The sequence below is a fragment of the Frankia sp. CpI1-P genome (genome assembly GCF_001421075.1).
GTDB classification, from domain to species: Bacteria; Actinomycetota; Actinomycetes; order Frankiales; family Frankiaceae; genus Frankia; species Frankia torreyi.
Window position 1 is genome coordinate 28,664 of sequence record NZ_LJJX01000039.1, and the last position, 42,605, is coordinate 71,268.

The 42,605-nt window shown below is 72.9% G+C and carries 25 protein-coding genes, 2 tRNA genes and 29 pseudogenes; 31 read left to right on the top strand and 25 right to left on the bottom strand.

The window, feature by feature from the left end:
- Window positions 1-50: 50 nt before the first annotated feature.
- From FF86_RS54925 to FF86_RS54970, 12 genes and pseudogenes are all read left to right on the top strand, one after another.
- Window positions 51-154: pseudogene (locus tag FF86_RS54925) on the top strand (plasmid replication, integration and excision activator); the annotation flags it as partial.
- A 919-nt stretch (window positions 155-1,073) separates the two neighbouring features.
- Window positions 1,074-1,576: pseudogene (locus tag FF86_RS54935) on the top strand (cell division protein FtsK); the annotation flags it as partial.
- A 1-nt stretch (window position 1,577) separates the two neighbouring features.
- A pseudogene (locus FF86_RS54940) lies at window positions 1,578-2,220 on the top strand (cell division protein FtsK); the annotation flags it as partial.
- Between the two features lie 11 nt (window positions 2,221-2,231).
- Window positions 2,232-2,784 (top strand): replication initiator (locus FF86_RS54945; protein ID WP_396230008.1); only part of this gene is annotated, 553 nt, incomplete at its 3' end.
- 1 nt (window position 2,785) lies between these two features.
- Window positions 2,786-2,958 (top strand): annotated as a pseudogene (locus tag FF86_RS54950) (replication initiation protein); the annotation flags it as partial.
- A gap of 1 nt (window position 2,959) precedes the next feature.
- Window positions 2,960-3,935: pseudogene (locus tag FF86_RS54955) on the top strand (replication initiator); the annotation flags it as partial.
- Window positions 3,936-3,968: 33 nt separating this feature from the next.
- Window positions 3,969-4,154, top strand: a complete 186-nt coding sequence (locus FF86_RS22410) for a helix-turn-helix domain-containing protein (protein ID WP_044886738.1) — start codon at window positions 3,969-3,971, stop codon at window positions 4,152-4,154.
- A 145-nt stretch (window positions 4,155-4,299) separates the two neighbouring features.
- Window positions 4,300-4,599: a hypothetical protein gene (locus FF86_RS22415; protein WP_044886737.1), complete on the top strand. Its 300-nt coding sequence runs from the start codon at window positions 4,300-4,302 to the stop codon at window positions 4,597-4,599.
- Between the two features lie 246 nt (window positions 4,600-4,845).
- Window positions 4,846-5,055 (top strand): hypothetical protein, encoded by a 210-nt coding sequence (locus tag FF86_RS22420; protein ID WP_044886766.1) that lies wholly within the window; start codon window positions 4,846-4,848, stop codon window positions 5,053-5,055.
- Window positions 5,056-5,144: 89 nt separating this feature from the next.
- On the top strand, window positions 5,145-5,703 hold a 559-nt coding region (gene xerC, locus FF86_RS54960; RefSeq protein WP_242419299.1), incomplete at its 3' end, for a tyrosine recombinase XerC.
- A gap of 1 nt (window position 5,704) precedes the next feature.
- Window positions 5,705-5,967, top strand: a pseudogene (locus FF86_RS54965) (site-specific integrase); the annotation flags it as partial.
- 1 nt (window position 5,968) lies between these two features.
- A pseudogene (locus FF86_RS54970) lies at window positions 5,969-6,232 on the top strand (tyrosine-type recombinase/integrase); the annotation flags it as partial.
- Window positions 6,233-6,449: 217 nt separating this feature from the next.
- Here the strand turns inward: FF86_RS54970 and FF86_RS22430 are convergent.
- Window positions 6,450-6,522 (bottom strand) — tRNA-Lys (locus tag FF86_RS22430).
- A gap of 724 nt (window positions 6,523-7,246) precedes the next feature.
- Between FF86_RS22430 and FF86_RS54975 the strand changes: the two genes are divergently transcribed.
- The 7 genes and pseudogenes from FF86_RS54975 to FF86_RS22445 form a co-directional block, all read left to right on the top strand.
- Window positions 7,247-7,906 (top strand): ABC transporter ATP-binding protein (locus FF86_RS54975; RefSeq protein ID WP_396230013.1); only part of this gene is annotated, 660 nt, incomplete at its 3' end.
- A 1-nt stretch (window position 7,907) separates the two neighbouring features.
- Window positions 7,908-8,858, top strand: a pseudogene (locus FF86_RS54980) (ABC transporter ATP-binding protein); the annotation flags it as partial.
- Window position 8,859: 1 nt separating this feature from the next.
- Window positions 8,860-10,042: pseudogene (locus FF86_RS67715) on the top strand (ABC transporter ATP-binding protein); the annotation flags it as partial.
- A gap of 1 nt (window position 10,043) precedes the next feature.
- Window positions 10,044-10,209: pseudogene (locus tag FF86_RS54990) on the top strand (hypothetical protein); the annotation flags it as partial.
- 1 nt (window position 10,210) lies between these two features.
- A pseudogene (locus FF86_RS54995) lies at window positions 10,211-10,822 on the top strand (ATP-binding cassette domain-containing protein); the annotation flags it as partial.
- A gap of 1 nt (window position 10,823) precedes the next feature.
- A pseudogene (locus FF86_RS67720) lies at window positions 10,824-11,140 on the top strand (hypothetical protein); the annotation flags it as partial.
- A gap of 115 nt (window positions 11,141-11,255) precedes the next feature.
- Entirely contained in the window at window positions 11,256-11,573 is a 318-nt protein-coding gene (locus tag FF86_RS22445; RefSeq protein ID WP_044886733.1) for a hypothetical protein, read from the top strand.
- Between the two features lie 448 nt (window positions 11,574-12,021).
- Here FF86_RS22445 and FF86_RS22450 read toward each other — a convergent pair whose 3' ends face one another.
- From FF86_RS22450 to FF86_RS22460, 5 genes and pseudogenes are all read right to left on the bottom strand, one after another.
- Window positions 12,022-12,840 (bottom strand): hypothetical protein, encoded by an 819-nt coding sequence (locus FF86_RS22450; RefSeq protein WP_082122087.1) that lies wholly within the window; start codon window positions 12,838-12,840, stop codon window positions 12,022-12,024.
- Between the two features lie 311 nt (window positions 12,841-13,151).
- Window positions 13,152-13,546: pseudogene (locus FF86_RS67725) on the bottom strand (phospholipase); the annotation flags it as partial.
- Between the two features lies 1 nt (window position 13,547).
- A pseudogene (locus tag FF86_RS67730) lies at window positions 13,548-13,911 on the bottom strand (phospholipase); the annotation flags it as partial.
- A 1-nt stretch (window position 13,912) separates the two neighbouring features.
- A pseudogene (locus FF86_RS67735) lies at window positions 13,913-15,002 on the bottom strand (phospholipase); the annotation flags it as partial.
- 121 nt (window positions 15,003-15,123) lie between these two features.
- A complete protein-coding gene (locus tag FF86_RS22460; protein ID WP_044886732.1) occupies window positions 15,124-17,019 on the bottom strand; it encodes a TerD family protein in 1,896 nt (631 codons plus the stop codon).
- A 177-nt stretch (window positions 17,020-17,196) separates the two neighbouring features.
- On the opposite strand from FF86_RS22460, the gene FF86_RS22465 reads away from it, so the two are divergent.
- On the top strand, window positions 17,197-17,831 hold a 635-nt coding region (locus FF86_RS22465), incomplete at its 3' end, for a polysaccharide deacetylase family protein (protein ID WP_242419292.1).
- A gap of 1 nt (window position 17,832) precedes the next feature.
- A pseudogene (locus FF86_RS55000) lies at window positions 17,833-17,958 on the top strand (polysaccharide deacetylase family protein); the annotation flags it as partial.
- A gap of 21 nt (window positions 17,959-17,979) precedes the next feature.
- Here the strand turns inward: FF86_RS55000 and FF86_RS22470 are convergent.
- Window positions 17,980-18,786 carry an isocitrate lyase/phosphoenolpyruvate mutase family protein gene (locus tag FF86_RS22470; RefSeq protein WP_044886730.1) on the bottom strand — a complete coding sequence of 269 codons (807 nt, stop codon included), beginning with the start codon at window positions 18,784-18,786 and terminating at the stop codon, window positions 17,980-17,982.
- Window positions 18,787-18,938: 152 nt separating this feature from the next.
- On the bottom strand, window positions 18,939-20,510 hold the full coding sequence (locus FF86_RS22475; RefSeq protein WP_044886763.1) for an aldehyde dehydrogenase family protein: 1,572 nt from the start codon (window positions 20,508-20,510) through the stop codon (window positions 18,939-18,941).
- Between the two features lie 462 nt (window positions 20,511-20,972).
- On the opposite strand from FF86_RS22475, the gene FF86_RS55005 reads away from it, so the two are divergent.
- Together FF86_RS55005 and FF86_RS55010 are read left to right on the top strand one after the other, a co-directional pair.
- A partial coding sequence (locus FF86_RS55005; protein WP_242419293.1) for a response regulator transcription factor occupies window positions 20,973-21,332 on the top strand: 360 nt, incomplete at its 3' end.
- 1 nt (window position 21,333) lies between these two features.
- A pseudogene (locus tag FF86_RS55010) lies at window positions 21,334-21,689 on the top strand (response regulator transcription factor); the annotation flags it as partial.
- A 60-nt stretch (window positions 21,690-21,749) separates the two neighbouring features.
- On the opposite strand, the gene FF86_RS22485 reads toward FF86_RS55010, so the two are convergent.
- The 6 genes and pseudogenes from FF86_RS22485 to FF86_RS55035 all read right to left on the bottom strand — a co-directional run.
- Window positions 21,750-21,825, bottom strand: a tRNA-His gene (locus FF86_RS22485).
- A 158-nt stretch (window positions 21,826-21,983) separates the two neighbouring features.
- Window positions 21,984-22,429, bottom strand: a 446-nt coding sequence (gene orn, locus FF86_RS55015) for an oligoribonuclease (protein ID WP_242419294.1), incomplete at its 5' end; no start/stop codon positions are given.
- Between the two features lies 1 nt (window position 22,430).
- A pseudogene (gene orn / locus FF86_RS55020) lies at window positions 22,431-22,694 on the bottom strand (oligoribonuclease); the annotation flags it as partial.
- A gap of 85 nt (window positions 22,695-22,779) precedes the next feature.
- Window positions 22,780-23,247 (bottom strand): hypothetical protein, encoded by a 468-nt coding sequence (locus FF86_RS22495; RefSeq protein ID WP_044886728.1) that lies wholly within the window; start codon window positions 23,245-23,247, stop codon window positions 22,780-22,782.
- 490 nt (window positions 23,248-23,737) lie between these two features.
- A partial coding sequence (lon, locus tag FF86_RS55025) for an endopeptidase La (protein ID WP_242419295.1) occupies window positions 23,738-25,365 on the bottom strand: 1,628 nt, incomplete at its 5' end.
- 21 nt (window positions 25,366-25,386) lie between these two features.
- Window positions 25,387-26,347 (bottom strand): annotated as a pseudogene (locus FF86_RS55035) (LON peptidase substrate-binding domain-containing protein); the annotation flags it as partial.
- A gap of 226 nt (window positions 26,348-26,573) precedes the next feature.
- Between FF86_RS55035 and FF86_RS55040 the strand changes: the two are divergent.
- The 8 genes and pseudogenes from FF86_RS55040 to FF86_RS22525 form a co-directional block, all read left to right on the top strand.
- On the top strand, window positions 26,574-26,941 hold a 368-nt coding region (locus tag FF86_RS55040; protein ID WP_242419296.1), incomplete at its 3' end, for a pirin family protein.
- A 1-nt stretch (window position 26,942) separates the two neighbouring features.
- Window positions 26,943-27,156 (top strand): annotated as a pseudogene (locus FF86_RS55045) (pirin family protein); the annotation flags it as partial.
- A 1-nt stretch (window position 27,157) separates the two neighbouring features.
- Window positions 27,158-27,362 (top strand): annotated as a pseudogene (locus tag FF86_RS55050) (pirin-like C-terminal cupin domain-containing protein); the annotation flags it as partial.
- 1 nt (window position 27,363) lies between these two features.
- Window positions 27,364-27,542, top strand: a pseudogene (locus tag FF86_RS55055) (pirin-like C-terminal cupin domain-containing protein); the annotation flags it as partial.
- Window positions 27,543-27,873: 331 nt separating this feature from the next.
- Complete coding sequence (locus FF86_RS22510) at window positions 27,874-28,548, top strand: Crp/Fnr family transcriptional regulator (protein ID WP_044886725.1); 675 nt, start codon at window positions 27,874-27,876, stop codon at window positions 28,546-28,548.
- A 71-nt stretch (window positions 28,549-28,619) separates the two neighbouring features.
- Window positions 28,620-29,357: a hypothetical protein gene (locus FF86_RS22515; RefSeq protein WP_044886724.1), complete on the top strand. Its 738-nt coding sequence runs from the start codon at window positions 28,620-28,622 to the stop codon at window positions 29,355-29,357.
- Between the two features lie 96 nt (window positions 29,358-29,453).
- Window positions 29,454-30,357, top strand: a 904-nt coding sequence (locus tag FF86_RS55060) for a HipA family kinase (protein WP_242419297.1), incomplete at its 3' end; no start/stop codon positions are given.
- A 45-nt stretch (window positions 30,358-30,402) separates the two neighbouring features.
- The gene (locus tag FF86_RS22525; protein WP_313954369.1) at window positions 30,403-30,822 is read left to right on the top strand and encodes a DUF3037 domain-containing protein; all 420 of its coding nucleotides are present in this window, start codon (window positions 30,403-30,405) and stop codon (window positions 30,820-30,822) included.
- Between the two features lie 243 nt (window positions 30,823-31,065).
- Here the strand turns inward: FF86_RS22525 and FF86_RS22530 are convergent, their stop codons facing one another.
- The 11 genes and pseudogenes from FF86_RS22530 to FF86_RS55105 form a co-directional block, all read right to left on the bottom strand.
- On the bottom strand, window positions 31,066-32,364 hold the full coding sequence (locus FF86_RS22530) for a glycoside hydrolase family 26 protein (RefSeq protein ID WP_236705713.1): 1,299 nt from the start codon (window positions 32,362-32,364) through the stop codon (window positions 31,066-31,068).
- A 521-nt stretch (window positions 32,365-32,885) separates the two neighbouring features.
- Window positions 32,886-33,513 (bottom strand): HoxN/HupN/NixA family nickel/cobalt transporter (locus FF86_RS55065; protein WP_396230010.1); only part of this gene is annotated, 628 nt, incomplete at its 5' end.
- A gap of 1 nt (window position 33,514) precedes the next feature.
- Window positions 33,515-34,031, bottom strand: a pseudogene (locus tag FF86_RS55070) (HoxN/HupN/NixA family nickel/cobalt transporter); the annotation flags it as partial.
- 1,354 nt (window positions 34,032-35,385) lie between these two features.
- A pseudogene (locus tag FF86_RS55080) lies at window positions 35,386-36,909 on the bottom strand (DUF3367 domain-containing protein); the annotation flags it as partial.
- A gap of 1 nt (window position 36,910) precedes the next feature.
- A pseudogene (locus FF86_RS55085) lies at window positions 36,911-38,390 on the bottom strand (alpha-(1->3)-arabinofuranosyltransferase family protein); the annotation flags it as partial.
- Window position 38,391: 1 nt separating this feature from the next.
- Window positions 38,392-39,048 (bottom strand): annotated as a pseudogene (locus tag FF86_RS55090) (alpha-(1->3)-arabinofuranosyltransferase family protein); the annotation flags it as partial.
- Window positions 39,049-39,073: 25 nt separating this feature from the next.
- Window positions 39,074-40,432: a glycosyltransferase family 4 protein gene (locus FF86_RS22545; protein WP_044886718.1), complete on the bottom strand. Its 1,359-nt coding sequence runs from the start codon at window positions 40,430-40,432 to the stop codon at window positions 39,074-39,076.
- A gap of 86 nt (window positions 40,433-40,518) precedes the next feature.
- A pseudogene (locus FF86_RS55095) lies at window positions 40,519-40,868 on the bottom strand (hypothetical protein); the annotation flags it as partial.
- A gap of 1 nt (window position 40,869) precedes the next feature.
- Window positions 40,870-41,871: pseudogene (locus FF86_RS67740) on the bottom strand (hypothetical protein); the annotation flags it as partial.
- A gap of 388 nt (window positions 41,872-42,259) precedes the next feature.
- A partial coding sequence (locus tag FF86_RS62970; RefSeq protein WP_255355879.1) for a hypothetical protein occupies window positions 42,260-42,349 on the bottom strand: 90 nt, incomplete at its 5' end.
- 29 nt (window positions 42,350-42,378) lie between these two features.
- Window positions 42,379-42,605, bottom strand: a pseudogene (locus tag FF86_RS55105) (GDP-mannose 4,6-dehydratase); the annotation flags it as partial.

The following is a 42,605-nucleotide window of genomic DNA, read 5'->3' on the forward strand; positions in this document are numbered from 1 at the left end:
TGGACGCGGACCCGGCGGCCCGGCAGGCCGAGGTGAAGGTGAAGATCACNGGTGAGGTGCAGCCGGTTCCGCCGGAGGTGATGCCGGGGACGCCGTTTCGGCCGGTGGTGTTCGAGGGTTTGACGGTGACGCCGTGGGTGGACACCAACGGGTCNCGTCCGCGGCAGGGNTTCGCGTTTCGGGCGGCGGCGATGGTGGCCGTGGGCCAGTCAGGCCGGCGCGCGTCGGCGGTCGCGGCATGAGCGGCGGAGAGCGGACGCCGTCGTACCTGTCGGTGGGCCTGTCCGTTGGCGGGGACTGGCGGGTGACCTGCCACACCTACCCGGACCGCGGGCCGATCCTGGCCGTCGATGCCGCTGGGATGTCGCTGGTCGTCTCGGCGAAGCAGGACACCCCGAACACCGATCAGATCAACTTCGCTTATGCGCTGCTGGCCGGAGTGAACGACTACCTCAACGCCTGCGAGACCCNCCAGTTCGAGGCGGAGGAATCAGCAGACCCGGCGACGGAGAAACGCGCCGCATAGCACTACCACTCTCTTTTCCGGCCGGCGGCCCAGAGGGTTCCCATAATTCAGGCCCGCCTGCCGCGCTTCCTTGCTTCCTTCCCTTCTCTCCTGTCGTTTCGTGCGCTCGAAATCAGGTGGTATTTGTCATGTCCAGAATCAGGGGTGACCGGCCGGCGCCGCGCATTCCGACCCGTGCGGACAAGGTGCGGGTGCCGTTGTGGATGCTGCTGCTGGCCGTCGCGGGCAAGGGCCTGTGGCTGGCGGTCCGCTGGNGCTTCCGGCACCGGGTCGCGGTCACGGTCGTGGTCNGGCTGCTGCTGTTCGTCCACCGGTTCGGACTGCTCGGTCTCGCCGCGCTGGCCGGCGGGCTGGTCGTGGTGGTGCTGGTTTGGGCGCGGCTGCACCCGCGGTCGTGCTCCTGGCTGGGCCGCTGGCTGTGGGGCCGGACGCGGCTGGNGTTCGTCTACCGGTGGCGCTGGCGAGCGGCGATGGTCCACACCGACCTTGCCATCCGCATGCCGACCTCGAACGCCGATCAGGTGACCTTCGACGAGTACTTCCCGCNTATCCGCACGATCCGTTCCACTCGGGCTGTGGACGTGCTGCGGGTGGAACTGCTGCCCGGTCAGACCCCCGAGCAGTGGGCGGAGCAGGGCGAGGCGCTGCGGCACATCTTCCGGGCCCGGCGCTGCCAGGTGCAGGCCGAGACATTCCGCTTCGTCCGGCTGCACTTCCACCACCGTGACACCCTCGCCCGTCCTGTCACCCCGGCCCGGCTCGACGGGATGAGCAGCGGTCCGGGCGATGCCGACCCTGACGCGGCCGGCGTCGACCCGGACCGCGGACCCGTCCACGCCGCTTACGCCCGGCTCGTCGCCGGACTGTCCGCCATTCCCGTGGGCCGCTGCGAGGACGGATCGCCCTGGACGCTGCCCGTGCGTGGGACGCATGTCCTCGTCGCCGGTGCCACCGGCGCGGGTAAGGGCTCGGTGCTGTGGTCGGCGTTGCGGGGCCTCGGCCCGGCGGTACGGGCGGGGCTGGTGGAGCTGTGGGTGTGCGACCCGAAGGNCGGGATGGAACTGGCCTTCGGCCGGGCGATGTTCACCCGGTTTGCCACCACCACGGACACCATCGCCGCTCTCCTCGACGACGCCGTGACCGTGATGCAGGACCGGACCGCCCGGCTGTCCGGTGTGACCCGGCTACACACTCCGACGACCACAGAGCCGCTGATCGTTCTGGTGGTCGACGAGATCGCCTCGCTGACCGCGTACGTGACCGACCGGGAGCTGAAGAAGCGGATCGGGGCGGCGTTGCCGCTGCTGCTGTCGCAGGGCCGGGCGCCCGGGGTGGTGGTCCTGGCCGCGGTGCAGGACCCGCGTAAGGAGGTGCTGCCGTTCCGGGATCTGTTCCCGGTGCGGGTGGCGCTGCGGATGACCGAACCCGACCAGGCCGACCTCGTCCTTGGTTCTGGTGCCCGGGACCGGGGCGCCCGCGCCGAGGAGATCCCGCTGTCCCTGCCCGGGGTCGGCTACGTCCTGCACGACGGCAACCCCGACCCCATCCGGGTCCGGGCCGCGCTCATCGACGACGACGAGATCACCCGCACCGTGCACACTTACCGACCGGCGGCGGCCGGCGGCTGGGTGCCTGATCTCGACGCCTTCAGCGGCCACGACCCCGACGATGCCCCCGATCCCCTCGACCGGCTCNACGATGCCGCGTGACCGCGCTATCCCTCGGACCTGACCCGGCCGCTCCCGTCCCTTCCCCTGGGGGCGGTGAGCGTCCGGGTTCCCGGGCCGCCCGCATGCGGATGCCGCTGGCCCGCCACGTCGTCGAAGCCGTCGCGGTGGAAAACGGGGTGTGTATCCGGCCGATGCCGATGCGCCGCACCAACCTGGACACCGGCGAAACACAGATCATCCCTGTCCCCTGCGGCGCCACGTTGGCATCGAAATGTCCTCCGTGTGCGGAGAAAGCGCGTCGGCTGCGGATGGCGCAGTGCAAGACCGGCTGGCACCTCGACGACGAACCGGTCCCCGACCCCGACCCGCCGACCGGCGACGCCAAAGCCCTGGCGACCCTGCGCGCGGACCTCGAAGCGGCCCGCGCCGACGTCCTGGCGGCCGGCGACACCGAGCAGGCTGGGGAGATCGACGAGCTGATCGGCCAGGTCGACGACGAACTGGCCGCGCTCGGTGTGCGTGGCAAGGCTGCCCCGGACAACCGGGACCGGCCGCGCCGTGTCCGCTCGACGAAGAGGCGTCAGGATGNCCCCGACCTGCCCCGGCTCCCCGTCGACCGGCGCACCGTCGGGCAGACCTTCGAGGCGGCGGACGGGACGGTGTGGCGGCCGTCGATGTTCCTCACCCTGACCTGCGACAGCTACGGCCACGTGCACAAGGACGGAACCCCGGTCGACCCGGCGTCGTACGACTACCGGCGGGNGGCGCGGGACGCGATCCACTTCCCGAAGCTGATCGATCGGTTCTGGCAGAACCTGCGCCGCGCGGTCGGCTGGGATGTCCAGTACTTCGCCGCCCTTGAACCACAGAAGCGCCTTGCGCCGCATCTGCACGCGGCGATCCGCGGCACCGTGCCCCGGGCGATGCTGCGCCTGGTGGCAGCGGCGACCTATCACCAGGTCTGGTGGCCGTCGACCGACCGGCCGGTCTACGACGACCACCGGCTACCCGCCTGGGACGACACCGCCGGCGGCTACGTCGACCCCGACACCGGGGCGCCGCTGCTGTCCTGGGATGACGCACTCGACGGCATCGGCGAGGACGACGAACCCGCCCACGTCGTCCGCTTCGGCCCCCAACTCCGCGCCGACGGGGTGACCGCGAACACGGCCACCACCGGCCGGATGATCGGCTACCTGACCAAGTACCTGACCAAAAGCCTCGACGCCTGCCACGACATCGCCAGCGACCCGCAACGACGCCACGTCGACCGGCTCGCCGACGCCCTGCGCCACGAACCCTGCTCCCCGACCTGCGCGAACTGGCTGCGCTACGGCATCCAACCCCGCAACGCCCGACCCGGTCTCGTCCCGGGACGGTGCAAGGGCAAGGTCCACCGGCGGGAAACCCTCGGCTTCGGCGGCCGGCGCGTCCTGGTCTCGCGGCGCTGGTCCGGCAAAACCCTTACCGACCACCGGCACGACCGGGTCGCGTTCATCCGCCAGCAACTCGAAGCCTTCGGCCACACCGGCGACGGACCGGCCGGCGACCCTGCCGCGAATCGCACCGCCTGGCAGCTCCTGCGCCCCGGCGACCCTGCCGCACCCCGCCGCGAACACCTCCTGTTGCACGCCGTCGCGCAACGCCACGCCTGGCGGGCCCAACTCGACGCCGCTCGTGCTGCGGCCGGCGGGGGCCTGCTTCCGGCAACCGGCCCACCGCTGCCCGATGCCGCCTGAACCCCACCCCCTGGACATCCACGGAGAGGACCCGTGACCAAGCTCCTGCTCACTCCTACCGAGGCCGCGGAACTCCTCGGCGTCAGCCGCAGCACCATCTACGAACTCATGAACTCCGGCGACATCGAATCCGTGCGCATCGGCCGGTCGCGGCGCATCCCCTCGGCCGCGCTGGTCACCTTCGTCGCCCGGCTGCGCGGCGAGGGACACGCCGCATGACCGGCAAACGCCCCTACGCCCCGGCCCGCGGACCACCAGGGGCGAGCGCGACTTCTCGGCAAACCAAAAGACGGTCCCGGCGGGTGCTGGAACACCCGACCGGGACCTGAGCCCCACCCCTTGGCCTTAACAAGGAGAGAGACCTGTGCCCATCTTCTCGTCCGACGCGCACGGCGCATGGCGCACCCCCGGCGACGACCACCCGATGCTCCTCGCCCGGGTCGACCACAACGGCGACCACGAACTGACCATTCGCCCCGGCGCGGACATCGGCGACCTGGTCGCCCTGCTCGCCACCCTGCCGCCGGACGCCTTCTTCACCGAACACTACGGCGACGTCGACGCCACCCTGATCTTCCGACCGGTCCCCGAACGTCCGGCAACCACCCCGACCGGCGGGAGCCCCACGGCGGGTCCGGCGGCGGCAAGCGTCACCCGCCCGTAGCGGGACCTGTCGCCCCACCCATTTTTCTTCCGTTCTCTGGTGGCGCCTGAAGCTGTCGGGGTGTCGGACGGGTCCAGGGTCGGCCGCAGGCCGATCGCGCAGCGACGCGCAGCGCCCTGGATGCGGCCGGCGCCCCGGCAGACCATTCCTGCGCCAGAGAACCGGAACCCCACCGGCACCGGGCAATCCCACCCGCGGCCCGCGCACCTGTTCCCGTTCTTCTTCCGGCAAGGAGCTGTGCTCACCATGCCCACCCACCCCCCGGCGGCGCCCAGAATTGCTCTCGTTCAGGCGCTGACCGACCACCTCGACCGGGCCGCCCGCGGCCAGGGACGCACCTACCCACAGGCCGACGGAGAGACCAAGTTCGCGTGCGACATGGAAGACAGCTCCTACGGCTGCCCTTGGTGCGACGCGGTCGAATGGCCGGGCGGCAACCCGCTGGACGTGGCCTGATGGCCGCGCGGTCCGCCGGTGGAGACGACCGGCAGAAGCGGCGACGCTCGCAGGGCGAGGGCGCCTTGTTTCAGCGGTCCAGCGATGGCATGTGGGTCGGTCGCCTGGATCTCGGCTGGGAGGGCGGTAAACGCGTCCGGAAGACGGTCTACGCCAAGACCGAGAAGGAATGCCGGCAGAAGCTCGACAAGGTCAAGCGCGCGGCGGAACTCGGCGTCAACGTCACCGCCGAGCGCCGGACGACGGCGGTCTGGCTGGGGGAGTGGCTGGAAATCAAGGAAGGGGACGGAACGCGGGCCTCGACGCTCCGCGCCTACCGCTGGCTGATCAACACGCACATCATTCCGGTGATCGGTCGTGTCCAGCTCGACAAGCTCACGCCGCTGGACGTGCGGCGGCTCGTCAGCACGGCGAGGAAGGCCGGCCTGTCCGCGGGAAGTGTCCGGCACGTGCACAGCCTGATCCGCAACTCCCTGGCGGAAGCCGAACGGCTCGACCTGGTCGCGCGCAACGTGGCGAAGGCGGTCAAGGCGCCCCCCGTGCCCCATCGTGAGGTGCGCGCGCTGCGGCCGGAAGAGGCACGCCGGCTCGTCGAGGTCCTCCGCGGTGAACGGCTCGAAGCGGTCTTCGCCTGCGGTCTGATGCTCGNGCTCCGGCGCGGTGAAATTCTCGGCCTTCGCTGGACGGACGTGGACCTGGGCGGCGCCACGCTCCAGGTCCGGCAGACGCTGCAACGGGTGGACGGCTCGTTGCGGTTCGTCCCGGCGAAGACGGACCGTTCACACCGGAAGCTGCCGATCCCGCCCCGGCTGGTGACGATCCTGCGGCGACACCGCGCCACGCAGACCGCGGAACGGACGGGGCTCGGCGACGCGTGGACGGAAACCGGCCTGGTGTTCACCTCGTCGGTCGNCACGCCCCTGGAGCCGCGCAACGTCAACCGGCGGTTCGAGGTCCTGCGCCGTCAGGCCGATCTGCCGTGGCTTCGGCTGCATGACCTTCGCCATGCGTTCGCGTCGATGCTCTTCGCCGAGGGGGTGCCGGCCCGGACGGTGATGGAGCTGCTCGGGCACTCCACGATCCAGCTCACCATGAACACGTACACCCACGTGATGCCCGAGACGCAGCGCGACGCGGTCGACCGACTTGACCGGATCTTCGGCGAGCCGACGCACAGNGACGACGACGAACCCGACGAGGACGACGGCGAGGAACTGGCGGGCTGACGCTGCACCCAAGGAGCCAGGGGCGCCCCGGATGGCTGTGTACCTCGCGCAGCGGCCCGGGGCGTCTGCCGTCTCTGTCACCGAGGCGCGAAGAGCTAGGGTACAAACTTGGGTACAGAGATCACTCTAAATACATCACCGAAAGTCATATGACCTGGTGGGAGNGGGTGCGCCGTCAGGGACTTGAACCCCGAACCCGCGGATTAAGAGTCCGCTGCTCTGCCAATTGAGCTAACGGCGCGTTGCCTTCGCGTTCCCCTGCGGTTGCCGCGTCGACATGGAGAACTCTACCAGGCGTCGCGGGGGTGTGGTCGGGGGGGGGTCGGACCTGCGGGCCGAGGCGCTCGGGCGGAGGGCGGCGACGGCCCCGGTGGGGGCGGGGTGGACGGGCGGATCCGGGGCAGGGTGTGGTCCGGGCCCGGAGCGGTCCGGGCATCAACCGGGTTCCAGGGATGTTTCGCTGATAGACATAGCTGACCGCGACCGGGTGCCGTGCGGCGTACGGTCGGGCAGGGCTGGAGGTTGACGTCGATGCGTTCCGTGGCGTCCCCGTGCCGCCCGCGGCCCGCGCGTCCGATGCTGGCGCCCGCGCCCCGCCCGCGCACGGCCGGATCCGTCGGAACCTGCTGACCTGGAGGTCCACCGCGAGCCCCGAACCATCCTCAGCCGAGACGCCTCGCCTCGCCGGTGGGCCGTCTCGCTCCGCGCATCCCGCTGCCGATCCGCCTCAACCGGGCGGATCGGAGCTTCCGCACCAGGGCCGCCGCCCCGCCGCAACGACGGACCCGCCGCCGACAGCCGAGACCCCGGCGGCGAGCGAGATCGCGCCGGCGAGCGAGAGCCCTGCGGTGAGAGACAGCACGGCGACGAGCCGTGGCCCGGCGGCGGGCGAGAGGCCGGCCCGAGCGGACGCACCGCAGCGTGACCAGCCGGATCGCTGGCTGCGGCGGCTCGGGCGGCAGGTCATGGTCTACCGCCGCAACGTCATCCTCGCGTTCGGCGCGGCGCTGCTCGGCACGCTCGTCACCGCCGCCGTCCCGCTGGTCGAGCGGCAGGTCATCGACAACGTCGTCGTCACCCACCGGCACTCGCTGACGCCGTACCTGGTCGTCCTGCTCGCCGCCGGTGTGGCCATTTTCGCCACCGCGTTCGTGCGGCGGTACGTGGGCGGCCGGCTGTCGCTCGACGTCCAGTACGATCTGCGTGACGAGGTTTTCAGCACCATCGAGCGGCTCGACGGGGCCCGGCAGGACCAGGTCCAGACCGGTCAGGTGGTCAGCCGGGCGATCTCGGACGTCGGCGCCATCCAGGGACTGCTGTCGTACCTGCCGATGGTCGCCGGCAACCTGGTGCTGTTCGTCGCCTCCCTGGTCGCGATGGCGTGGCTGTCGCCGCTGCTGACCCTCATCGCCCTCGCCATGGGGCCGGCGCTGTTCCTGCTCGGCTTCCGGGCGCGCAGGACCGTCTTCCCCGCCACCTGGGCGGCCCAGCAGCAGGCCGGCGAGGTCGCGGGGGCCGTCGAGGAGGCGGTCGCGGGCGTCCGGGTGGTGAAGGGCTTCGGGCAGGAGGACCGGGAGCTCGACCGGCTCGCCGGGCATGCCCGGACGCTGTTCGCGCTGCGGATGNGGGCCGTGAGGATCACCAGCCGGTTCGGTGCGGCGATGCAGGCCGTGCCCGCGCTCGGGCAGGTCGCCGTGCTGGCGCTCGGCGGCTGGCTGGCGCTGACCGACCGGATCACCCTCGGTACCTTCCTCGCCTTCAGCACCTACCTCGGGGCACTCATCGGCCCGACCCGCACGCTGGCCGGCCTGCTCACCGTCGGCCAGCAGGCCAAGGCCAGCACGGTGCGCATCTTCGAGATCATCGACTCCCACCCGGCGATCACCGACGCGCCGGACGCCACCGTCCTCGACACCGCCCGCGGGCTGATCGAGCTGGACGGGGTGACCTTCGGCTACCAGCCGTCGCGGCCGGTGCTGCGCGACATCAGCCTGCGCATCTCCCCGGGCGAGACGGTGGCCCTCGTCGGCACCTCCGGCTCCGGCAAGTCGACGATCTCCCAGCTCCTGCCCCGCTTCTACGACCCGCAGGCCGGCACGGTCCGCCTCGACGGCCACGACGTCCGCACGCTGACGCTGGCCTCGCTGCGCGCCCAGATCGGGGTGGTGTTCGAGGACAGCTTCCTGTTCTCCGACACGGTTCGGTCGAACATCTCCTACGGCCGGCCGGACGCCACCGACGACCAGATCGTCGCCGCGGCGCAGGCGGCGCAGGCCGACGGCTTCATCCGCGACCTGCCGAACGGCTACGACACCGTCGTCGGCGAGCAGGGCCTGACCCTCTCCGGCGGGCAGCGCCAGCGGGTCGCGCTCGCCCGCGCCCTGCTGTCCGACCCGCGGGTGCTGCTGCTCGACGACGCCACCTCCGCGATCGACGCCCGCATCGAGGCCGCGATCCACGCCACGCTGCGCGAGGTCATGCGCGGACGGACCACCCTGCTCATCGCGCATCGCCGCTCCACCCTGCACCTCGCCGACCGGATCGCGGTACTCGACGCCGGCCGGATCGTCGACGTCGNCACCGAGGACGAGCTGGCCGCCCGCAGCCCGCTGTTCCGCCGCCTGCTCGCCGGCCCCGGCGACACCCTCGCCGAGGACGCCGAGGAAGACCAGGAAGAGCAGCTCGTCCAGCCGCCCGGCTTGGTGGTGACGGAAGACACCGGCAGGCCGCCGTCCGGCCGGGCGTTCGGCGCGGCGCCGTCGGGCTCGGGCTTCGGGGCGGCGCCGTCGGGGCGTGGGTTCGGCTCCGTTCCGGGGGGACGCGGGTTCGGCGGGGGACGATCGGGACGGGTGCTCAGCGGGGGCGGGGCGTTCGGGGACGTGCCGGCGACGCCGGAGCTGCTCGCCAGGGTCGACGCCCTGCCGCCGGCCCGCGACGACCCGCGGGTCGACCAGGCCGCCGCCGCGGCGCCCGACCCGGACTTCACGCTGCGCCGGCTGCTGTCCTGGGTGCGCGTCCCGCTCGTGGTGGGGCTGCTGCTGGTCGCCCTCGACGCCGTCGCCGGCCTCACCGTGCCGGCGCTGGTGCGCCACGCGGTCGACGCGGGCGTGAGCGCGCAGGCGCGCGGTGTTCTGTTCGCCACCGCGGGCGTCGCGCTCGCCGTCACCCTCGCCGACTGGCTCGTCCAGATCTGGCAGACCCGGGTCACCGGCCGAATGGGCGAGCGGCTGCTCTACGTGCTGCGGGTCAAGACGTTCGCGCAGTTGCAGCGACTCGGGCTCGACTACTACGAGCGCGAACTGGCCGGGCGGATCATGACCCGGATGACGACCGACGTCGACGCCCTGTCGACGTTCCTGCAGACCGGCCTGGTCACCGCGATCGTCAGCCTGCTGTCCTTCTTCGGCGTGCTGATCGCGCTGCTGCTGCTCGACGCCCAGCTCGCCCTCGTGGTCATCGCCGTGCTGCCGGTGCTGATCGCGGTGACGGTGGTGTTCCGGCGCCGCTCGTCGGCCGCCTACACCGAGTCCCGGGAGCGGGTCAGCGCCGTCAACGCCTCCCTGCAGGAGAACCTGACGGGGCTGCGCGTCGCGCAGGCGTTCGGACGGGAGCGGGTCAACCAGGAGCGGTTCCGCGGGCTCGCCGACTCCTACCGACGTTCGCGGATGCGGGCACAACGGATGATCGCCCTGTACTTCCCCTTCGTGGAGTTCCTCTCCCGGATCGCGGGCGCCCTCGTGCTGGGCATCGGCGCGCATCTCNCCGTGCACGGATCGCTTTCGGCGGGTGCGTTGCTCGCCTTTCTGCTGTACGTCAACCTGTTCTTCTCACCGGTGCAGCAGCTTTCCCAGGTGTTCGACGGCTACCAGCAGGCGATGGTCGGCCTGCGCCGGCTGTCCGACCTGCTGCGCACCCCGACGTCGACGCCNCCGGCCGAGCACCCCCGCCCGGTCGGCCGCCTGTCCGGCGAGGTGGTGCTGGACGACGTCCACTTCGCCTACACCATCGCCGGTGGCGCGGCGGGCACCGGGGGCGCTGGTGGCGCGGCGGGTGCGGCCGGTGCGGCCGGCACGCAGCGCCCGGCGGGGAACGCCGTCGACGGGGTGAGCCTGCGCATCGCCCCCGGCGAGACCGTCGCGTTCGTCGGTGAGACGGGCGCGGGCAAGTCCACCGTGGTCAAGCTCATCGCCCGGTACTACGACGTCACCGGCGGGGCGATCCGGATCGACGGCGTCGACCTGCGTGAGTTCGACCTGTCGGCCTACCGCCGCCGGCTCGGTGTCGTCCCGCAGGAGCCGTTCGTGTTCTCCGGCACGATCCGCGACGCCATCGCCTACGCCCGGCCCGACGCCGCCGACGACGAGGTGCGGGCCGCGGCCCGCGCGGTCGGCGCCGACACTTTCATCGACACCCTGCCCGACGGCTACGACCATCCCGTCGGCGAGCGGGGGCGTGGACTGTCCGCCGGGCAGCGCCAGCTCCTGGCGCTCGCCCGCGCCGAGCTCGCCGACCCCGACATCCTGCTGTTCGACGAGGCGACCNCCGCCCTGGACCTCGCCACCGAGGCGGCGGTCACCGCCGCCGCCGAGGCGGTCACCACCCGGCGGACCACGATCGTCATCGCCCACCGGCTCACCACCGCCGCCCGCGCCGACCGGGTGGTGGTGATGGCCGACGGCCGCGTCGCCGAGCAGGGGACGCACGCCGAGCTCCTCCACGCCGGCGGCCCCTACGCCCGCCTGTGGGCGGCCTTCACCGCCGACGCCGCACCGCCCGACGCCGGGCCGTCGGGGGCTGGCCGCCAGATCGGCGAGGCGCCGACGGAGTCCGGAATGGCGGACCATTCCGTAATGTCATGATTCGATCCCCCGCCGGTGGGGATGTTCTCTGCAGGGATGGACGAATGTCCGCCGGTTACCCTGCCGGTCCCGCCGATGCGGCCGGGACGGCGACGTCCATCGGAGGAGGGGACTCATGACCACGTACGGTCTGGTCGTTGACGTCGCATGGCCGGAGCTGCCCCGCGGGATCGCGGGCCCGGACGAGCTCGCCGATCAGCTCGACGCCAGCCTGGGGGACCGGGCGGGGATCACCTCCGTCGACCAGCATGGTCTCGCCGTGCGGGTCTACCACCCGCAGGAGGTCGAGGCGCTCGCCGCCGACCTGGCCGACAGGCTGTCCGTCATCGGCATGTCCGACCGCACCTACCTGTCGTGGCGCGACGACCTGGGCGTGCACCGACGCTCGGTGACCGGGCGGCGGATGGCCACGACCGGCCGCCGGGTCGCCTGAGCCGCTGGATGCCCTGAGCTGCTGGACGCCCTGAGCTGCTGGACGCCCTGAGCCGTCAGCGGTCAGCGGCCAAGGGGGTTGGCTGGCAGGGATCGCCTTGCGGTTCTGCGCCCCTACCGGCCGCCACGCCCTTCGTATCTTTCTGTAATGAGTTGTGCACGGAATCGTGCCGAGGTGTAATGCCGGTTTCTGGCCGAAAAACCGTACCGAAGCCTCGGCACGATCTGGCCGCAATCTGGCCGGGAATCCTGCTGGGGACAGGCGGTAGTGGCTGGAGTCATGGGGTTGCCGGTCAGAGTCGACATTTGACTACTCGGCATCACGAGGCGGGTGGGAATCGCTCGGTGAGGCGTCCTGACCTGGTCGATTCCGTGCCCGCGCGGGGGCGCTGGCCAGCGGCCGCTGACGGACCGGCGTGGCTGACGGACCGGCGTGGCTGACGGACCGGCTAGGACCGCGATGGGTGCCCGCCTGGCGCGCCGGCCACCCGCTGCTCGTCGTCGCCGGTGCCGCTGCTGCCGCTGCCACCGGTGCCGGCGGGCCGGTCGAGGGTCGCACGGGCGATCGCGGTGCCGTAGCGGACCGCGCCGGGGGAGGGCACCGGGCAGGCGGTCATCGGCGGCTGGACCAACGGGCAGAAGTGGGTGCCGTCCGGGCTGCGTACCGTGACCATCCCGCCGGGGCCGCAGGTCTCCCCGGCGATGCACGGCAGCGTCGTGGTGAAGCGTCCGCCGGCGGTGATCGCCCGGCCGGCGGGGGCGACGCGGGTGTGCTGGTGGGTCGCGGCGATCTGCCGCCACACCCGGTCCAGCGGGGTGAGCCCGGCGGCGTCGACCGGCTGGTCGCGCCGGGGCGGGGCGTCGACGAGGACGACCTCGGCGCCCCGGCCGGTCAGCAGCTCGACCGCCCGGGTGACGTCCTCCCGGTAGGCGGTCACCAGGTCACGTCCCTGCATGCACGCCGTGCCCTGGTTACCGGAGAAGGCCAGCGCGGCCACGGTCGGCCGCCAGCGTCGGGCCTGGTCGTGGATGTCGGTCAGCCAGTCGCAGGCGGCGGTGCCACCCCAGGTGCGCACCAGGACCTGGCTGTGACCGTCGGCGCGCACCGTCCGGCTGAACGACGCACCCGCCTCCCAGGCCAACGAGTCGCCCCACATCGCCACCCGCGGGTGGTCGTGCGAGGTGCGGTTGACGGCCACCGCTCCCGTCACGAGCACGACCGCGACCACGAACAACCAGCCGATCGGGCCCAGCCGTCCGATCCGCACGCTGCGCCCTTCCTCGACGCGCCCCACCCGCGGCGCTCTCCCGGCATCGCTCGCCCGCCCGACGCTCGCCCGCCCGACGCCCGCCCGCCCGACGCCCGCCGGCCCGACGTCCGTCCGCCCCGATGCCAACCAGCCCCGGGCGGCAGGCGCACAACCCATGCCGGGCGGGCATCGACCGGCATCCCTCCATGGTGCCTACCGGTCGGTGCGGTCGAGGTGCTACCCGCACATCTACCGACCCGTTGGGTGTGCTCTGGGTGGCACGTGGGTGGCGTGGGCTGCGGTCGGGCCCCGGGAGGCGCCGGTGGCCGTCACCACTCGCCTGCGGCGCGCAACCGGTGCGGCCGGCCGTCGGGGTCGTAGATCGAGTGGTAGAGCGGAGCTGACCAGGCCCGGCGCAACCGGCTCAGCCGGGCCGGGCGGTGCGGACGGACCCGCCCCGGCGGCCGATCCCCGACCCGCCCGCCGGCATGCCAGGCGGCCAGGTCCTCGGCGCGGGCACGGAACGCCGCGAAGCCGGTCTCCGGGTCGAGCAGCTCGTCGTCCGGGCCCGCCCAGTCGAGGTGCTCGCGCCACAGCCGCAGCCGCAGGTCCCGGGCGAACACCCGGGCGCCGTCGCCCAGACCGGCCGGGTCGCGCGGCTCGCGCGGGTCCAGCGTGTCATCGATCGTCGCGACGGCCAGCTCGCTGTCGTGCGTCCACGACCNGCGGTTGAGGTTGTCCGACCCCACCGAGGCCCACACGTCGTCGACCGTCACCGCCTTGGCATGCACGTACACGGGGGTGCCGGCGTGGTTCTCGACGTCGTACACCCCGACCCGGTCGCCGCCCGCCGCCCGGCACAGCTCCAGCGCCTGCTCCCGGCCGACCAGGTTCGGTGGCAGCGAGAACCGCCCGCCCTGGGTGGGATGACGCGGCACCACGATGATCAGATGAAGCTCCGGGGAGCGGCGCAGCGCGTCGGCGAACAGCCGGGCGACCTCGGCGGACCACATGTACTGGTCCTCCAGGTAGATCAGCCGGCGGGCGCGGCGGAGCACCTTCTGGTAGGCGCGGGCGATCGAGCGTTCGNCCGCGCGGGCGAACGGGTACGCCGGGCGCAGCTTGCGGGGGTAGGTCCGCAGGATCTGGACGTTGTGCGGGCCGGCCGCCGGCGGATCGGGCTGCTGGGGCGGCAGCTCGTCGGTCCGGGTCGCCACCGGGCGGATCCGGTAGAACAGCCGCCGCAGCGGGTTCGGGTTGTCCAGGCTCGACGGGTCGTCCCACCGCTCGCGGAAGGTGTGCTCCAGATCGCCGACGGCCGGGCCGCGCACCTCCACCTGGATGTCGTGCCAGGGCGGGGCGTCGCCGTACGGGGCGGCCATCGGCTGGCTCTGCGGGTCGCCCGCGTGGGCCGCGTCGTCGCGCCGGTTGTAGCACAGGTCGATCCCGCCGGCGAAGGCCACACCGGCCGCCGGATCGCCGGCGGGACGCGCGACGACCAGCTTCTGGTGGTGGGAGCCGCCGCGGCGCACCCGCTGATCCAGCACGACCCGAGCCCCGGAGCTGGTGAGCTGCTCAGCGAGCAGCCGGTTCGGTTTCGAGCTGAACGACAGCAGCTCCAGGTGGGACCGCCACATCAGGCCGCGGACCGCCACCCCGCGCCGGGCCGCCCGGCCCAGCACCTCGCCGACCTCGGAGCCGGCGCCGTCCAGGCGCTGGTCGAGGTCCCCGCGCCAGTCGGTGAACAGCAGCAGGTCGCCGTCGCCGAGTCCCTCGACGGTCTCCAGCAGGCGGGTGAAGTAGTCCCGGCCGTGCACGAGCGGCACGACGAGGTTGCCGGTGGTCCACGGCCGGCCGTCGGGATGGCGCCGGTCGAGGTCGGTGCTCGGATTCCCGCGCTCCTCGGTGGTCAGGAACCAGACGGCGAGCACCGCCGTGCCGTCCGACCCGACGGCGGCCGTCCCACCGTCCGGCTCGGGGGCCGGCGGGGCAGCCGGCGTCGGCTGCGACGGCAGGGTCCGCGGCGCCGGCGGGGCAGCCGAAACCGGTAACACGCCCGGTGCCGTGGCCCTCCCATCACTTTCCGCTGTCACGTCGCTCGCCACCGCGTCGCTCGTCACCACGTCGTTCGTCACCACGTCGTTCGCCCCCACCGTGGACGCATCTCCCGCCTGTGCCATGGATCCGTTCACCGAACCTTCCCTCGGGATGCAACCGCCATTCCCGGCGAGTCGCCCGATTCCTCGTCAGCCGTCAGCTGGGTGCGGCCGTCCGCCGCGTCCTGCTCGCCGCCGTCCGCCGTCAGATCCGCGCGCCCTTGGAACGGTTACACCGCCGACACAGCAGCTGCAGGTTGTTGACGCTGGACGCGCCGCCGCGGCTGAACGGGATCACGTGGTCGAACTCCAGGTGTTCGCCGCCCCCGCACTCGACGCACACCCCGCCGTCGCGCCGCCACACCTCCGCCTTCACCGCCTGCGGGATCGCCCGGCTCGCCCGGCTGCCCGGCGCGATGACCTGCCGTCGGGCGACCCGCAGGATCCCGGCCAGCACCGCGGCGACGTACTGCGGGTCGTCCACGAGGTAGCTGCCCGAGCCACGGGTGGTGGTAGCGGCGATGTCGACGCACCCGCCCCGCGCCTCCACCTCGACGATCTTCGACAGGCCGAGTTCGGCGCCCCGCCCGGTCTCACCGAGGAAGCGCAGCTTGCGGTTGGTGGCGAGCAGCCGACCCGGGGCGTGGCGGGGGCCGGCCGCGGCCTGCTGGACCAGGGTGGCCGGCGCGTCGAGGTGCACGATCTCGTCGAGGTCGAGGTGCAGGGAACCCGCGGGCAGCCGGGGCAGCTCGCCGGCGCCGATCCGGGTCAGCTCCAGGCCTCGGGCGAGGCGTTGGCGCAGGGCGTCGAGCTCTGGGCCGGCCAGGTGCAGGCGCGTGGCGGCCGCCTCGATGCGGTCGACCTCGTCCGGCTCGATCACCCCGTCGGTGAACGCGAACGCCGTCAGCCGTTCCAGGTGTGCCTGCCCGACCGCCTGGACGATCTCCCAGCCCGCCGACTCCGGAATTCGCTGGTAGCGCAGGTCGGCCCACAGCGGTTCGAGGTCGGCGCCGGTCGGGTCGTCCCGCGTCAGCGACGACACCACGCGGGCCCGCCAGTCCCACAGGTACGCCCGGATCGCCTGCGCACACTCCTCGCAGGCCGGCGGGCCGCCGAGCAGCCGCCACCGCTTGCGGGCGCCGCACCGTCCGCAGCTCGTGTCCGACTCCGTGAGGATCGGCGTGGGCGGACCCTGCCAGCGGTCCCCGTCCCACCAGCGCATGTGGTCCGGGCGCACCGGATCGGGATACCAGTCCGCCCGGATCCGCCGCGCCGGACGCGGCGAGCGGCTTCGCGGCACCTCGGCCTGCGCCGCGGCCTCTTCGTCGGTGCGGGCCTCGCGTTCCTCCCCGGCAGTGACAGCGTCCTCGGCGCCGACCCCGGCCTCGCTGGCTGAGCGGGTATCCGCGTCGACCTCGGGCAGCACCCGGGTGGGCTCCACACCGGTCGGCTCGTGACCGGTCGGCTCGTGACCGGCCGCATCGTCACTGGCCGGACCGCTGCTGGTGACGTCGGCGCTGGTCGGGTGGGCGCTGGTCGGGTGAGTGCTGGTCGGGGCGTCGCCGTCGGGGTCGTCGGTGGGGATGTCGGCGCGGACGTTGATGCCGAAGCCGCGGGCCAGGCCGGCGAGGCCGCTGTCCCAGCCCTGGGCGACGGCGCGGAACCGCCAGCCACCCGCCCGGCGGTAGAGCTCCCCGAATACCAGCGCGGTGACCGGCCCGTCGGGTTCCGCGACGAACCGGGCCACCGGCCGGCCCGCTCGGTCGGTCAGCTCGACGGCGAGGTCGGCGAGGTCGGCGAAGGTCCCCGAGTCGAGGGATCCGGCGATCACGATCCGGCTCACCGCCGGCTCCACCCGGGGCAGCGTCACCACCAGGCCGGCCGTCCCGGGGCCCGCGGCCGTCAGGGTGACCGCGCCCGAGGGGTGACTCGGCGCGTTGAAGAACACGAAGTCGGCGTCGGAGCGAACCCGCTCCCGCTCGGTGACGAGGACGGCGCAGACGTCCACCACCCGGCCCGGCGCCCAGCCGACCGCGACGCGTAGCACCCCGGCGGGAACGGGTGCGTTGGCGCCCTTCTGCAGGGTCGGGGCCAGGGTCATGGGGCCTTTCGCGGGTCGGGGCGGCGACGACCGCCCGCCACCGGCGGGTGGCCGTCGACACGTCTGCGTGGAAGGAATGTATGCCGATCGGCCCGCACGGCGGTCGGTCCTGACATATCGGGCCGCCGGCCGGGGCGCGCTGGGGGCGCGGCGGCACGTGTGGCAGAGTTTGGCGTCATGACGCGGTCCGTCACGACGCGCGGGTCCATCGTGGGACGCCGCGCCGCCCGCACGGCGGTGGCGCTGAGTGCCACGGCGGGCCTCACCTACGGCCTGCCCTCGCTGGCGACCCTGCGCCGACTGCGGCTGCGGGTCACCCCGACGCTCGCCGGGGTCGGCGCCGACGACCACGTCGCGCTCACCTTCGACGACGGGCCCGACCCCGCCTCGACCCCGCAGTTCCTCGACGTGCTCGCCGAACTCGACGTCCGCTCGACGTTCTTCGTCCTCGGCAGCCTGCTGGAGCGCTCGCCGAGTCTGGCCCGGGAGATGGTCGCCGCCGGTCACGAGCTCGCCGTGCACGGCTGGGACCACCGCCCGATGCTGCTGCGCGGCCCGCGGTCGACCCGTGACCAGCTCGTGCGCACCCGCGACCTGGTCGCCGAGGTCACCGGGCGCACCCCGCGCTTCGTCCGGCCGCCGCACGGCATCCTCTCCGCCGGACTGCTCGTCGCCGCCCGCGACCTGGAACTGACGCCGGTGCTGTGGTCGGCGTGGGGTCGGGACTGGACGGCGCAGGCGACCCCGCGCAGCGTCCTGGACACCCTCGCGCCCGACCTGCGCGGCGGGGCCACCGTGCTGCTGCACGACTGNGACTGCACGTCGGCGCCCGGTGCCTGGCGCAGCGCGCTCGGCGCCCTGCCGGAGATCGCCGCCCGGTGCGAGGACGCCGGCCTGCGCCTCGGCCCCCTCGCCGAGCACGGCCTGCGGGGCCGCTGACCGGCCTTCGCTGACCAGCCTCTACCAGGCGCGGACGAGCTCGCGTCCCGCCCCGGCGTCCGGCCAGAACGACGGGGCCGCCCCGTCGAGCAGCTCACGGACCGACCGGCCGAGCGCGCCCAACGCGGCGAAGGCGAGCGCGCCACCGGTCGAGATCCGCGCGGCGCCGAGCTCGGCGAGCTCCGCCACGCCCGGCCCGCCCGGCATCAGCAGGACGTTGACCGGCCGGTCCAGCTCCGCCAGCAGGCTGCGGATGTCCGCCGCGCGACGCAGCCCCGGGGCGTAGAGGACGTCCGCGCCGGCCTGCTGGTAGCGCTGCAACCGGTCGATCGTGTCGGCGAGGTCGTCCCGGCCGTGCAGATGGTTCTCGGCGCGGGCGGTGAGCACGAGCCGCCCGGCCGCCGCCTCGACCGCGGCGGCGATCCGCTCGGTGGCCAGACCAACCTCGTGGATCGAGCCCTGCGGGTCGCCGGTGAAGTCCTCGATCGAGCATCCGGCGAGCCCCGCGTCCACCGCCGCCCGCACCGTCGCCGCGACGTCGGCCGGCTCGGCGCCGTAGCCGTTCTCCAGATCGGCGGAGACCGGCACCTCCACGGCGGCCGCGAGCGCGGCGGCGTGCCCGAGCGCCTCGTCGCGGGTCACCGACCGGTCGGGCCGGCCGAGCGTGCCGGCGAACCCGCTGCTCGTCGTCCCCACCGCCAGGCAGCCGACCGCGGCGAGCACCCGCGCCGTCCCCGCGTCCCAGGCATTCGGCATGATCAGCGGCGCCCCGGGGTGGTGCAGCCCGCGGAACCGCTCGGTCCGCGCGGCGGTGGTCGAGGCCGTCACGGCGCCGCCACCGCTCGCACCGTGGCCCGCCCTCGGGCGGACCGGACGGCGAGGAATCCCTGCCCGGTAAAGCTCATCACAGGGTGCAGCGTAGGACACCGAGACTCGTGCGGAGGACCGTCCGCCCCAGGGGGCCGCTTCGACGCTGCCCCTCAGACCTCGGGGTAGAGGGAGTAGCTGGGGAAGTTGCCGACGAGGCGCTCGTCGGGGTCGGGTCCGACGGTGACGGCCCGGGCGAGGTGGGCGCCGCCGACGAATGCGCCCTTCCAGGACGCGCCGCGCCCGCCGAACGGCTCGTCGCGGTCGCCGCGCGAACGCGGCTTGTTGACGCCGACCTTGAACGCCTGCAGCTCCCCGGCGAGCCGGCGGGCGTAGGACTCGTCGTCGCAGGCCAGGGAGGCGACCAGCGCGCCGTTGGAGGCGTTCATGGCCGCCAGCAGCTCGGCCTCGGAGTCGACGACGACGATCGTGTCGACCGGCCCGAACGGCTCGGCGTGGCGCAGCGCGCTGGAGGCGGGCGGGTGCAGGATCGCCACCGGCGGGACGTAGGCGGAGGTGTCCTGCCCGGGGATGAACCGGCCGTCGGCGATGTCGCCGCGGTAGAGCGGCACGCCGCCTTTCGTGATCGCCTCGTCGATCTTCGCGGCGAGTTCCGTGGCCTTGTCGGCGGTGATGACCGGACCGTAGTCCAGCTCGGGCAGCGGGTCGGCGTCGTCGGCGACGGCCAGCGGATGGCCGAACCGGACCCCCGAGACCACCGGCAGGTACATCGCGAGGAAGCGGTCGAACAACTGGCGCTGGACGACGTAGCGCGGGTAGGCGGTGCAGCGCTGCTTGCCGTACTCGAAGCCCTTGCGCAGGTGGGCGGCGAGGGTGTCCCACTGGGAGAAGTCCCAGATGCCCCAGGCGTTGAGGCCCTCCTGCTCGAGGAAGTGGCGCTTTCCGGTGTCGACGAGGGCGGCGGCGACCTGCCCGCCGGCGGAGCGGCCGCCGACGAACGCCAGGCAGCCGATCTCCGGGGCACGCACCAGCGCCGAGGACAGCCGCGAACCCGATCCCGAGACCAGCGAGACCGGCAGGCCCTCCCGGCGGGCCAGGGCGCTGGCCAGCGTCAGGCAGGCGGCCCCGCCGTCGGTGGGGGTCTTCGCGATCGTGCCGTTGCCGGCGAGCATCTGGACCAGCATGGCGTGCATGAGCACGCTCATCGGGTAGTTCCAGCTCGCGATGTTGCTGACCGGGCCCGGCAGCGGGCTGCGGCCGGCGATCATGCCGTCGATCTCGTCGAGGTACCAGCGGACGCCGTCGAGGGCGCGGTCGACGTCGGTGAGGGCGAGGCGCCAGGGCTTGCCGATCTCCCAGACGAGCAGCAGCGCGAGCAGCTCGCGGTGGGCGTCCATCGCGTCGACCGCGGCGCGCACGCGGGCCTTGCGCTCGGCCAGCGCCACGTCGCGCCACTCCTTGTGGTCGTCGAGGGCGGCCCTGATCGCCTCCTGCGCCTCGTCCTGGCCCAGCATGGGCGGCCCGGCGATCGGCGAGCCGTCGACGGGGGAGTGGCTGTGCAGGGGATCGCCGGTGCGGCGCCACTCGCCGCCCCACAGGTTGCGCAGGCGGTCGGCGTCGAACGCCTCCGGGGCGAGCTCGTGGCATCGGGCGAACGCGTCGGACCAGGTCGTGCCCGGCTTGATGTGGAGTCGCGGCTGGGGAGTGCTGGTGGTCGCGGCCATACACATGAGATTGACGGTCAACGGCCAGATGCGCCACCAGTCGAGTGCCATATATCGCACATCCGATAATTCGATCGACCACAGATATCGGGGCCGACCGATTGACGGACGGTCAATTGACGAGACAAGCACTCATTAGGCGACCGGACGCGGATCGTCCGATTTGGCGCGACCTGGGCCCGTGTCCGGCAGTGGCGCCGGGTCGGGCGCCAACCCCCTGACCGGCCGAAACCGCTGCCGTTCCGGTGCCGAAGCCGGCGATCCGGGTGGGCGGAGACCGTCCACCGCGTACTATTTCCGGCATGTCGGATGCGTTAATGGGGGGAGACGCGGGCGTCACTCGGGCGCTGTCACGACCTCTGGTGTGTACTTCATCACGTAGAGTGGAAGGGTGTCCGAACCATCTTTCGTTCGCGTCCGCGTCGTCGCCCGGACGATTCGATCCTGATTCCCGGATGTGTGATGACGGCCAGTGTCATGCCGCCGTCGGCCGCTGAAGCCGACTCCGTCGAGGGCTCCGCACCGATCCGGGTCCTCGTTGTAGACGATCATGAGCTTTTTCTGCAGGGCCTGCAGACGGTCCTGGAGATCGAGGAGGACATCAGCGTCGTCGGCCGCGCCGGCGACGGACTGGAGGCGCTGACCCTGGCCTCCGGCACGTCGCCGGACATCGTGCTCATGGACGTCCGCATGCCCGGCCGGGACGGGATCGCCGCGGCCGGGGCGATCAAGCGGGCGGTGCCACGCACCCGGATCGTGATGCTCACCGTGTCGGACGAGGAGTCCGATCTGTTCGAGGCGATCAAGGCGGGTGCCGTCGGGNACCTGCTCAAGTCGATCCCGCCGCACGAGGTGGCCGACGCCGTTCGCGCCGTGCACAACGGGCAGAGCCTGATCAGCCCGTCGATGGCGTCGAAGCTGATGGTCGAGTTCGCCACGATGGCCCGCGGCACCGAGGACCGTCCCCGCGTGAACGCCCCGCACCTGACCGCCCGCGAACTCGAGGTGCTCAAGCTCGTCGCGGAGGGCCGCGCGAACCGGGAGATCGCCCGCAAGCTGTTCATCAGCGAGAACACGGTCAAGAACCACGTGCGCAACATCCTGGACAAGCTTCAGCTGCACTCGCGGATGGAGGCCGTCATGTACGCGGTGCGCCAGGGCCTGTTCGACATCGAGTGACCGCCCGGCCCCGGGAGCGGCACATGTCGATCCGAAAAAAGATCAACATGTGCTCTGACCTGGGGTGGGTGACGGGACTTGAACCCGCGACCACCGGGACCACAACCCGGTGCTCTACCAGCTGAGCTACACCCACCATGATCAATGACTACGCCTGGCGCGACCGATCGGGGCGCGCCGGCAATCCCTTGCCGGTACGGATCCCGAGTGTGNCGCCTGGGCGTCTCACCGAGCGAAGCCATCGTACCGGTCGAGGTCGCCTCGTGGGCAGGGGGATCGCCGGTGACGTGGACATCACGTTGCGTTCGCGCGGTCCGGGGCGGTCGACGGGGTGTTCTCCACCGTGGCGCCGCCGGGCGGCGACGTCGGGGCGAGGGTGCCGGCGGGGAGCGCGGCGAGGATGGCGTCGGTCTGGGCGCGGACCTCGGCCGCGATCGTCCGTGCCTGCTCGGTGCCGGGGCCGGGCGGCGGCACGAACAGCGCCTGCCGGTAGTAGCGCAGCTCCTCGATGCTCTCCTGGATGTCGGCCAGCGCCCGGTGGCCGCCCCGCTTGACGGGCGCCGCGTAGTACGTCCGCACGTACCAACGCCGAGCCAGTTCCTTGATCGACGAGACGTCGATCATGCGGTAGTGGAGGTGGGCGTCCAGCGACGGCATGTGGCGGGCGAGGAAGGTGCGGTCGGTGGCGATCGAGTTGCCGCACAGCGGCGCCTTGCGTACCTCCGGCACGCGGGCGCGGANGTAGTCGAGGACCTGCGCCTGCGCGTCCGCCAGGGTCAGCGTGGAGGCGCGGACGGCGGCGGTCAGGCCGGAGCTCTGGTGCATCTCGCGCACGACGGGCACCATCGCCTCGAGCGCCTCGTCCGGCGCCGAGATGACCAGGTCGATGCCCTCGTCGAGGATGTTTAGCTCACTGTCCGTAACCAGGCAGGCCACTTCCAGCAGCAGATCCGACGCGGCATCCAGGCCCGTCATCTCGCAGTCGATCCACACCAGTCGATCCATCCCGTTGACACTAGGGTCTGCGGCTCGCAACGTCACGCGCACCCCCGGGAGGCGGACGGTGTGGTCGGGCGAACGGCGGCGGATGTCAGCCGGTCGCACCCGTCCCGTTACCCACGGTAAACGTTATGGAGATGTGATCGTTGGCCACCTGGGTCGGGATGGCGGTCAGGGTGTACTCCCCGTCCGGTACCTCGGTGGTCTTCCAGCCCCCGACGTGGGGGTTGAAAATGTAGGGCGGCTGGCTCAGATCCAGCCGGAACGGGGCGATGGGCCCGTTGAGCACGAATTCCAGCGGGCCGCTGTAACGGGTCGACACCACCCGGATGGCCCGGAAGCCGAAGATCCGCTCACCCGGGCGGATGCCGGCGAAGGCGAGCGGCGTGGTCGCCGGCTGCGAGGGGGCCACGGTGACGAGACGATCGGTGGCGGTGACGGCGACCGCCGAGTGCCGCGGTGGCTGGTTCTTGTCGTACCCGAAGACCAGGATCGGCATGAGTATCAGCGCCGCGAAGAACAGCGCCAAGCCGATCCAGCCTCGTCTGAGGGCGTCCACGTCGTCCGGGTCCCTCCGCCACGCCGCCCATGGGGGATCCGGTCACTCTAATGGGCCGGTTCGCGGTGCTGACCGGCGCCCTCGTCTCGGACCGGCGCCCTCGTCTCGGACGGGCGGGGGCGGGCGCGGTCAGCGGGTGCGCCGCCGGCGGCCGGGTGGCCTGCTTGGCGGGCGGGCCGGGCCGCGGTTGTCGCGCGGTCGTTGGCGTACCCCTTGTCGACTGAGCCCCAGGATGCGCTGCTGTGCGATGCGCTCCTGCCGAAGACAGCGGCCACTATCCACGCCCCGACCGTAGCCGTGTTCGGGGTCCTGCGCGCCCGGCGTCACATGGTGTTTACCTCGCCCACGGCGTGTCGCTTGCAAGCCGTATGCGGTCTTGTCCGGCCATGCCGGTCTCGCCTGTGCGATCCGCCCAGCTCACGGCGGCCGCCCGCCGTCCGGCCGGTGTTCGGGGACACCGACCGGACCGCGGGAGAGCGCAGGAGCGTGATCAGGCGGCCAGGGCCGTGGGAGAGTGCCCGGCGCGCCCCGGCGACCGGCCGCCGTGGTCGGCGTCGAACGCGGGCTCCAGCGCCAGGTCCAGCACCTCCCGGACGTCGGTCACCAGGTGAACGGTGAGCGCATCACGCACCGGGGCGGGCACGTCGTCGAGGTCCGGCCCGTTGCGCTGGGGCAGCAGCACGGTGGTCAGGCCGGCCCGGTGCGCGGCGAGCAGCTTCTGCTTCACCCCGCCGATCGGCAGCACCCGCCCGGTCAGCGACACCTCGCCGGTCATGGCCACGTCCGCCCGGACCGGCCGGCCGGACAGCAGCGACGCGAGCGCCGTCGTCATCGTCACCCCGGCGCTGGGCCCGTCCTTCGGCACGGCGCCCGCGGGGACGTGCACGTGGACGCCGCGGTCGGCGAGGTCGCCGACGGGCAGCTCCAGCTCCACCCCGTGCGAGCGCAGGTAGGACAGCGCGATCTGCGCCGACTCCTTCATCACGTCGCCGAGCTGACCGGTCAGCGTGATGCCGGCGCCGCCGGTCTCCGCGTCGGCCAGGGAGGCCTCGACGAACAGCACGTCGCCGCCGGCGCCGGTGACCGCCAGGCCCGTCGCCACCCCGGGCAGGGCCGTGCGCTCAGCCGACTCCGGGGTGTGCCGAGGCCGGCCGAGGTAGCCGGTCAGATCCCCGGCGTCGATCGCGACCGGCAGGGCGGCCTCGCCGAGCGCCACCCGGGCGACGACCTTGCGCAGCAGCCGGGCGATCGAGCGCTCCAGGTCGCGCACCCCGGCCTCGCGGGTGTACTCCCCGGCCAGCGCGTGCAGGGCGCCGTCGCCGACGGTCACGTCACCCTCGGCGAGCCCCGCCCGGTCGAGCTGGCGGCGCAGCAGGTGGTCGCGGGCGATGACGACCTTCTCGTCCTCGGTGTAGCCGTCGAGGCGGATGATCTCCATCCGGTCCAGCAGCGGCGCCGGGATGGCCTCCAGCACGTTCGCCGTGGCCAGGAACAGCACGTCGGACAGGTCCAGCTCCACCTCGAGGTAGTGGTCGCGGAAGGTGTGGTTCTGCTCGGGGTCGAGCACCTCCAGCAGCGCCGCGGTCGGGTCGCCCCGGTAGTCCGCGCCGAGCTTGTCGACCTCGTCCAGCAGCACCACCGGGTTCATCGAGCCGGCCTCCCGGATCGCCCGCACGATGCGGCCGGGCAGCGCCCCGACGTAGGTGCGCCGGTGGCCGCGGATCTCGGCCTCGTCGCGCACGCCGCCCAGCGCCACCCGGACGAACGAGCGGCCCATGGCCCGCGCGATCGACTCGCCGAGCGACGTCTTGCCGACCCCGGGCGGGCCGGCCAGCGCCAGCACCGCGCCGCCGCGCCGGCCGCCGACGATCCCGAGACCGGCGTCCGCGCGCCGCCGGCGCACCGCGAGATGCTCGATGATGCGATCCTTGACGTCGTCGAGACCGGAGTGGTCGGCGTCGAGCACGGCACGGGCCGCGGTGATGTCGTAGGAGTCCTCGGCGCGGACGTTCCAGGGCAGGTCGAGGACGGTGTCGAGCCAGGTGCGGATCCAGCCGCCCTCGGGCGAGGACTCGGCCGTGCGCTCCAGCTTGTCGACCTCCTTGACCGCCGCCGCCCNCACCTTCTCGGGCAGGTCCNCGGCCTCGACCCGGGCCCGGTAGGCGGCCGGCTCCGAGCCGTTCGCTCCGTCGGTGCCACCGTCCGGGCCGTCCAGCTCGGCCAGCTCCTTGCGGACGGCCTCGAGCTGGCGGCGCAGCAGGAACTCGCGCTGCTGGCGATCCATGCCCTCCTGGACGTCGCGGCGGATCGTCTCGGCGACGTCGAGCTCGGCCAGGTGCTCCTTCGTCCAGGTCAGCAGCCGCTCCAGGCGGGTGCCGACCGCCGGCGTGCCGAGCAGCTCGATCTTCTGCGCGGTGGTCAGGTAGGCGGCGTAGCCGGCCGTGTCGGCGAGCGTGGCGGGATCGGTGATCGCCGACACGGAATCGATGACCTGCCAGGCGCCGCGCTGGCGCAACAGGTCCGTGACCAGCGCGCGGTACTCCTTGGCAAGCTTCTCCACGCGGGCGGCCTCGTCGGCCGGGGAACCGGCGCGGGTGCCGGCCGGGTCGTCGAGCGCGCCGAAGGGAGCGGCCGCGTCGTCGTCGACGACGACCGCGTCCACCCACCGCACGCCCGCGCCGCTCCCGGCGCCGGCATCATCGCCGGCCGTGGCAGCGGATGTGGCAACGCCGGTGCCGCGGCCGGCCGGGGCCGGCCGCTCGCCGCCGACGTGGGCTCGCGCCGTGCCGCGCACGACCGCCGCGGAGCCGCCGCGCGGCAGCCGGCCGACCTGCTCGATCACCCCGACCGCGCCGACCTCGGCGAGTTCGCCGTCGACACGGGGCACGAGCAGCACCTCGGCGGGCCGGCCGGCGGCGCGGCTGGAGATCCCCGGCGCGCGGGCGTCGGGGGAGCCACCGGAGCCACCGGAGCCGTCGGCACGGGCGGCGTCCACGGCGGCTCGGGTCTGCTCGTCGGACATGTCGAGGGACACGACCATGCCGGGGAGAACAACGGCGTCGTCGAGTGGCAGGACGGGCAACACCCGGATCTGTGGCATGTGGTCCACCCTCACGTGAGGAAGTTGAGTCACCTGGACTGAAGTCCCATTAGCCTACCGTTGTTCCCGAGGTTGCTCGCCCAGAGCGAACATCCGTGGCGGGAAGGATTGCGGCGGGGGTGTGGTTGTGTCGGCCAGGTAGTTGCATATACAACTGTCTAGGACGCCGGGACGGGCCCGCTCGGGCCGGCCCGCCGGCGGCCGCAAGCACAGCCAGGAGGACGACATGCCCGCCGTCACCGCCGACACCGTCCGGCTGCCCCGGCTGGCCGAGCCCGCGCTCGGTGCCGTCGACCGCCCGGTGCGCACGATCACGACCGCGCCCAGCGGCTTCGAGGGCGAGGGGTTCCCGGTCCGTCGCGCCTTCGCGGGCGTCCGGCTCACCGACCTTGACCCGTTCATCCACATGGACGAGATGGGCGCGGTCGACTACGGCCCCGGCGAGCCCAAGGGCACCCCGTGGCACCCGCACCGCGGCTTCGAGACCGTCACCTACATGATCGACGGCACCTTCCAGCACCAGGACTCCCACGGCGGCGGCGGGCTCATCACGGACGGCGCGACGCAGTGGATGACCGCCGGCGCAGGCATCCTNCACATCGAGACCCCGCCGGAGGAACTGGTCGTGCGCGGGGGCCTGTTCCACGGCATCCAGCTCTGGGTGAACCTGCCGGCCCGGGACAAGTTCACCCCGCCGCGCTACCAGAACCTCGAGGCCGGGCAGGTAGAACTGGTCGCCTCGCCGGACGGCGGCGCGCTGCTGCGCGTCATCGCGGGCGCGGTGGGCGAGCACCGGGGTCCGGGCTCGANGCACACGCCGATCTCCGTCGTCCATGCGACGGTGAGCCCCGGGGCGCGGGTGCATGTCCCCTGGAACCCGGAGTTCAACGCGCTCGCCTACGTCCTCGGCGGCCGCGGCACGGTCGGCCCGGCTGGTCGGCCGATCGAGGCCGGGCAGCTCGCCGTCCTCGGTGCCGGGGATCTGGTGACGGTGGCGGCCGACGCCCGGCAGGACNCGACGACGCCGGCACTGGAGGTCCTGCTCCTGGGCGGGCGTCCGATTCGCGAGCACGTCGAGGCGTACGGGCCGTTCGTCATGAACACCCGGGCGGAACTGATCCAGGCCGTCGAGGACTTCCAGGCCGGCAAGCTCGGCGTCATCCCGGCCGGCGCGCTCATGCCGCACCGCGGCTGAGATCGCTCGCGGTCCGGCCGGTGGCGTGATCCTGCCCGGACCGTATTTGCGCAATTCGGACGATCTGCACCCTTGCGTTCCCGGAATGGCTCGTTCGGATAATTGTCTCGGTATGCTGGATCAGCATCCGGATGACGGGACCGGGGGTCCGGTGACGACTCTCCCGCGAACGGTCGCCGGGGCGTGATGCCGGCGGTGCGCGCGCATACGCGGTGTGCGTGGGGTCCGTGCCGTCGCTGACCGGCCGTGCTGGCATGGGCGAGGGGGCGTCGTGTGGCAGGAGCCTGAACCGACGGGAGGCGGGTCCGACCGGGATCCGCGGCCGCGCCGGATGGAATGGCCGGCGGCAAGCGTCCTCGGTCGGATGGCGGCGGAAAGTCGCGCGGAGATTCTGCGGCTCGGTTCGTATCGTGAATACGCGAGCGAAGAGGTCGTCATGCACGAGGGCGACCGCACGAACTTCGTCGTTCTGCTGCTCAACGGCTGGGTGAAGGTCACCGCCGCCACCGAGAACGGCGGGTTCGCCCTGCTCGCGATCCGGCACGGGGGTGACCTCGTCGGTGAGCTCGCCGGGCTCGATTCCGAACCGCGGGTCGCGACTGTGACCGCGGCCGGCGCCGTGCTGGCGAAGGTCGTTCGGGCGGACGCCTTCGTCGCGTTCCTGCGCCGCCAGCCCGACGTGCACCAGGTACTGAGCAGCACGATCGCGGCGAAACTGCGCTCGGCAACCCGGCGGCGGGTCGAGTTCGGCGGCTGCTCGGTCGCGGTGCGGGTGGCGCGGGTGATCCTGGAGCTGGAGCGGGCCTACGGCGGCTCGTCGCCGGATGGGCGCCGTTCCGTCGGGGTCTCGCTCACCCAGCCGGAGCTCGCCGCCCTCGTGGGTGCCGCTGAGCCGACGGTCCACAAGGTGCTCCGGGACCTGCGCCAGCGAGGCGTCCTCGCCACCGGCTACCGGGCCGTGGTGATCCAGGATCTCGACGCGCTGCGGCTCGCCGCAAACCCGTGAGAATACGGGGCGGCCGTCCTCGTTCCTGGTGACACTGAAACTCCCCCGGCTCCGACCCGTGGAGGTTCAGCGTGAGTGAAAGGCCACCGGGTATCCGGCGGTTGTGCATCGCGATGGAGATCGACGGGGACGCCGGCGAGATACCCGGCGTGCTGCGGCCGCCGCGATGGCGGCGGGATCTCGGCGCCGTCATCGAGGAACTCGGTCGCGTCGCCGCTCTGGACCGGGCGCACTGGAACCCGCCCGCCGTGGGCGGCGGGGAAATCGCCTTCCTGCCGCCCGGAATCGACGAGGGGCGGTTCGTCGCAGCATTCGTCGACACATTGCGTTCCGCCATCGCCCGGCTGAACGACGGCGTGCCGCGGACGGAACGGGTTCGCCTGCGGGTGGCGCTGCACCAGGGAATCACCTTCCTTGACGAATCGGGCTTTTCCGGGCGGGCGGTGGTGAAGGTCGCCGCGCTGCGCGACTGTGCCGCCTTACGAGCCGAGCTGCGGCGCCATCCCAGTGTCGATCTCGCCCTGGCGGTGTCCGGCGAGCTCTTTGACGATGTGGTCGAGCACGACTATCCGGGGTTACGCGGCCGGGACTTCCGTCCGGAGCAGGTGGAGCTGGAGTCGGGGCCCGGCGTCGACGCCTGGTTGCTCATGCCCGGCCTCACCAGGGCGACGGCCCGGCTCGCCGCTGCGGCAGCCACCCGGGACGCGGCAGCCGACCGGCGCCCGGAACCCGCCCGGCGGGCGGCGAGATCCCCACTGTTCGCCATCGTCTCGACGCCGGCCGGCTCCTGGCCGGTCCACGTCCGCTGACCCCGCTGCCCGCCGCCGACCCCGCTGCCGCCAGCCAGGCGGGCGGCCCAGGGCAGTGTTGGCTCGGGGCAGTGACGGCTCGGGCAGACTGGCGGGATGTTGCGACACGTCACGGCGGTGCGGTATGCGACGCCGCTGCGGGAGGGCGGGAGCCTGCCCGGCCTGATGGAGGGCGACGATCTCGGCACCTGGGTCGTCAAGTTCAGTGGCGCCGGGCAGGGGCCGAAGGCGCTGGTCGCCGAGGTGATCGTCGGCGAGCTCGCCCGCGAGCTCGGGCTCGCGGTGCCCGAGCTCGTCGGAATCGACGTCGACCCCGAGCTCGGCCGCACCGAGCCGGACCAGGAGGTCCAGGATCTGCTGCGGGCCAGTGCCGGGCTCAACCTCGGCATGGACTACCTGCCCGGGTCCATCACCTACGATCCACTGGCCTTCGACGTCACGCCCGAGATCGCCGCCCGGGTGCTCTGGCTCGACGCCCTGACGCTCAACGTCGACAGATCCTGGCGCAACCCGAACCTGCTGGTCTGGGGCGGTCGGCTGTGGTTGATCGACCACGGCGCCGCCCTGTACCCCCACCACGACTGGGCGAGCGCGGCCGCGGCGGTCGGCCGGGTCCTGCCCGGCATCGCCGACCATGTGCTCCTGCCGGTCGTGGCCGCGCAACCCACGACGTTCGCCGCCGCCGACACCGCACTGGCCCCGCGGATCGACGCGGAGCTGCTGACCGCGGTTCTCGCCCGCGTGCCCGACGCCTGGCTGGACGTCCCGCGCGCCGACTACGTCCACTGGCTGCTGGCGCGGGTCGCGGCCCGGGCGCCCACGCGGGACGCGGTCACCGCGGCGCTCGCGCAGGCGCATCCGGCCGCCGAGATGGCGCCGGGCGCCCGGGTGGCGGCCGCCGCGCTCGCGAGCCGCCGGCGCGGTGCCAGCCCGGCCGACTCGGCCAAGGCGGGCCGGCCGGACTGGCTGCGCGCGGGGGACTGGCTGCGGACCGGCGGGGNGGCGGCCGTGGAGAACCGCGATGCGTGAGCTGTTCGAGTACGCGATGATCCGGATCGTCCCGCGAGTGGAACGGGGCGAGTTCGTCAACGTCGGCGTGATGCTGTACTGCCAGCGCTCCCGCTACCTGGACCTGCGCTGCCGGCTCGACGAGGGGCGCCTGGGCGTCCTCGATCCCTACCTCGACCCGGCCGTCGTCGTCGCCCATCTCGCGGCGTTTCGCGCCGTCTGCTGCGGCGGCGAGCAGGCGGGGCCGGCCGGGCGGCTCACCGCCGGAGAGCGGTTCCGCTGGCTGACCGCGCCGCGCAGCACCGTCGTGCAGACCTCGCCCGTCCACACCGGCCTGACCGGCGACCCGGCGGCCGAGCTGGATCGCCTCGTCGCCCTGTTGGTCGACCCGCCGGGACCCCCGGTCCCCTCGCTCGACCTCGACCTCGATCCCGACCCCGATCCCGCGACTCCCTGACCCGGCGCGGCCACCCACGCCACCGGGAACCGCGCCGCACTTCACGGGCCCTTCCGCGAGGGCAAATCGGACGCGAAGGGCTGTGGAAGGGCAAGGAACACGAGCTCGGCCACGAGGAAGGGCGGGGCGGCGGGCGGGAATCCCGCCGCCCCGCCCCGGTTCCGGCACCCAGTCGTCGTCAGCGACCGTCACCAGAGGGACCGTCGCCGGGGGGCGACGGGACGGCCCGGGCAGCCGCACGCGTTACCACAGGTCCCTGTAGCGGGCCGCGGACTGGTTGTTCTGGAACAGGCAGTGCTCGGTGTCCAACGGGCGATAGAGGTTCGAGCCGACGTTGGGGGGCTCGCAGGTGTTGAAGTAGTTCTCGTAGTACAGCCCCTTGCCGGCCCGTTCCCGCAGCCAGTCCCACATGAACTGGATGTAGTTCGGGTTGTCGCCGGCGCCGTCGTCGTCGCGACCGCTCACCACGCCCCATTCCCCGACACCGAAGAGCTTCCCGTGCTGGCGGGCGAAGTTGTACAGCCAGGTGATGCCGCCGGTCTCGTTCGCCTGCTTGGTGAACTCCGCGAGCGTGCGCGACGGCGGGTAGTGGTCGTAGGCATCGATGCCGATCACATCGACCCACTGGTCACCCGGGTAGAGGTCCAGCGGGTTGTGGCTCGGCGGGTTCTGGGAGTAGTGGGCGTTGATGGACCAGTCGAGCAGCGGATCAGGATTCGCCGTCGACCGGATGGCGTCGGCGACCTTACGCCAGCAGTTGACGTACGCGGTCGGATTCTGCCCGGACCACTGGTACCAGTCGCCGTTGCCCTCCCAGGCGATCCGGATGATGGAGTTCTGCCGGCCGGTCGAGTTCAGGGTGTTGCCGAACTGCCGCCAGTAGGTGTCGTACGCCCCCGTCGCGCACGTCTCCAGGGAGGCCCCGATGTTCTCCGGGAACGGCGGCACGGAGAGGACCAGTCGGCCCGGCCAACCGGTGAAGTTCTGTTCCGCCCAGGACGGGGCGACCATGTTCTGCCAGCTGTTGCGGCTCACGAAGACGTGGGAGAGGTCGCAGGGGCTGCCCCGGTTGGCGCAGAAACCGTCGACATCGGCCGGCACCATGATCGGATCCCCGTTGACGCCCGACAGCCACGGCAGTCCGGAGCGGTTCGGCTCCGTCGGCGGCGTGGTCGGCGGCGTGGTCGGCGGAGTGACCTCGCGGAACGTATCAGCCTTGTCGAAACCGACCCAGGTGCCCGTCGATCCGCCCGCGGATCGGCCGAGGTTGACGACGAAGGCGGTGTGCGGCCCGTCGCTGAGTACCGACGAGCGGTAGAACAGTGCCCTGGTGGGCAGCGGAGCGAAGGTGTTGACGGTGTGAGGCGCCTGCCCGTCGATGCTCACCGTGATGATCCCGCCCTGCGGCGACCGGATGCCGTAGATGTCGATCTGGGCGCCGGTGAACCGGATCCCGACCGTCGCTCCCGCGGCGACCGAGTAGCGGTAGCTGCTGTTGTCCGTGGGCGGCGCGCATCCGCCGCAGGTGGTCCATACGTTCACGTAGTTGATCTGACGGCTGTCGTCCTCAATGGACCCCGTCTGCTCGAAGACCGCGAGCGCCGGGCTTATGCGTCCTCCCAGAAGAAAGATCGGGGCGATGCAGAGAACGGCGAGAAGAAGCCATCGACGGATTCCTCGCCGACGAGTCCTCCGAAATTCTCTTGCCGTTGTCTCTGTCGCCGGGGCCCTGCTCGGACCCGATGTCCGGGTTTCCCGCCGGTGGCGTCCCATGGGCGGCCTTGCCTGCTCTGTTCGAGTCATTCCCCCGCCTGATGCAATCGGTCCTCGGAATCGACGAGTGTCGGTCCTGGCCAGTCGCTAGCAGGGGGATACTAGGCAGCAAGTAAGATCGTAATTACTCTCCGTGTCGATGCGGCTGGGCTCCGCGTGTCGAGCGGGTCCGCGATTTCCCCACAAAAGATGTTCGAACGGGCGGCCTCACCCGTGCAGGCGGGACACGCTGGTAACCGTGTGTATGTGGGATCGGGGCCGGCCTGGGCGGGTTCGCCGCGGTGACCCGCTCAGGCCGTCGGCTCGGGCTGGCCGCGCTCGGGTCCCGCCGCCGCCCACCGCTCCTCGATGCGGCCGACCTTCCACACCAGCAGGCTCACCGCCCAGGTGACGACGAACAGGCCGACGATGAAATAGCCGACGACGTTCAGGTCGAGTCCCGAGACCCAGTCCCAGAAACCACCCGACAGGTGCGCCTTCTCGGCGAGGATGCCGAGCAGTTCGACGGTGCCGATGAGGAAGGCGACCGCGACCGACAGACCCGTGATGGTGATGTTGTAGTACGCCTTGCGGACCGGCTTGGAAAAAGCCCAGCCGTAGGCGAAGTTCATGAACGACCCGTCGATCGTGTCCAGCAGGCTCATGCCGGCGGCGAAGAGGACCGGCAGCACGAGGATGGCGTACCAGGGCAGCCCACTGCCGGCGGCACCCGCGGCGAGGAACAGCAGCGCGACCTCTGTCGCGGTGTCGAAACCCAGACCGAACAGCAGCCCGAGCGGATACATCTGCCACGGCCGGGTGATCGCTCGCGTGACGCGGCCGAGGAGGCGGTTCGCGAAACCGCGGGAGTTCAGCCGCTCCTCCAGCGCCGCCTCGTCCACGAGGCCGCGGCGCATGTCGCGGAACACCGCCACGATGNCGACGAGCACGGCGAGGTTGATGCCGGCGATGAGGTAGAGGAATCCGCCGGAGACGGTGGTGCCTATCCAGCCGGTGACGTCGTGCAGGGTCGACCCGTCGTCGGAGACCTGGCCGGCCAGCGAGCGCACCCCGACGCCGAACAGGACGGCCAGCGCGAACACGATCGTCGAGTGGCCGAGGGAGAAGAAGAACCCGACGGACAGCGGCCGCCGGCCGTCCGTCATGAGCTTGCGGGTGGTGTTGTCGATCGCGGCGATGTGGTCGGCGTCGAACGCGTGCCGAAGGCCGAGGGTGTAGGCGGTGACCCCGAGGCCGACGCCGAACACCTGGCCGTCGGCGCCGAACCGGTAGTGGTGCGGCGCGATGACCGCGGTCAGCAGGAGCCAGCCGACCACATGCAGGCCGACGATGACGGCGGCCATGGCGCCGAGGGTCGTCCACTCCCGTCGGTCGAGCGCGCCGCTCACCCGCGCCCGCAGGTTCCGTCCTGGTCCGGTGGCGACGGGCGTGGTCATGGCATCTCCCTCGTGGCGCCCCGTCACCGGTCGCGGGTGGTGTCCCCTGCCGGCCGGGCAGGCATGACCATAACCATGCCCAATGTGCTCCTGCAACACTGTTGCAGGAGCACCGCGACGACAGGTGGCGGGACCACCATGTCGGGACGTGCCGTCGTCAACCGTCTCAGTGGCTGTCCGCGGCCGGCTCCGTCCCGCTCGGCCCGGCGAGGGGCCGCCCGGACGGCCCAGGCAGCCCGGACGCGGCCCGTCGACCGCCCTGGAGCACCGCGACGAGCTGATCCGTGGCCAGCAGCAGCACCGTGAGCCACGAAATCGTCGCGACCCGTCCGAACGCCTCCACCCAGTCACCGTTCGTCGGCAGCGAATGGCGGGCCTGCACCTCCAGCACGTACAGGGCACTGACCGCCAGGCAGACCGCGGGGCCGACCCGGGTCAACCACCTGCCCCGCGGGGCGAGCAGCGCGATCACGGTGGCGAGGGCGACGACGATCCCGGCGGCCACCGAGACGAGGACCGTGGCGAGCAGCCCGGCCCCCACCGCGGCGTATGCCGCCGTCCGCCAGTCGATCCGTACCGGACGGATCGACCAGGGGTCGACCGTCGGCAGGTCCGGTCCCGGCTCGACCGCACCCGCCGCCCGCCGGCGTGCGCGGCGGGTGGTGAACAGCAGCAGGGCCAGGAAGAACACGACCGTCACCGCGGACAGCACCAGCGAGTAGCGGACGATCTGCTGCGGCGCCCAGGTCAGGGTCACGGTGAACGCCGCGGCCGTCGGGTTGATCCGCCAGCCGTTGGCGTAGCCGTCGACCAGCCGCGGCTGGCCCGCGTCGGCGCCGTTCACCGTCGCCTTCCACCCCCGCGACAGGCTCTCGCCGAGCACCAGCCAGAAGGGCGTCCCCGGCTGGGCTCCCGTGACCTGCGCGGTGAACGACGTCGCGTCCGAGGACTGGACGATGATCCGCGGCGACAACCCGGCCGCGCCGGCCGTCCTGGCGGTAGGGGTGCCGGTCGGCGTCGCCGCGCCGGTGGCGGGTGTGCCGGTGGCGGGTGTGCCGGCGTCGCCGGCGCCCAGCCAGGGGCCGCCGCCGGCGTCCGAGGCGAGCAGGAGGCGGTCGATGTCCACGCCCAGCTCGGCGCCGTCCCCGGTCTTGATCACATGCTCGCCGGGGCCGAGGGTGAGCGCTCCGCCGCAGGTGGACACCCGCAGGCCGAGGCGGTTCACCGCGTCGGAGGTGGATCCGTCGATACGCACGCCGACCGGGTGGCCGTCGATGCTCAGCAGGTCGTCCCGGCAGGTCCCCGGGAGCTGCGCCGGGAGCAGGGCCGAGGCGGCCCCCGCGCTCTGGGTGGNGGTGGTGCTCTGGCCCGCGCCCGGGGCCTCGGTGACTCCGCTGGCCAGGCCCGGCAGCCCGATCTCGGCGATGCCCACCGGCATCGACAACGGCGACCGGCTGATCGGGTCGATGCTCTTGACCGTCCGCACGTCGTCGACGACGAACCGCCAGGTGCTGCCGGTGACGGCCGGGAAGGTCAGGGTCACCTGGCGGGTACCACCACGCTGGGCGGTGTCGGTGACCGGTGGCACCGGCACCGAGCCGACGACCCGGCCGTCGACCACCAGCCCGATCCGGGTCGGCACCGAGTGCCGGCCGTCGGCGACGATGGACATCGTCACCGAGGAGGTGGTGATCGGGGCCGGCGAGGCGACCTGGAGCCAGCCGCCCTCGGGGTCGCCGATGCCGGGGCTCCACGCGGTGGTGACGTCGCCGTCGAAGGCGCTCGACGACCGGGCCGCGAGCGAACCGGGCAGGCGGCCGGACGAGGACACGACCGGCAGGTTCGACGGCCGCCCGAGCAGGCGGTCGATGTGGTCGTCGGCGGCGTACGCGGAGATTCGCGCCGTGCCGGTCAGCGCGAACGTCCGCGCCGTCGGCAGCGCGAACGACCGGCTGATGATCTCCTCGGTGTCCTGCTTGAACGGCTCGGCCGGGTTGGCCCGGTCCCGCGACATCTGCAGGGCCAGGCGGTGGCCGAGGGAGGAGGCGCCGGCGGCGTCGAGGCTGTCGCTCGGCATCCGCAGCACCTCGTCGGCGGTCAGCGCCTTACCGTCCGCGCCGGGGATCTCGACCTCGGCGAAGCCGACGGCGGAGACGTTGTCGTAGGTGCGCTGGCGGCCGTAGTTCGTCGCGTCGACCCGGATGTGCAGCGTGCGGAACGTGCGGGTCGGGAAGCTGACGACCTGGCCGACCTGGGTGCGCGACGACGGGGTGAGGTCGACGGTGACGGGGGAGCCGCCGTCGAACGTCAGCGTCGCCCGGGTGATGTACCGGTTGCGGGGCCCGGACAGCGGCTGGGTGAGCCGGACGTGGTCGGTCGTGGTCGGCGCGGCCAGCGTCGTCTGCCACGCCTCACCGGTCGGGTCGGTGAAGGCGCCGACCCGCCAGGCGGTGTTGATGTCGCCGTCGATGCCGCGCACCGGCCGGTCCCAGGGGCCGTAGGCGAAGGAGTTGCCGTAGGCCGACGCCGTCACCGCGGCGATCTTCGCCGGAGTGCCGGGGGCGTGCAGGGCCGCCGTCGTCTCGTTGGCGGTCGTCTCGTCACCGAACAGCGGCAACCGGTTGTCGTTCGGGTCCTTCACCAGGGGGGCGACGCCGGGCTGCTCGACGTAGCCGAAGTTCTCCCGGACCCCCGTCCAGCGCTCGGCCCGCAGCCGGTTGGTGTCGCTGACGAGCAGGTCGGCGCCGTCGTCGAGGGCCTGGGCGAGCTCGCCCGGCTTGCTGGCCAGCTCGGGGGCGTAGAGGATCGCCCGCCCGGACGCGACGGGCTCGGCGAGCAGCCCGGAGGCGGCCGCGTCGACCAGCGCCTCCCCGTTGCCNCTGACCAGCAACGGCCGGGCGGTGGTGGCGGTGCGCACGATCGGCTGGGTGTTCGACACGGGGAAGACGGCCAGCGCCGGGGGATCGGGCACCGAGGTCTTCGTGCCGAGCGTGATCTCGTCGGTGAAGGGGATCCCCGGATCCTCGGCCACCGGCGGTCCGTAGGTCTGCGGCGCGCCGAGGCCGGCCGGCCGGGTGGAGGTGAACAGGTCCCACGTCGAGCGGGGCCGCGGGGTGCGGTAACGCTCGTAGGCGAGGTTGCTGCGCAGCATCACGTCGCCGACGCCCATCAGCCGGGCCAGGTCCGGCACGGCGGACGTCTCCAGCACGCCCTCCTGCATCCGCCGGTCCAGCGAGCGGACCAGGTCGACGGTGCCGGCCTCGCCGTACGGGATCAGCTCGCGCAGGACCAGCGGCCGGTCCATCAGCCCCTCGGTGACCGGGTCGAGGGTGCTGCCCCAGCGGTAGTGCGAGAAGTCGGCGCCAGGCAGCTCCAGCACCCGAGAGCCGTCGTCGCCGGCGTCGAGCGCCTTGGCGACCTGCGTCTCGTAGGCGGGGACCTGCTCGGGACGCTTCAGCAGGGGCTCGACGAACTCGCCGCGGAACAGCGGCGACATGTTCGCGGCGATGAGTACCAGCACCAGTCCCATCGCGAGCTGGGGAACCCCAGGCCGCCAGCCTCGCGCGGCACCGCCGCCGCCGACGGAGCCCGCGCGACGCCCGCCGCCGCCCGGGCCGGACCCGGCCGCCGCGCGCAGCGCGTACCGCTCCTCCAGGGCGGCCAGGCCGCCCGCGAGCAGCACCGACAGGCCGAGGGCGACCATCGGGACCGCGCGCGGCAGCGAGCGCAGCGCGAGCCCGGCCGTCGACCCCTCCGCGAAGTCCTTGAACAGCCGACCCCAGGGGGAGGGGTCGTCGTAGGGGTAGACGCCGACGGCGATCGTGGTGCCCAGCAGGATGAGCGCGACGAAGTAGCCGCGGTGCCCCCAGCGGATCGCCGAGGCCGCCGCGAGCGCGAGGATCGGCAGCGCGAAGCTGACGACGATCAGCCACAGGTCGTGCGTGTAGTGGGTCGCCGGCCCGATCCAGGGGCCGAGCGCGTCCTGGCCGTAGAAGAACCAGTTGCCCAGGCCTCGCAGCACCTCGGACGCCTGCGAGCTGCTGGCGACCGTCTCGATCGTCTCGGTGAAGGCGAGCACGTTCAGCCCGTAGCCGGCCTGCGTGTACAGCCCGGCGATCCACCACGCCGAGGTGACGAGGACGGCCAGCACGGCCCGGGTGCACATGCCCGCGGCGGCGCCGAGGCGGACCTCCCGGGTGCCCCACACGGCGAACGGCACCCACAGCAGCGGCGCGAACAGGATGAAGATGAGGCTGGAGGCGTTGATGCTGCCGATCGTGGTGACGACCAGGGCGAACGCGGCGGGGAAGCGCCAGCCCGCGGGGCGCCAGCCGGCGCGCCCCGGCTCGGCCTCCCGCANGCCACGCACGGTGATGCCGATCAGCCAGCCCAGCCCGGCGTAGGGCAGCAGGATCGCCGAGATCCGCGCCTCGTACTCCAGGATGTAGGGCGAGAGCATGTAGCCGGCGGCGGCCACGAACGCGAACCGGTCCGGCCAGCGGAACGAGCGCAGCAGGAACAGCACACCGGCGCCCGCGCCGAACAGGATCGAGCCGGTCCACAGCCGCTGCGCCACCCAGTCGGGCAGGCCCGCGATGTCCAGCAGCCAGTAGAACAGCCCCTGCGGGTACAGATAGCCGATGTTCTGGTGGGTGACGGTGCCCATGCCGATCGCGGGGTCCCACATGGAGACCGCCCGGCGCAGCATCCGGCCCGGATCGAGGTAGAGGTACGCCTTCGTGTCCGCGCCGATCTTGCCGGGCGCGGTGGCCAGCAGCGGCAGGTAGGCCACGGCGGCCAGCACCAGCGTGGGCCAGGTCGGCAGCAGCCGGCGGCCCCGTGACACCGCCGCACCGGCCCGACCAGCCGGGTCCGGCCGGCCGCCGGTCCGCGGGTCCGGGCGTCGCCCGGCCGGGGTCGCCGGGTCCGCGGCGCGCGGGGACGGGGCCTGGGCGGCGCCGTCCGGCGCCGGCGGGCGACCCCCGTCGGCACCGGACGGTGACGTGGTCAGGGTCACCGGATCACCGGGGTGGTCGCCAGGGTCACCGGCGCTGGCCGATCACGTCCGCGGCGCGGGCCGCGGGGGAGGCGGACCCGCGCTGGCGGGCCGCCTCCCGCACGAGCGCGGCGAACGTGGCGCGGGCCGTCTCCGCCCAGGTGAACGTCGCGGCGTGGGCGAGGGCACCGGCGGACAGCCGGGCTCGCAGGTCGTCGTCGGAGAGCACGCCGGCCAGTGTCTTGCCCAGATCGGTCGGGTCCTCCACCAACACGCCGGTCTCACCGTCGACGACCGCGTCGGTGTGCCCGGCGATGCGGGTGGCCACCGACGGCGTGCCGCACGCCGCCGCCTCCGTGATCGTCATTCCCCAGCCCTCCCGGGCGGACGCCGAGGTGAGCACCCAGGCGCGCCGGTAGAGCGAGAGCAGCTCGTCGTCGTCGACGCGCCCGACGAGGCGCAGCCACGCGCCCGCCCCGGCGGCCCGGATCTTCTTCTCCAGCTCCGGCCGCTCGTAGCCGTCGCCGACGATCACCGCCTCCATCGTCGGGTGCTCGTCGTGCGCCCGCAGCAGGCCGTCGATGAGGATGTCGAAGCGCTTGACCGGCACCAGCCGGCCGACGGCGAGGACGAGAGGATGCGGGGACCGCTCGCCGGCGGGGGTGAACGCCGGGTCGATCCCCGGCGGCACGACCGAGATGTTGCGCGGTGGCAGGCCGAGCAGCTCGATGATCTCGTGTCGGGACGACTGGGACAGCGTCAGGATCCGCGTGCGCCGGTACAGCGGCGGGGCGACCTTGAACTCCACCGTCTCGCCGACCTTCGCCAGCTTCGGGGAGAGCACCATCCGCCACATCTCGGCGTGCACATGGTGCAGGAACACCACCCGCGGGCAGCGGGCCCAGACGGGGGAGAAGAACGGCATGCCGTTCCAGATCTCCACCAGGCCGTCCCACGGACCGGTGCGGCCCAGCGCGCCGGACAGGGCGGTGCGCGGGAAGACCGAGTAGCGCCCCGCCTTACGCACCACCGAGTAACCGTGGCGGCGGACCGACTCGGGATGGCCGGGGGCGAACGCGGTGCGCAGGCTCACGTCGATGCCCGCCTGCGCCCAGCGCTCGGCGACCTTGTCGGCGTGCAGCTCCGAGCCGCCGGACTCGGGGTCGTCGAGGTCGCGCCAGGCGAGCACGTGCACGCGGCGCAGCCCGGAGGTCTCGACGAGCTCGGCGAGCGAGGGGCGCCGGGGGACGTCCTCGATGCCCGGCGCACCGAGCTGCGGGGCCAGGATTCCCGGCGGCACCGCGGCGCCGGCGCCGACCTGGGGCAGGATCAGACCCTTCGGGGTCGGCGGGATCGTCGCGCCGGGACCGGGACCGGGGCTGCGGCCGTTGCTCGGCGCGGTCATGCCCGAGCCGTCCGGCGGGCCGCGGCGAGCACCGACAGGCCGGTGACGACGGCCAACGCGGCCTGGCAGGCGAGATCGGCCCGAGNGGTCGCCGTCGGCGAACCATCCGCCCACACCAGCAGGGGGATGGTCGCCGCGGCGGCGAGGCCCAGGGCCAGCAGGACGCCTCGCTCTCCGAGAGCGAGCAGGTAATGGGTGAACAGCACGGTAGCTCCGAGACAGGTCATCGCTGCGGCCAGGGGAAGGAGCGCGCCGGAGGCGTCGGTGAAACGGGGGCCGAAGGCCAGGGAAAGCAGTTTCTCCGGTGCGATGAGAGCGGCGAAGAGCAACCCCATCGCCGGTACGAGGAGTATCGCGATCGTCGCACCGAGTTGATGCAGAGCGTGCTGCCCGAGATGCCGGCGGTCCGCCGCCTCCGGGAGCAGGAACCCGGCCANCACCACCGCAGCCAGCACGATCACCTTGCTGGCGACGGAGACGGCCGCGTAGGAGCCCGAGCGGTCCGGGGCGAGCCGGCCCTGCAGCAGCACGTCGACGTTCTGCAGCAGCCCGAGCAGCGCGAGCGCGACCAACGCGGCGCCGACCTCCACCGCCAGCCGGGTCGGCGCCTGGGTGGGCGTCAAGGTGGGTGCCGCGGGGGGCGGCTGCCCGGGCGGCGGGGCGGCCCGGTCGCGGCCCGGCGCCTCCAGGCTGCGGCCCATCGTTTCCGGGCTGCGGCCCATCGTTTCCGGGCTGCGGTACAGAGTCCACCGCACGTGGGCGAGGGCCGCGAGCACACCGAGCAGGACGCCGATCGCCGCGCCGGACTCGTCGAGGCCGACGAGCACCAGGCCGATCGTGAACACGGTCTTCACCACGGCGTCGACGAGCAGGTTCGTGGCCAGCGCCGGGTACTGGCGGGCGCACTGGAGCAACCCCCGGTCGACGCACAGCAGGCACCACGCGGCCCCCGCCGTGATGATCTCGGCGACGCCGCCGGGGCCGGGCAGCGACAGCTCGCGCGCCACGTATCCCCGCCCGATGATCGCGAGCACCGCGACCACGAGCACGGTCGCGACGCCCACCCGGCGGACCCGGTTCACCCAGGCGGCCATGAGGTGCAGCCGGCCGCTGTGCTGCCAGGTGGTGACCCGCCGGACCACCCCGACGAGCAGCGCGCTGCCCGGCATCGACACGACGAAGAAGATCGCGATGAGCTGGGCCACCGCGCCGTAGGACCTGGTGCTCATCGCCCGGGCGATGATCAGGGTGACGCCCATGTTCGCGGCGTTGGCAAGCAGGCCGGCGAGGGCCAGGGGGACGGCGCCGCGCAGCGCACCGCGCAGCCGAGTGCCGCGGGTCTGCCGTAGCCGCTTGCGCAGCGTCCAGCCGTCCCCGGCCTCGGCGGGGACGGCCCGCTCCGCCGGCCCGGCGCCGGCGGGAACCGGTCCGGCCACCATCGCCCCCGGGGCCAGCGGGCCCGTCGACAGCGGGCCCGTCGACAGCGGGCTCACCGCGGTGGGTCCGGTGGTGCTCGAGTTGATGGTGGCGGACCCGGAGCCGCGGGGGAGCGGCCCGGTGGTCGGCGGGCGGTTCATCTCCGGCCGTACCACCATCGGGCCGGTCGAGGCGGGATCCGGGGCGGTCGGACCGGATCTCGTCCGGTGCGCCGCCGCGCGCCGGACGGTGGGCGAGAGGTCCCCCGGCGGGACGGCGTTGCGGTTCATCAGCGTCCTCCCCGACGACACACGCAGGCGTCCTCCCCGGCGCGCGCCGGGGAATACCCGCGCGTGGCCGGTTCACCCGCGGCGGGGTGGCCGGCCGCGCGTTTCGTCAGGGGAAGGGCGTTCACCTGATCGTCAACGCCTTACCTGTTGATTCCACCTCAAGAGCCAGGTCGGCGTCGACCATCATCGCGATCAACTCCTCGAACCCGACNCGCGGCGTCCACCCCAACACCTCGCGCNCCTTCGACGGATCACCCACCAGCACATCCACCTCCGCCGGCCGGAAAAACCGCGGATCCTGCTGCACCAACCCCGACCAGTCCGAAATCCCCACCCGCCCGAACGCCGCATCCAACAACTCCCGAATACTATGCGTCACCCCCGTCGCCACCACATAGTCATCCGGAGTGTCCTGCTGCAACATCCGCCACATCGCCTCCACATAATCCCCCGCAAAACCCCAGTCC

Excerpts from the sequence above, each read along its gene's own strand:
- FF86_RS22510 (WP_044886725.1), top strand. The coding sequence starts at position 27,874 with ATGGAATGGCCGGCGGCAAGCGTCCTCGGTCGGATGGCGGCGGAAAGT.
- FF86_RS22420 (WP_044886766.1), top strand. The coding sequence starts at position 4,846 with ATGCCCACCCACCCCCCGGCGGCGCCCAGAATTGCTCTCGTTCAGGCG.
- FF86_RS22525 (WP_313954369.1), top strand. The coding sequence starts at position 30,403 with ATGATCCGGATCGTCCCGCGAGTGGAACGGGGCGAGTTCGTCAACGTC.
- FF86_RS22545 (WP_044886718.1), bottom strand. The coding sequence starts at position 40,432 with ATGACCGCGCCGAGCAACGGCCGCAGCCCCGGTCCCGGTCCCGGCGCG.
- FF86_RS22475 (WP_044886763.1), bottom strand. The coding sequence starts at position 20,510 with ATGGCCGCGACCACCAGCACTCCCCAGCCGCGACTCCACATCAAGCCG.
- FF86_RS22460 (WP_044886732.1), bottom strand. The coding sequence starts at position 17,019 with ATGACCCTGGCCCCGACCCTGCAGAAGGGCGCCAACGCACCCGTTCCC.
- FF86_RS22445 (WP_044886733.1), top strand. The coding sequence starts at position 11,256 with ATGACCACGTACGGTCTGGTCGTTGACGTCGCATGGCCGGAGCTGCCC.